Raw genomic sequence first — 57,671 nt, forward strand, 5'->3', positions numbered from 1 at the left:
ACGACGCAGCGCTCGACCAGGTTCTCGAGCTCCCGAACGTTGCCCGGGAAAGGGTAGTTGAAAAGGACGCGCAGCGCGTCGGGGGTTATGATGTCGCCCCCCCCGGACCAGATGGAGTACTTCTTGTAGAAATGTTCGACCAGTGCCGGGATATCCTCGCTCCTCTCCTTGAGGGAGGGCATGCGTATCTGGACCACGTTGAGGCGGTAAAAGAGGTCCTCGCGGAAGCTTCCCTCGCGCACCTGCTCCTCGAGGTTGCGGTTGGAGGCGGCCACGATGCGCACGTCCGCCTTGAGGGAAGTCCCCCCCCCTACCCTGCGGAACTCGCGCTCCTGGAGCACGCGCAGCAGTTTCGCCTGCAGCTGCAAAGGGAGCTCCCCGATCTCGTCCAGGAAAAGGGTACCCCCCTCGGCCTGCTCGAAGAGGCCCGGACGGTCGGCGATGGCGCCGGTGAAGGCCCCCTTGGCGTGACCGAAGAGTTCGCTCTCGATGAGCGTTTCGGGGATGGCGCCGCAGTTGACCGCCACGAAAGAGGCGTTCTTGCGCGGAGAATTGTAGTGGATCGCCCTGGCGGCGAGTTCCTTGCCGGTACCGCTCTCACCGGTGATGAGTACGTTGGCCATGCTGTCGGCGACCTTCTCGATGAGCTCGTAGACCTCGCGTATCTCCTTGCTCTTGCCGATCATCCCGGAGAAGCTGAAGCGCTCCTGCACCTCGGCCTTCAGCCGCTTGTTCTCCTGCACGAGGCTCTGCTTTTCCAGGGCCTTGCGCACCAGCACCTTTACCTCTTCCACCTTGAAAGGTTTGCCGATGTAGTCGTAGGCGCCAAGCTTCATCGCCTCCACCGCCTGCTCCGCCGTGGTGAAGGCGGTGATCATGAGGACGGCGGTGTCCGGAGATTCGGACTTGATGCGGGAGAGGAGCTCTATCCCTCCCAGTCCCGGCATGCTCACGTCCGAGATCACCATCTCGTAGTGCTGCCGCCCCAGGCGGGACAGGGCATCCTCGGCGCTTTCCGCCTGGTCCACCAGGTATCCCTCGCCATCGAGGAGGATGGCGAGAAACTCCCGCATGCTCAGCTCGTCATCGACAACCAAAATCCTGGCACGCATTGAAAAACACCTCACTTCGAGTTGCGGCGCAGCGACCTGCGCCATCGCCTAGTCTTGGTCTAAGCCCAGTCCTAGTCTTAGGACCTCTGTCCTGCTCGTGGTCCGGATTTTAACACAACGCAGGGAGATACAGCGTGACCGTCGTCCCTTTCCCCTTGGAGCTGTTGATGGTCATCCTGCCACCGTTGGTCTCCACGATCCGGTACACCGTGGCGAGCCCCAGTCCCGTCCCCCCTTTCTTGGTGGTGAAAAAAGGTTCGAAGACCCGCCTCAGGTCATCCTGGCTCATCCCGGACCCGGTATCCCTGATGCTGATACGCACCTCGCCGGGTCCGGCGTCCTCCTTGACCAGGGCACCATCGATGCAGATGCGCCCCCCTCCCGTGATGGCCTCTGCGGCGTTCACCAGGAGATTCCAGAACACCTGGGTGCACTGGTCCTTGTCGAACTGCACCACCAAATCAGCCGGGAGCTGGTTGTCGACCTCCACCCCCTCCATCCTGGGATCGGTGGCGAGGAGCGCACAGAGGTCCCCGATCACCCGGTGCAGGTTGAGCGCGACCTTGGCGGGCTGGTTGGGCCTGGCGTAAAAAAGGAAGTCGCGCAGCAGGCAGTCCAGGCGGTCGGTCTCCCTCAGTATGATCGAGAAAAGACGCTGGTCCTTCTCGTCCACCCAGGGCCTCAACGCGACCAGCTGCACCGAGCCGCTGATGGCCGCCAGCGGGTTGCGTATCTCATGGGCCATCCGCGCCGAAAGCTCGCCCAGCGCCGCCAGCCGGTCCGCCCGCTTCAGCTCGGCGGCCATGCGCTTTAGCTCGGTCAGGTCGTGCAGGTCGAAGATGGCGCCTACCGGCGCGCCGTCCTTGTCCAGCAAAGGAACCGACTTGTACGACAGCAGCAGTTCGCTGCCGTCGGGCCCCTTGTGCTGAAATTCCCCCTGCCCCGACTCGAAGAAACTCGACTCGAACCCGGCGCACCCGGGCAGAACCTCGCTGAGCGGGCGGTCGTAGGCGTCCTGCTGGGAAACCCCGGTCAGCAGTTCGGCGTAGCGGTTGAAGACCCGGATCCTGCCGCTGACATTGATGGTCAAAAGGCCGCTGTCGATGGTGGAGACGATGCAGGAGTTCAGCCTTTCCAGTTCCTCGTAGTCGATCGCCTTTTCCTGCAGCGCGCTCTCGGATACCCGCGCGCGCTCGGCCAGGTGCCCCGCGAGGAACGCGGTCAGGAAAAAGGAGGCACAGTGGAGAAAGATCAGGTAGAACAGGTACTCAGCGCCCCACTGCTGCGCGGGGTACGGGGAAAGCCCCAGGGGAGCCAGCTTGCCGTAGTACTGGAAATCCAGGATGGCGCCGTAGAAGATGACGCACAGCGACGCCGTGTAGTAGGCCTGGGAGCGGGCCAGCAGCACGCTGGCGCTGATGATCGACAGGAAGTAGAGAAACGCGTAGTGGGAGGTGACCCCGCCCGAAACCAGGATCAGGACGGTAACCAGGATCAGGTCCCAGACGATCTGGAGATGGGTCAGGGTGCGGGTGGTCCTGGCGGACGCTTTGCGCAGCACCACCAGTGAAAGCAGGGAAAAGAGGTAAGTGGCGCCGAGCAGCCGGGCCAGCACTCTTCCGGCGACCTCGCCACTTACATCGTAGGTGTGTACGTCAAGATAAAGGGTGGTAACCAGGAAGACGGATACCACCAGCAGTCTTAGCAGTATGAACCAGAAGACTTTTTTCTTCTCGATCATCCAGCTTAACCGCCAACCGCGCCGGCCAGTTTGAAGATCGGAAGATACATGGCGATGACCAGTCCACCGACCGTGGTGCCGAGGAACACCATGAGCAACGGCTCCATCATGGAGGTGAGCGCACCCACCGCGTCATCGACCTCGTCATCGTAGAAGTCCGCGATCTTGTTGAGCATGGCGTCCATGGCACCGGTCGCCTCGCCGACGGAGATCATCTGCACGACCATGGGCGGGAACACCCCGCTCTCGGCAAGCGGCTCGGCGATGGTCTTACCCTCGGAGATGGACTGGCGCACGTTGTAGATCGCCTCCTCGACGACCTTGTTCCCCGCGGTCTTGGCGACGATCTCGAGCCCGTCCATGATGGGGACGCCGGAACTGATCATGGTCCCCAGGGTGCGGGTGAACTTGGCGACGGAAACCTTGCGGATCAGGGGACCGGCGATCGGGGCCCTGAGCGCGAAGGCATCGAGGACCTTCCTCCCGTTGGGGGTGCTGTAGTACTTGCCGATGGCGTACTTGAGGGCGAACATGGCGGCTATGATCACCACGATGTACTTGACCAGGAAGTTGGAGAGCGCGATGACGAACTTGGTCGGCGCCGGCAGTTCCCCCCCGAAGTCCGCGAACATCTTGGCGAAGGTCGGGATGACGAAGATCAGGATGACGCCCACGACGATGACGGCGATGGACATGATGGTGATCGGGTAGACCATGGCGCCCTTCACCTGCTTCTTGAGCTTCATCGCCTTCTCTATGTAGGCGGCGAGCCTGGACAGGATGGTGTCGAGGATACCGCCGACCTCGCCTGCCGCGACCAGGTTGACGTAGAGCTGGTCGAAGGCCTTGGGGTGCCTGGAGAGCGCGTCCGCGAAGGTGGAGCCGCTCTCGACGCTCTCCTTGACCTTCACCAGGATATCCTTGAAGGTCTTGTTCTCCTGCTGGCTGGAGAGGATGTCCAGACACTGCACCAGCGGCAGGCCCGAATCGATCATGGTGGCGAACTGACGGGTGAAGACGACCAGGTCCTTGGTCTCGATCTTCTTGGGACCGCCGAACCCCGGGAGCTTCAGCTCCATCGAGAGCCCTTTGCCATGCTCCTTGACGGTGATGCCGGTGAACCCGTATCTCTTGAGCTGCGCCTCCACCATGGATGCGCTGGCGGCTTCCATCACGCCCTTCTGGACGCTGCCGGCCTTGCTCCTTGCTTCCCAGTCGAACTTTGTCATGTAGTACTCCTTTCCCGGCGGGACCGGGACTGGCTGCTGCTATCGTTGCGGCGGACGTCTTAGCTGGGCCGCCCCCGACGAACCCGGGGCGAGCATCTGCTTCAGCTCGTCCGGTTCGGACGAGCGCCCGAGGGCGTCGTCGACCGTAATGAGGCGACGCGACAAAAGGGTCATCAGGCACTGGTTCATGGTCTGCATGCCGAACTTCTCCTGCCCGACCTGCATCTGCGAGTAGATCTGGTGCACCTTGTCCTCGCGGATGAGGTTCCTGATGGCGGGGTTCGGGACCATCACCTCCAGCGCCAGGGCGCGCCCGGGACCGTTGGCCCTGGGGATCAGGGTCTGGGACATGACCCCCTCAAGGACGAAGGAAAGCTGGGTCCTCACCTGGGTCTGCTGGTACGGGGGGAATACGTCGATGATCCTGTTCATGGTCTGGGCGCAGGAGTTCGTGTGCAGCGTGGCGAAGCAGAGGTGACCGGTCTCGGCCAGGGTCAGCGCAGCCTCGATGGTCTCCAGGTCACGCAGCTCGCCGATCAGGACCACGTCGGGGTCCTGACGCAGCACGTACTTGAGGGCGTGCTTGAAACTCTTGGTGTCGGCGCCCACCTCGCGCTGGTTCACGATGCACCCCTTGTGCGGATGCAGGTACTCGATCGGGTCCTCGACGGTGACGATGTGGTCGTGGCGGTTCTGGTTGATGTGGTCGATCATCGACGCGAGCGTGGTCGATTTGCCGCTGCCGGTAGGGCCGGTGACCAGTATCAGTCCGCGCGGCTTGTCGCACAGCGCCCTCACCACCGGCGGCAGCCCGAGTTCCTCGAACGAGAGGATCTTGTACGGGATCACCCTGAAAACGCCGGCGACCGCGCCGCGCTGAACGAAGATGTTCCCCCTGAAGCGGGAGAGTCCCTTGACGCCGAAGGAGAGGTCGAGTTCGTTGTCCTCTTCGAACCTGTGCTTTTGCGCATCGGTCAGGATGCTGTAGCAGAGCTGCTTGGTCTCGATCGCGTTGAGCGGCGGGACGTCCATCGGGGTGAGCTTGCCGTCGATGCGGATCTGCGGCGAGGTATTGGTAGTGATGTGGAGGTCGGAACCGCCCCTCTCCACCAGTTCTTTGAGCATTTGATGAAAGTTGATCATGAATACCTCGTCTCGGTTAGACTTGCGTGTCGTCAGTCATCGGCCACCGTGACCCTCAGGACCTCCTCGAACGAGGTGACCCCCTCGACGAGCTTGGTGAGGCCGGACTGGCGCATGGTCTTGACTCCCAGGCGCATCGACTCGCGCTTGATCTCGGCCGTGTTGGCGCCGTTTAAGATCAGTTCCCGGATCGGCTCAAGCATCGGCATGACCTGGTAGAAGCCGACCCTTCCCTTGTAGCCGGTGCCGTTGCACTTGGGACAGCCGGTTCCGCGGTAGCAGACCACGGAGGACGCCTGCTCGGCCGGGAGCCCGGCGGCGATCAGGGCCTGTGCCGGCACTTCCTCGACCACCTTGCACTCGCTGCAGACGCGGCGCGCCAGGCGCTGGGCCGTGATCAGGTTCACCGCGGAGGCGACCAGGAACGGCTCGATGCCCATGTTGAGCAGACGGTTGATGGTGGAGGGTGCGTCGTTGGTGTGCAGGGTCGAGAGCACCAGGTGACCGGTGAGGGCGGCCTTGACGCCGATCTCCGCGGTCTCGAAGTCACGGATCTCGCCGATCATGATCACGTCCGGGTCCTGGCGCAGGAAGGCGCGCAGTGCGGCGGCGAAGTTGAGGCCGATGTCCTCGTGCATCTGCACCTGGTTGATGCCGGCGAAGTTGAACTCGACCGGGTCCTCGGCGGTGGAGATGTTCTCGGTGACCTTGTTCAGTTCGGAGAGCGCGGAGTACAGCGAGACGGTCTTGCCGCTGCCGGTAGGGCCTGTGACCAGCACCATCCCGAACGGCTTGTGGATCTCACGCTGGAAGTGCGCCAGTGCCTCGGGCTCGTACCCCAGCTTGGTCATGTCCAGCTGCAGGTTGCTCTTGTCCAGAAGACGCAGAACGATCTTCTCGCCGAACAGGGTGGGGAGCACCGAGACGCGGAAGTCCATATCCTTGCCGCCGCCGAGCTTGATTTTGATGCGGCCGTCCTGCGGCAGGCGCCTCTCCGCGATGTCCAGCTCGCTCATGATCTTGATGCGGGAGGTGATGGCGTTTTTCAGCTTCAGGGGGGGCTTCATCACCTCGTAGAGCACGCCGTCGATGCGGTAGCGCACCCGGAAGTACTTCTCGTAGGGCTCGATGTGGATATCGGAGGCCTTCTTCTTGATGGCGTCGGTGAGGATGAGGTTGACCAGCTTGACGACCGGGGCGTCCTCGGTGGCGCGCTCCAGGGAGCCGACGTCGATCTCCTCCTCGTCCCCGATGACCTCCAGGTCCTCCATCTCCAGGTCGCTCATCACGTCGGCGAGCGAGGCGCTCTGATCGTAGAACCGGTCGATGGCGGTCTTGATGGCGCTTTCGGCGACCACGACCACTTCGACGTTGTACCCGGTCATGAACTTGATGTCGTCGATGGCGAAGATGTTGGAGGGGTCGCTCATGGCGATGATGAGCGTGGAACCGGCACGGTTCACCGGAACGATCTGGTACTTGTGGGCGATATCGACGGGGATGATCTTGACGACCCCGGCATCGACCTCATAGTCGGCCAGGTTGATGGTCGGCACACCGTACTGCTTGGAAAGAAAAGATGTGAGATCCGCCTCGTTGATCAGTCCATCCCTGACCAGAATAGACCCAAGACGCAACTGGCCGCCCGCGGCCTTCTGTTCAGCGAGCGCCTGCTTCAGCTGTTCCTTGGTGATCAGGTTGTTTGTGACCAGCAGTTCACCCAGTCTGCTTACGTGCATAGCTACCTCAGGGGTTAAAGATCCTGTGAATGGTATTTTGTAATCGCGTTAATGTCAAGGAATAGCTCTATGTTACAGAACCGCTGCCAGTGCGCCTTCCATGCACCCCGCGGGTGGAGCGCCCCCGGTCCAGATCCTGAAGGCCGCCTCCCCCTGGGCCACCAGCATCGCGAGCCCGTTGGCGCAGGGGATATCCAGCGCGCGGGCTTGCGCCAGAAGCGGGGTTACCGGCGGCGCATACACCATATCGTAGACACACGCCCCGGACTTGAGCGAGGAGAGCGCGAGCCCCGGAAAGCAGTCCCCGGCCATCCCCACCGACGTGGTGTTGACCACGAGGTCGAAGGAGCCGATGAAGCCCGGGTCGGAAAGAAGGGGCATCTCCCGGGCATCGAACCGGGTCCCGGTCAGGCGCGCGCCCACCAGGTGAGCCAGCGCGGCGGCCGCATCGGGCGAGCGGTTGACGATGGTGACGCCCCCGGCTCCGGCAGCGGCGAGCGACACCACGGCACTGCGGGCCGCCCCCCCCGCGCCCAGTACCAGGATGTTTCTACCCTTCGGGTCGAAGCCGAGCTTTTCACGCAGCGCCGCGATGAGACCGATGCCGTCGGTGTTGTACCCGGTGAGCCTCCCGTCCCGGGCGACCACGGTGTTGACCGCGCCGATCAGCTCGGCCTGCGGGTCGACCTCATCCAAAAGCCCCATGATGGCGACCTTGTGGGGGATGGTGACGCTGAAACCGGCCACGCCCACCGCCTTGAGCCCGGCGATACCCTCGGCGAGACGCTCGGGCGCCACCGGAAAGGGAACGTAGATCCAGTCCAGCCCGAGCGCCTGGAAGGCGGCGTTGTGCAGTACCGGCGAAAGCGAGTGGGATACCGGCCAGCCGATGATCCCCGTTACCGTGGTCTTGCCGGTGACCGTCATCACCGCACCCCCAGCGGCCGCAAGATGGCGTCGATCTGCGGCTTGTTCTCGGGCGAGATGGCGGCCGCGATCTGGAGGTCCCGGACCCCCGCGTCCGTCTGCCCCATCCTGAGACGCGTCTGCCCGGACTCGATAAGGGCGGCTGCGTAGATCAGGATCGCCTTGCCGGTGTCGAGGTCGCGGAAGAACATGTCGTGGTCACCCAGCACGCCGCGCAGCGAGTACACGGGCCAGGTGTCCAGGTCGGGCTGGGACTGCGGCACGTTCGGGCTGTCCAGCCGGAAGGTGATGCCGCGCTGATGCAGCACGAAGTTATTGAAGTTGATGGAGTACTTGGTGGAGAAATCCACGAAGACCGGGCGCCGTCCGTACTGCTCCATGACCGAGGTGAGCAGCGTGTTGTCCGGGGAGCGCTGTTCCATCGGCAACTGGCGCAGCTGGCTGTTCTTGAACATGCGCGGCATGCTGTCCAGGTACCAGTCGAACACCAGGTGCGGGGTATGCGGCAGGTCAAGGTCCTCGCGCATCCTCTCCACCCCCTGCAGGTACCAAAGAGGAAAGGCCCCGGAGTCCCCCCAGGTGTACATGACGGCGTCCTGCGGCAGCGAACGAAGGGTGTTGGTGGCGTAGTCGAAGGCGATGTAGTTGTCGTGCTGGTCGTTCTCCACGAAGTTCCGGGCGAATATGGTGACCGGGAGCATGAAGAGCAGCGCGAGGAGCCCGGCGCGCAGCGGCACGGAGTCGGGCAGACGCTGGGCCGCCTCCTTGAACAGGGTGAAGAGCCCCACCCCGATGAAGACGGCGCTGAGAAGGTACAGCGGCGTGAAGAATTCCTCGGTCAGGAAGATCAGTTCCCCGGGGGTGTTGAAGTAGCCGACGATCACCGCGAGAAAGGAGCCGAGGGCGATCAGGTACCCCAGCACCAGTTCGCGCTTCTTGAAGAAGAGGTAGGCCATCCCGATGACCAGAAGCGCCATCCCCGCCAGGGTGAACTCGAAGGGGATGTTGAAGGCGTTCAGCTGCGACCAGAGCAGGCCGAGGTCGCGGTTGGGCTTCTCGGTCGGGTACCCCTTGCGCAGTATGTTCCAGAGAAACTGCTCGAGGTTCTTGGAATCCCCCCAGTTGAGCACCGGGTTCTGGAAGGCGCGCACCACCAGGTGCAGGTGGATGCCAAAACCAAGCACGCCGAAGGCGAAGGCGATGAAGAACTCCTTGAAGCGCAGGATCACCCGGCGGTCGGCGGACCAGAGCAAGAAGGCGTAGGTCGGGATCATGAGCACCATGATCTGGTGCGCACCCGCACCCAGCCCGCAGAGAAAAGCCCCGAGATAGACGTAGGCGGGGCGCTCGTCGCCGGAAAGGAAACTCTCGCGCCACAAAAGCATCAGGTAGAAGACCATTGCGCAGATGAAGGCGAGCAGCGGGTACGGCTTGTCGTGGTTGGACTGCAGCCAAAGCCTCGCGGTGCAGGCGAAGGTGACGGCGGCGGCCAGGGCGGAAAGCTTCACCGGGACCCCCCGGAACCTCCCCTGCCACGAGGTTTCTTCCCCTTCCAGGAACTTCACGGTCAGAAGGTACACCCCGTAGCAGGCGAGCCCCGCGGACACCGCGGTGGCGAAGTTGATCCTGAAGGCGACGCTGCCGATGGGGAGGAAGGTGAAGGGTTTGGCGTAGTTGATGAACAGCGGATACCCCGGGGAGTGCGCGACCCCCAGCGACGCGATGGCGGTCAGGAATTCGCCGCTGTCGAAAAAGGTCACCGTGGGGGCCAGTGTCAAAAGGTAGATGAACAAGGGGATGCTGAAGGACAGGATGGCGAAGGCATCCAGCCTGCCGAGGATTCCGTTATTGTTCACGCAGTTGCTCCTGAGAGGGATTTTCGCTGATGTTCCTGATGGAAAGCTTGTCCCGCCAGAGACAGCCAAGCCCCGCGAGGGTGACCGGGATAAAGCCCATGGCGTGGATCACGATGGCGATGCTGAGGGCCCGCTCGCTCCCGATCTGGAAGGCGGAGAGGGCGGTGACGCAGGCGAGGTGGTGGGTCCCGATGAACCCCGGGGAGGCCGGCACCATGACCGCGAACACCAGGAACACCATGATGAACATGGAGGCCGTCGCCGGAAGGAATACGCCGAAGGCGCGCAGCATCAGGTCGACCGGCCAGATGGCGGTGAACCAGACCAAGAGCGAGGTGACCAGGATGCCGGCGATGCCGCCCGCGTCGCCGGGGAACCGGATGCCCGAGATGAAGGAGCGCAGCACCCCCTCTATCTTCTCGCCCAGGTGCGGGGCGAACGGGCGCACCAGGCGGGCCACCACCCCCAGGGTGAACTCGGTGTGCCGCCTGAGCAGGAAGAGAAAGGCGAGTACGCCAAGGTAAAGGGCGAAGGTCACGTAGCCGCCGGTGACAAGGCCGTGCTGGATCCCCTCCATCCCTGCGGGTAGCTCGATGGTGAAGAAGGTGACCAGGAGCACCAGCAAAATGGTGAAGCCGTCGCAGAGCCGGTCCAGGACCAGGGAGGCGAAGACGGCGCTGGTGCCGATCCCTTCCTTGCTACCAAGCGAGTAGGCGCGCACCAGTTCCCCAAGCCGCGCCGGCAGCAGGTTGTTGGCCATGTACCCGATCAGGGTGGAAGGGAACAGGTTCCCCAGGCTGGTCTTCTTGATGGGGGCGAGCAGGAACTTCCAGCGCACGGCGCGCAGGTAGTAGCTCGCGAAGGTGAGCAAGAGCGCGGGCACCAGGTAGCGGTACTCCAGACCCGCGAAGGCCTCCGCCATCTTGTGGAAGTCGATCTTCCGGAAGAGGAGAAAGAGGCACAGGGCGCTGATGGCGAGACCGAGCAAGAGCTTTTTATCTGGGTTTTGGGTGAACAATAGGGCTCCTGTTGCGCGTCTCGCTGGTTATTCCGGGATCACCGCACCGGGCCGGGCGACGCAGTCCCAGTCGCCGCCGCTCTCCGAAGCCACCGGCCGGGCCGACCGCAGGATCTCGCGGCAGCGCTCCACATCCGCAGCAATGGCCTGTTTCAGCTCATCGAGGCTCGAAAACCTCTTCTCGCCGCGCAGCCTTTCGATGAAGAAGAGCGTGATCTCCCGCCCGTAGAGGTCCCCGGTGAAGTCGAGCAGGAAAACCTCGATGGAAAGGCGGTCGTTGCCGAAGGTGGGGTTCGGGCCGATGTTGCAGGCTCCGTCCAGGAGCCGCTCCCCCAGGCAGACCTTGACCGCATAGACGCCGACCGACGGGATCAGGTCCTTTTCCGTGTCGACGTTGGCGGTGGGAAAGCCGAGGCCGCGCCCCCGCTCGTGCCCGTGCACCACCTTGCCGGTGATGGAGAAGTGCCGCCCCAAAAGGAGCGAGGCGGCGGCGACGTCGCCGGCGCTCACCACCCTGCGCACGGCGGTGGAACTGTAGACCGTGGCGCCGTCGGAAATGGGTTGCAGTTCCTCGACGCCGTAGCCAGAACGGGTCCCGATCTCCCTTAAAAGCCCCACGTCCCCTTCCCTGCCGCGACCGAAGGCGTAGTCGTAGCCGATCACCAGCCGCTCCATCCCGATCGCGTCCACCAGCACCCGCTGCACGAACTCCGATGCGGGCATCGCGGCGAAGGTCCGGTCGAAGGGGATCTCCAGCAGGTAGTCGATGCCGGACCCCTCGATGAGGGCCTCCTTCTCGCGGCTGGTGGTGATGAGGCGCACCTCCTTGTGAGCCGCCACCACCTTCAGGGGGTTGGGGACGAAGGTGATGACGACGGAGACGCCGCCGGTCTCGCGGGCCAGCTCCTTCACCCTGCGGAAGATCTCCCGGTGTCCGAGATGCACGCCGTCGAAGTTGCCGATGGTGACCACCGGGTGGCGCAGTTTTTCCTTAATCTCGGAAACGCTTCTGAAAATGACCATGGACGGAAGGAATCCTCAGGCCTCGGCCGGTTCTATGTCCGCCTGGGGGGCCTTCTTCTTCCCGAAGAGGAGTGCGACCCAGATGCTGATCTCGTACATGAGATAGAGCGGAATCATGATGACGAACATGGTCACCAGGTCCGCATGGAAGGCGGCGACGATGGAGCTCGCCAGGAGCGCGTACTTCCTGCGGGTGGCCAGCATGCGGTAGTTGACGATGCCAAAGCGCGCCAGAAGCAGCGCCAGGATCGGGAGTTCGAAGATGAGCCCGAACATCAGGATCAGACGCAGGCAGAAGTTGATGTAGGCGGAGATGTTGTACCAGCTTTGCAGGCCGCTCGCCTCGTAGGAGAGCGAGAAGTTGATGATCACCGGCCAGATGATGATCAAGAAGAACATCGCCCCGGCGCAGAAGGCAAGTGAGGCCGTGGTGACGAAGGGGACCACCAGCCGCCGCTCCTTGCGCGTCAGCCCCGGCGCCACGAAGAGCCAGAACTGGTGGAACAGGACCGGGAGCACGATGACCAGGCCGGCCAGCATGGAGATCTTGCACTGGACGAAAAACGGCTCAAGCGGCGCGCTGTAGTTGAGCATGCGCGGCTTTTCCGCAACCGCATGCTCCTCGCCCAGCTTCATGCGCTGGTACGCCTCGGGGTAACTCTGCTTGACCTTTTCGTAGAGGGATTTCTTGATGTCGGACAGGTAGGTCCTACCGGTCAGCGGCTGCTCCACGAACTTCAAGAGGTCGGTGGAAAAATTCCAGGCGACCCCCATGCCGATGATGATGGCGAAGACGCAGACGATAAGCCGTTTGCGGAGTTCCACCAGGTGCTCCATGAACGGCAGTACCTTTTCTTGAACCATAAAACTCGTTTCTCCTAATTAATGCCGCGCAGAGCTCAATCTAATCATATACCACAGCGCGGAAAGCCAGCGCAACTGCTTTCAGCGGCGCCTGGGCTTGGGGCGCTTGCCCTTTATGGGGATGCGCTGGTAGGCGTTGCGGACGTCGGCGATGGGCTCGACGGGGCGCTTTTCCAGGGTACACACCAGGGCGAATTCCACCTGTTTGCGCGCCTCGTTCACCGCCGCCACCTTGACCCTGATCTTGTCGGCGATGCGATACATGGCGCGGCTTCTCTCCCCCACCAGGGCATGGCTCTTCTCGAGGTGCACGTAATAGTCCTGGGGGAGCGTGGCGACCGGCACCATCCCCTCCACGAAGAGGTCGACCAGTTCCACGAAGAGGCCGAATGGGGCGACGCCGGTTATGTAGCCGTCGTACTCCTCCCCGATCTTGTCGCGCATGAACTGCATCTTCTTCAGATCGACCATCTCGCGCTCCGCCTCCATGGCGACCCGCTCGCGCTTGCTGGTGTGCAGCGCCGTCTCCGGAAGCCGCGCCTCCAGCCGGTCCTTGTCCACCTTTTTCATCTTCCCGGTCAGCACCCTTTTCAGGATGCGGTGCACCACGAGGTCCGGGTAGCGCCGGATCGGGGAGGTGAAGTGGGTGTAGGACGAGGCGGCCAGGCCGAAGTGGCCGAGGTTCTCGGCGCTGTAGCGCGCCTGTTTCATGCAGCGCAAAAGCACCTCGTTGATGAGCCGCTCCTCCGGCTTCCCCGCCACCTCGGCGAGGAGCTTCTGCAACGCCGCGGGGTTCACCTTCTCGTCCTCGACCTTCAGGATGTAACCGAAGCCGAAGACGAACTCTGAGAGATCCTGCAGCTTGACCGGGTCGGGGTTCTCGTGGATGCGGTACAGCGACGGGACCGGGGTCGTCTCCAGGAAATGGGCCACCGCCTCGTTCGCCGCCAGCATGAACTCCTCGATGATGCGGTGCGCGAGGTTCCTCTCGGCGCGCACGATGGCCGTCGTCTCACCCTGCAGGTCCAGGATGATCTGCGGCTCGGGGAGGTCGAAGTCGATGCTCCCCCTCCCCTTGCGCACGGCGTTCAGCCTGAGGGAGAGTTCCTCCATCACCTTCAGGTCGGCTACCAGGTGCCGGTTCGCGTCGATCATCTCTGCGTCCTGGTCCACCAGGATCTTCTTCACGGTGGTGTAGGTGAGCCGCGCGGCGCTCTTGATGACGCTCGTATAGAACTTCTGCTCCACCCGGGTGCCAGCGGCATCGAAGAGCATCTCGGCCGTCATGGTGAGGCGCTCCACCTGTGGGTTCAGCGAGCAGATGCCGTTGGAGAGCTGTTCGGGGAGCATGGGGATGCAGCGGTCCGGGAAGTACACCGAGGTCCCCCTGAGGTACGCCTCGGTGTCCAGGCGTGAGCCTTCCGCGACGTAGTGCGAGACGTCGGCGATGGAAACCCAGAGCCGGATCTTGTCGCCTTCGCGCGCAACGGAAACGGCATCGTCGAAGTCCCGCGCCGTCTCGCCGTCGATGGTGACCGTCAGCCTCTCCCGCAGGTCCACCCGCCCCTCCCTCGCCTCCCCGGTCACCTCCTGGGGCTGATTTTCCGCCTCGGCCATCACCTTCTCGTCGAAGACGTTGGGGAGTTCGTACTTCTTGATCACGGTGAGGGCTTCCACCTCCGGGTCGTTGGCCTCGCCCAAGACCTCGACGATGCGCCCCTCGAGGGGACGGGCACCCGAAGGGTACGAGGTGATCTGGGCCAGAACGATCTGGCCGTCCTTCGCCTTGGAAGCGCCTCCGGAAGGGCCGGGTGTGACGAACAAGTCGCGCCCGAGCTTCGGATCGTCCGGGATCACCCGTCCCGACTTGCCGACCGCCTCGAAGCGCCCGACGATCTCGGTGATGCCGCGCTGAACCAGCGCCGAAATGCGCCCTTCCCTCTTGCCGTCGCGCCGGGTCGACACCACCTGCGCCTCGACGATGTCTCCGTTCATGTATTCCGAAAGGTAGCGTGCCGGGACGAAGAGGTCCTCGCCGCCGTCCTCGGGCATGACGAAGCCGTAGCCGTCGCGGTGGGTGGAAAGCTTGCCGCGCAGGGTGTCACCGCCCCCGGCCACGGTGTAGATGCGGCCGGGAAGCTTGGCGATCTCCCCGGTCTCCACCAGGTAATCGAGCATGTCGTCCAGGCGCCCCCGCTCGTGCCGGGATACGTTGAGAGCCTTGAGCATCTGCCGGTAGGGTACCGGCTCCCCCTTGCCGAGCAGCCTCAGGATCGCGTCTTTACCTTTGCGCATAGAAGAACCTTTTCGGGAACAATAGTGATATCAACATCGTTGGATAATGCAGAAGGGTCGATAGAAAGTCAAGGAGAGGCGGGAAAAGCAATGGACAATTGGTTTCCTGAAGAGAGAGTGTTCCGCCAAGTGGGTCCACATCCCCCTCCCAGGGAGAGAGCGACTACCCCTGAGTTCACATCCCCTCTCCCTCTGGGAGAGGGTCAGGGTGAGGGAATCACCAGGGGCGACATGACCAGCCGGCACCATCCCTCACCCGCCCTCCGGGCACCCTCTCCCAGAGGGAGAGGGACTACCTCAGGGTGTGAGGGGCTACCTCAGGGTGAGAGGGGCTACCCCGGGGTCCACATCCCCTCTCCCTCTGGGAGAGGGTCAGGGTGAGGGAGTCGCCAGGGGCGACATGACACCAGCCGGCACCATCCCTCACCCGCCCTCCGGGCACCCTCTCCCAGGGGGAGAGGGACTACCTCAGGGTGAGAGGGACTACCCCGGGGTCCACATCCCCTCTCCCTCTGGGAGAGGGTCAGGGTGAGGGACTACCCGGGGAGAAAGGGGAATACAGGAAGATCATGCATTACAACGGTTGCTTTTGAATTGCCTTTTCCGCCCCGGTTCGGTACAAATACGGGTTAGCTTTTGTATCGACAGGGAGTAGCCATGTTTTGCCGTACCATTGCAGCAGCAGCGTTCGTGTTGTACGCCACCCTTCCCGCCTCCGCCGTTAACATCAACAAACCCGACACCTCGCTCAGCGCGGCCGCGCAGCGCATGCAGGTCAAGGATTTCCGCGGCGCCCGCGATGCCGCGCTTACCATCAATGACCCGGCCCTGCGCTCGTTCATGACCGGAATGGCGGCGGCGAAGATGGAACAGTGGGAAGAGGCCGCGGCCCAACTCCCCACTGCCGCCGAAGGATACCCGCTGCTGGCCGACTACGCCCTCTACTACCAGGGGCTTGCCCTTTCCAAGCTGCAGCGTCACGACCAGGCTCTCCCCCCCCTCTACAAGCTGCTCAAGGAGTACGCGAACAGCCGTCTGTCGCGCCAGGCCCTGATCCTCTACGCCGATACCCTCGCTGCGGCAGGCTACCCCAAGGAAGCGCAGCAAAGCTACGCCACCTTCGTCGAACGCTACCCGTCGGGGAGCGATTCCATCTCCGCACTCTACGGCTCCGCCCTCTGCAGGATAAAGCTCGGCGATGCCGCGGCCGCCGCGGCGGTGCTGCGCAACATCTACCTCGTCTACCCCGCGTCTCCCTATGCCGACAAGGCGGCGCTGGAACTTCAGAACCTCGCCGCCACCGGCATCAAGGCCGAGCCCTACACCACCGCCGAACTCTTCAAGCGCGCCGGCACCCTCTACGACCTGGGACGCCACCTCAAAGCAGCCGAAGCCCTGGCGGAGATACCGCTAACCGGTGAAAGCGATGACTTCGTGCGCAAGGTGAAATTCAAGAAGGGGCAGGCGTTATACAAGTCCAAACGGTACCAGCAGGCCCAGAGCACCTTCGGGTCGCTGCCGGCGCATGCCGAGGCCGAGCTGTGGCTGGCGCGTACGCTGGACAAGTCCGGCAAGGGGGACGAGGCGTTCCGGCTCTTCCTGAAGCTGGCCCAGGATGCCAAGGGGGGGACGGTGGCCCAAGAGGCGATGCTCGAGGCGGCCTACCTGAAACGGTTCCAAAGACAATGGAGCGAGGCGGTGCCGCTGTTCAAGAAGTATCTCGCCATGGCCCCCAGCCAGAAAAACGGCAACGTCCTGTGGGAAACCGCCTGGTGCAGCTACCAGGCCCATGATTACCAGGAGGCTGCCTCGCAGTTCAGGAAGCTCGCCGACCGCGAGGACCTCCGGGACAAGGCGCTCTACTGGCTGGGGAGGACCCTTGCGGCCACCGGCGACGGCAAGGGGGCCCAGGCGGCCTTTACGACCCTGGCGTCCGAGTTCCCGCTCGGGTACTACGCGTTGATCAGCAACCAGTTCCAGGCTGGCGAATCGCTGCCGCAGCCTCCGGGGAACATGTCCGAGGCGCTCCCCATGCCTTCGGGGTTCGAGCGCGAGAAGGCGCTGATCACTCTCGGGCTCTTCGAGGAGGCCGCCCGCGAGCTTTCCCTTTCGAAGAAAGGGAAGAACCCGGCGGGGATCGCCAGGCTGTATCTGGAGATGGGGAACTACAACGGCGCCTACCACACCATGGCCAACGAAAAACCCAGACGCGGCGACAAGGACAACGCCACCGTCCTCGGCGTTACCTACCCGCTCGCGTTCCGCGACGACGTCGCGAGGAACGCGGCGGCCCAGGCGGTACCCGAGAGTCTCGTGTACGCGGTGATGCGCACCGAGAGCAACTACTTTCCCGCCGCGCTGTCGCCGGTGGGCGCGGTCGGCCTGATGCAGATCATGCCGTCGACCGCCGAGGCGATGTCCAAGGGTGATTCCAAGCGGCTCACCAGCCCGGACCTGAACATCAAGCTGGGGACCCGGCATCTGAGGGACCTGCTGGAGTTGTACGACAGGAACCTCACCCTGACTGTCGCCGCCTACAACGCCGGCTCGGGGAACGTGAAGCGCTGGCAGAAAGCATACGGCGACCTCCCACAGGACGAGTTCGTTGAAAGCATCCCCTTCAGGGAGACGCGCGAATACGTGAAGAAAGTGGTGAGCAGCATGCAGATGTACCAGAAACTGTACCGCCTCCCCCCTTTCAAGCAGGCGGAACAGCAAAAAGTGGCACCGAAGGAAAACCAGGGCGCGGCGCAACAAAAGCTCGCCCTTCGCTAGTATAAGCGACACCTGCCTTGACTCAGAGGGCGCCGGCCGCTGTAGCGGTCCGGCGCTTTTGGGTCAGTTTCCTTTCCCCCTGCAAACTCTTGCAGTCTCAATGTCCTCACAAACGAATACTCTCACGTTTATGGTGCGATGACCGCTCGGTCTATGTACTGCGTCCAACGCGGCCCGTACCGGCTCACTGGTTAAAAATCATCTTAGACAAAGACAGCAATGGAAAGTATGCTGAACCTCCATGCGGCACCCGACAACGGGGTCCTGATTCACCAGAAAAACAGCCGTTAACCTTTATTGACAGTATACTGATTATATGCATAATGATCACCCTGTCACAGGCCCGCTTTACCAGCTAAATCGAAAGCTTGAGCTGCAACCATGGCACCCAGAGGCTTTATGGACGAAATGAAAACGACACCTATCGATATCGAGAAAACGGTCGGGTTCCTGCTGGCGAAGGCCTACCAGCGCGCCTGCCTGATCTTCAAGGAACACTTCGACGAACACGAGCTAACCCCTCAGCAATTCGGCCTGCTCGGCTTTCTCTGGCGCGAGGACGGCCTCAGTCAGTCGCTCCTTTCAGCCAAGAGCCAGATAGACCGCACCACGATGGGGGGACTCATAGACCGCCTCGAAAAAGAGGGGCTCGTGGTTCGCAAAACCGACCCCGGCGACCGCCGGGCGTACCGCATCTGTCTGACCGAGAAGGGAAAGGCACTGGAACCGGTACTCGCCCCGATCGCCCTGCGAGCCCAGGCGATGTTCATCGCCAAGCTCGACCCTCAGGAAGTTGAAACCTTAACCAACCTGTTAGAGAAGATCCGCCACTGATTCTGGAGCTTTCATGCCTTTAGTCATGCTTTTGCTGGCCCTGCTCTGCTGTGCGGGCACAGGCACAGCCCACGCCGGGGAGTTGACCCTTCGGGAGGCCCTCGACCGCGCCTCCGCCGCCAGCCGGGGGTTGAAATCAGCCTCGCGCGAGGCCGAGATCGCCAGCGAGCAGGTGAACATCGCCCGCTCCACCCGACTGCCACGCATCGACCTGCAGGGGGGGTACGTCGCCCAGGCCAAGGCCCAGGCCTTCAAGTTCGGGGCCGCATCCCAGGAGACGCAGGACCCGCGCTACCCCTTTTTCAACTTCGCCGTCTACCAGACCCTGTTCGACTTCGGCCGCACCAGCGCCAACGAGGGGATGGCTCGGCTGCGGAGCAAGGCTGCCGGTTACTCCTATTCGGCCAACCAGCAGGACCTTTTCCTGCAAGTCGTGCAGGCCTACTACGGCATCCTGACGGCGCAGAAACTGGTACAGGCTGCAAGGGACGAAGTGACCCAGATGGAATCGCACCAGAAGACGGCCCAGGCCCTTTTCGACGAGGGCGTGGTCACGCGGAACGATCTGCTGCAGGCTGAGGTGCGGGTCGCGTCCAGCCGGCAAAACGTCCTGAGCGCGCAAAACGAGGTGGAGAACGGATGGCTGTTCCTGAACTACCTGACCGGCGCCCCCCCGGACTTCCGCACCCAACTGACGGAGGAGCCCCAACTCCCCTCGAAGCAGGATCTGCAGGGCAATCCCGACCTCTCCCGGCGCGGGGAAATCTCCGCGCTGGAAGCCCTGGTCGGCGCGGACGAGTATGCCGTCAAGGAGGCGAAGACCAGCCACTATCCCGAATTCTTCGCAAAGCTCGGCGTGGACTACCTCTCCAACAGCAAGGTGCGCGAGCAGGCCATAACCGCGGCGACCATCGGCTTCAAGGTGAACCTGTTCGACGGCCCCGCTTCCGCCGCCAGGGTGAGGCAGGCGGTCGAGACCCGCTCCAGGGACGAGGAGAGGCTGCGGGACCTCGAGGAGAGGACCAGGCTGGAATACGCCATGGCCGTCAACGACCTGAAGGTCGCCGACGCCCGGATCAAGGTTGCCGAAAAGGCCATCACGCAGGGGATCGAAAACCTGCGCATCACCAAGGACCGTTACCAGGAGCATGTCGGTACCGCCACGGAAGTCGTGGACGCCCAGACGCTCTTGACAAAAACCAGGACCGACTACTACCGCAGCGTCTTCGACCTCCAGGTCGCCGCCGCCAGGGTCAAGAGGGCCACGGGCGAACTGTAGCCCCCCCCGCACAACATCCACGGGTGAAGGCCGTCACGGCCGCCCGATAAACGGAGATTCGCACATGGCAGATGAAACCACCGAACCCACATCCGCTCCGGCCGAAAAAGGCGGACTCAGCAAGAAACAGCGCGGCGCGATCGTCCTTGTGATCATCATCCTCGCGGGCGCCTTCTTCGGCCTGCGGCAATGGGTGCGCAGCAAGACGCACATAGAAACGGACAACGCCTTCGTGGAATCGCACATCCACTCCGTGGCGAGCCGGATCCCCGCACTTGTGCAGCGGGTCGCCGTGGTGGACAACCAGTTCGTGCACAAAGGGGACCTGCTGGTCGAGCTGGACCCGGCGGACTACCAGGCGCGGCTGAAGAGCGCCGCGGCATCGCTGGAGATGGCGAGGAACGAGACCTCGGGCGACTACGCCGAAGTCGAAAGCGCCCGCGCCAACGTCGGCCTCGCTTCAGCCCGCCTGGACCAGGCGAACCTCGACCTGAAGCGCGCCGAGGCGCTCTACGCGAAGGAAGTCATCCCCCGCGAGCAGCTGGATCGCGCCCGCACCGCGCACAAGGTCGCCCTGGCGCAGGTCAGGGAGGCGCAGGAGGCCGAGAACCGCGCCAAGGCGATGATCGGCATGTCCGGCAGCGGCTCGAAGGACGCAAGAATCGCTCAGAAACAGGGGGAATTGGAGACCGCGAAGCTCAATCTCTCCTATGCGAGGATCGTCGCCCCCAGCGACGGCTACGTGACCAGGAAAGGTGTCGAGCCGGGGAATATCGTGCAGCCGGGGCAGGCACTCATGGCGATCGTCGGGCTTGAGGATTCATGGATCACGGCGAATTACAAGGAAAGCCAGCTGAACAACGTGCGCCCGGGGCAGGCGGTCGACTTCACCGTCGACGGCTATCCCGGCCGCCACTTCACCGGCAAGGTGGAAAGCATCATGGCCGGCACCGGCGCGGCCTTCTCGCTGCTCCCGCCGGAGAACGCCACCGGCAACTACGTCAAGGTGACGCAGAGGATTCCGGTGCGCATCGCCATCGACAGGAGAAGCGATCCCGATCACCTGCTGCGCGTCGGCATGAGCGTCGTGCCGACCATCCTGACCGGTCAGACCTTCGGGCAGGTGGTAGGGTTCGGGCATTGAGGGTATCCCCGCCCCCTTCCCCCGGGCGCCTGGGCGAATGATTATTCGCCCCTACAAGACCTCCCTCTCACCCGGAGAGCACTCCCTCTCCCCCTGGGAGAGGGTTGGGGTGAGGGTGTCTCTATTCCGCGAATAGTGCACGTCTCGCTATGACGCACCCTCACCCCGCCTGCGGCCACCCTTTCAGAGGGAGAGGGGACATGAAGTGCAGGCAACAACCGGCGGTTCGATGAAAAACGCAGAAGAAAAAAACATCAACAAGTGGCTGATCACCATCACGGTCATGCTCCCCGCCATCATGGAGATCGTCGACACCTCCGTCGCCAACGTGGCGCTCCCGCACATGCAGGGGAGCCTCAACGCCGGGACCGACGAGATCACCTGGGTGCTCACCTCCTACCTGGTGAGCAACGCCGTGGTGCTCCCCATGACCGGATGGCTCGCGCGCATGTTCGGCCGCAAGCGCTTCCTCATCACCTGCATCATCCTCTTCACCCTCGCCTCCCTCATGTGCGGCGCGGCCCCATCGCTGGGCCTGCTCATTTTCTTCAGGGTGCTCCAGGGCGCGGCCGGCGGCGCGCTGATCCCGATGAGCCAGGCCATCATGATGGAGACCTTCCCCCCCTACCAGCAGGGGATGGCGATGGCCATCTTCGGTGTCGGCGCCATGTTCGGCCCCATCATCGGCCCCGCGCTCGGTGGCTGGATCACCGACAACATGAGCTGGCGCTGGATCTTCTACATCAACATCCCGATCGGCATCATCGCCGTTGTCATGGCGACCTTCTTCATCTATGACCCGAGCTACCTGAAACGGGCCAAGGCCAGCATCGACTACTGGGGGCTCGCGCTCCTGACCGTCGGATTGGGCGCGCTCCAGATCGTGCTCGACAAGGGGCAGCAGGACGACTGGTTCAACTCCGGGTTCATCGTCGCCTGCTCTGTGGTCACCGCAGTCTCGCTGGCGGCGCTGGTGTACGTGGAATTGACCCACCCGCACCCGATCGTCAACCTCCGCCTTTTCAAGAACGTCTCCTTCTCCGCCGGCAACCTGGTGATGTTCGCGGTCGGTTTCTGCCTGTACAGCTCCATCATGCTGATACCGCTCTTCTTGCAGACGCTCATGGGGTACAACGCCACCATGGCCGGCATGGTGCTCGCCCCCGGCGGGGTCGCCACCCTGATCTGCATGCCCTTCGTGGGTGCCATCATCCAGCGCTACGACGGCCGCAAGGTTGTCTTCATAGGCCTTCTCATCGCCGCCTATTCTATGCACATCATGCAGGGGTTCACGCTGGAGGCAGCCTACCGGGATTTCGTCTGGCCGCGTGTGGTGCTGGGTATCGGCCTCGCCATGATCTTCGTTCCGCTCACCACGGTGACCCTCGCCACCATCTCCAAGGAGGAGATGGGGAACGCCACCGGCATCTTCAGCCTGCTGCGCAACATCGGCGGCAGCGTCGGCATCGCCATCTCCGCCACGCTGCTGGCGCGCTACTCGCAGTTTTACCAGACCAACCTGGTCGCCCACGTGAACCCGTACAACCCGGTCGCGCAATCGCAGATCGCCATGCTGAAAGGGGCCATGATGGGGCGCGGCATGGACCAGGTTGCCGCGGAAAAGGGCGCTTTCGCCATCATCTACGGCACCGTCAGCCGGCAGGCCTACATGCTCTCCTACAACCGGATTTTCTTCGTCGTCGGCATCGCCTTCCTGGTGATCATCCCGCTCCTGCTGTTGCTGAAGAAGCCGCAGAAGCATCTTCCCCCCGGCGCGGCACACTGACGCCTGCACGTACTTTCTTTCTCTGCCTTTCTTCTGACAAAAGTCTAAATTAACGCAAAGGCGCGAAGGCGCGAAGAAAACCAGGACTAGCAAAGGGTTAGAAGCAAAGCCCAATGTTATTCTGTGTCTTGGCGTCTTTGCGTTACATTTTCTGATTTACGCGGAGCTGGCAACGCCCTCACCCCGTCCCTCTCCCAGAGGGAGAGGGAGGAACAGGCTGAACGTCACCTCTTCCAGAGAGAGGGAGGAAAAGGCTGCATGTGGCCCACTCCCAAAAGAAGAGGAAGGAAAAGGCTGCATGTGGCCCCTCTCCCCGTGTCCCCTCTCCCTCTGGGAGAGGGGGCCCGAAGGGCGGGTGAGGGAGGCCGACGACGATGCACAACCTATCGGAGCCTCTCCCGGGAACGATAATAAAAAAAGGCGGGGGATCACATCCCCCGCCTTTGCTATTTCCACCTGGCCCTGCGGCCGCTATTTCCTTTTTTCAGCCTCTTCAGCGATGCGCTTTTCGTGCGCCTGCCGGGCCTGTTCCATCTCGGCCCAATGGGCGTCCCAGTCCTTCTTCCTGATGAAGTAGAGGCCGACGCTCCCCAGCACGATGCAGACCCCGAAGAAGAACTGCATGACCTTGAATCCTTCGGCCACTCCGTAGACCATGCACCCCACACCGACCAGGCCGAGCAGGAACGGCGCGCTGAAGATGAGGCTTACCAGGGATTGTTTCTCGTTGTTATCTGCCATTGCATTTCCTCCGAATCAACCACCAGTTCCCGTAGGGGCGAATAATCATTCGCCCCCCTACTTCGCATCTCAGCCTGGCTTGCCGTGGGCATTGGTGAGGCACCTGTGGCTGGGCGAATGATTATTCGCCCCTACAGCATCCGCACCTGCGGAGGGGCGTACCAGTCTACGCCGTGCGGCTGGTGATCAGGATCAGGTGGTAGCCGAACTGGGTCTTCACGGGGCCGAGCACTTTGCCCACTTCGCCGCTGAAGACGACCTGGTCGAATTCCGCGACCATCTGGCCAGGACCGAACTCGCCCAGGCGCCCTCCCTGGTTGCCGGACGGGCAGAGGGAATTGGCGCGCGCCACCTCACTGAAATCGGCACCAGCCTCGATCTTGTTCTTCAATGCGACGCATTCTTCCTCGGTTTTCACCAATATATGACTTGCTGCAGCTCTTGCCATGTCAATCTCCTTTAGTTCGTCGTGTTTGGGGACTGGCTCCGCAATGCCGGCCCCCTTTACTTTCTGAAAAGTAGCCTGTCCCCTTTTAGGCGTAGCGCACCAGCTCGGACATGTCGCGCACGGCGCGGTCCAGGCCGACCAGGATGGCGCGGGACATGATGGAGTGACCGATGTTGAACTCCTCGATGCCGCCGATGGCCGCAACTTTCTTCACGTTGGTGTAGTTCAAGCCGTGTCCGGCGTTGACCCCGATGTCGAGTTTTCTTGCCAGCTTCACCGCGTTCTCGATCTTGATCAGCTCCAGCTTCTCTTCCTTCCAGGTGGGGGCATCGGCGAAGGAACCGGTGTGGATCTCGATGTAGTCGGTGCCGATCTTGTTGGCCGCCTTGATCTGGTCCGGATCCGGGTCGATGAAGAGGCTCACGATGATGCCGCCCGCCTGCAGCTTCTCGATGGCGACCTTGAGCGCCTCCTGGTGGATCCTGACATCGAGCCCCCCCTCGGTGGTGAGCTCGGCCCTCTTCTCCGGGACCAGCGTGCAGCACTCCGGCTTGACCTTCAGGGCGATGGCGATCATCTCATCGGTGGCCGCCATCTCCAGGTTGAGCCTGGTCTTGATGGTCTGGCGCAGGATCTTCAGGTCGCGGTCCTGGATGTGCCTTCTGTCCTCGCGCAGATGAATGGTGATCTGGTCGGCGCCGGCCAGTTCGGCGATGGCGGCGGCCGCCACCGGATCCGGCTCGAATCCTCCGCGCGCGTTGCGCAGGGTCGCTACGTGGTCGATGTTGACTCCCAGCCTAGCCATTGTTCTCACCTCCCAGGGCGGTGGACGCCGTCTGCGCGATCTCATTGGCCCAGTTGCGGATTGTGGTCTCGTCGTTGCCTTCCAGCATGATGCGCAGGAGCGGTTCGGTGCCGGACCAGCGGATCAGCACCCTCCCCTCCCCTTTGAGCTTCTCCTCGACATCGTTGATGACCTTGGCGATCTCGGGAACCTGCATCACGTCCGTCTTCTGCGACAGGCGCACGTTCACCAGCACCTGCGGCAGCGAGTGCATCACGAGGGCGAGTTCGGAGAGGCGCTTCTGGCGCCGCTGCATGATGGCGAGCACCTGCAAGGCAGAGAGGATGCCGTCGCCGGTGGTGTTGTGGTCCAGGAAGATCATGTGCCCGGACTGTTCGCCCCCAGGTTGTACCCCCCCTTCAGCATCTCCTCTACCACGTAACGGTCGCCTACGGCGGTTTTAATCACCTCGCCGCCGGCGCGCTTCATGGCGATATCCAGCCCCATGTTGCTCATCACGGTGGCCACCAGGGTGTTGTGCTTCAGGGTCCCCAGCTTCAGCATGTCGGTCGCGCAGATCGCCATGATCTTGTCGCCGTCGACCACGTTGCCGTACTCATCCACGAAAATCACGCGGTCCGCATCACCGTCGAGCGCTATGCCCAGGTCGGCGCCATACTGCTTCACCGCCTCGCTCATCACCTCGGGGTGCAGGGAGCCGCAGTCGGCGTTGATGTTGGTCCCGTTCGGCTTCACCCCTATCGGGATCACCTCCGCGCCCAGTTCCTCGAAGACGGCCGGGGCCACCTTGTACGCGGCGCCGTTGGCGCAATCGAGCACGATCTTCAACCCGGAGAGATCGAGGTCCTTCGGGAAGGTGCTCTTCAAAAAGACCACGAAACGTCCCTGGGCGTCGTCGATGCGGTAGGCCTTGCCCACCTCCTTGGCCGTCGGACGCAGCGAGTCGATCCGCTTGGAGAAGATCAGCTCCTCGATCATCAGCTCGGTCTCGTCGGGAAGCTTGAAGCCGTCGCGCGAGAAGAACTTGATGCCGTTGTCCTCGAACGGGTTGTGCGAGGCGGAGATCACCACACCCGCGTCGGCGCGCATGGACGAGGTGATGTTGGCGATGCCCGGGGTCGGCAGCGGGCCGACCAGGAGTACGTCCACCCCCATGGAGCAGATGCCGGCCATGAGGGCGCTCTCCAGCATGTAACCGGAAAGGCGGGTGTCCTTGCCGATGACGATGCGGTGGCGTTTCTTGCCGTTTTTGAATATGTAGGCGGCGGCGCGGCCGATCTGCATGGCCATCTCCGCCGTCATCGGGTAGACGTTGGCCACTCCGCGGACCCCGTCGGTACCGAAAAGCTTCTTCATCACTTCACCTCTATTTGATTTATTTGCCGTTACTCAACATCCCCTCTCCCTCCGGGAGAGGGTGGCCGAAGGCCGGGTGAGGGGTTTCCTCATCTGCCTGCCAGGTGTCCAGAACCAAAGCCCCTCACCCCGGCCCTCTCCCGAAGGGTGAGAGGGAGCTGGCCGCAGAGAAGCAAGTGTCTATTTTTCTTTAAGAGTTAACACAAAGGTCGCTGTCGCCGGTGCCACATGGACCACCTTGATCTCCTGGTCAAGGTTGAATTCAGCCTCTTTCAGCGAGACCAGCTGCTGCCCGGGCTGCGCGCCTGCGAGATCGATGCCGCACCGGGTCTGGTGGAAGGGTAGCAGAAAGAGCAGGATACTCGGCCCCGAAACCACCACCTCGACCTCGGCCGGAGCCGAGCCGTCCAGCTGCAAACCCGGAGGCATCCGGTCGAGCCCCACGGGGACGGTGAGCAGCATCTCTCCCCGGCGCTCCGCAATCACGCTGAGCCAGATCAAAACCGCCAGGAGCACCGAGAGGAGCTTCACCCCCTTGAGCCATTCCTGTCCTTTGACATGCGTCGTCATTTAAGCCACCTCGGCTCCACCAGCCGTCGCAGGGTCTTGCCCAGGGAGGGCATGTCGATCACGTCGGTCTTCTTCCCCCCGACGATCACCGACGCGGTGCCGGTCTCCTCTGAAACGACGACGACCACCGCGTCGACCAGTTCGGTAAGCCCGATCGCAGCGCGGTGCCGGGTTCCCAGGCTCTTACTCACCTCGAGGTTCTGGGTGAGCGGCAGGAAGCATCCCGCCTTGGTCAGCTTGCCGTGCTGGATGATGACCGCGCCGTCATGGATGGGGGAGTACGGCAAAAAGATCGACGAGATCAGCTCGCTGGTCACCTTGGCGTCGATGTCGGTCCCGACCGCAAGGTAGCTGTCCACGGAGATGGCCCGCTCGATCACGATCAGGGCCCCGATCTTCTTCTGGGCCAGTCCCGCCACCGCGAACACCAGTTCGTCGATCACGTCGGACATCTCGACGTCCTTCCCGGTGCGGCTCCTGGCGAGCGTCGCGAACGCCCTGCGGATGTCGGTCTGGAAGATGACCGCGAGCCCCACGACGGACGAGGCGAGGATGAGATCGACGATGAGCCGGACGGTCTGCAGGGAGAAGAAGCGCGCCAGCAGGTGCAGGGCGACGAGTCCCGAGAGGATGGCGAGGATGCGCAGCGCGAGCACTCCTTTGAGAAGTCGCGCCAGCCTGGAGACGATCAGTATCGCGAGCGACAGGTCCAGGAGGTCCCGCAGTATGCCTATATTTTGCAGGAAAGAATTCATCCACACCCGTCGGGAAGCCGTGCTTCCGGTTTTTCTGGGGCGGAGCTACATGAGCGCCCGCGTCACCAGGGCGACGTCCCTCATGGCCGCCACGTCGTGCACCCGTACTATGGTGGCCCCGTGCACGATCGACATAGCGACCGCAGCGGCGGTGCCGAACACCCTTTCTACCCCGTCCCTCCCCGTGATGGCCCCGATGAAGGATTTGCGGGAAGGGCCCATCAGGATCGGACGTCCAAGCGGCAGGAATTCCTCGAGCCGCTTGATCAGCTCCAGGTTCCCCTGGACGCTCTTGCCAAAGCCAAGGCCCGGGTCGATGGCGATCCGCTCAACCGGCAGTCCGGCGCCGGTGGCAAGCGCGATGGAGCGTTGCAGGTAATCCTTCACGTCCGCGATCAGGTCGTCGTAGCCGGTCTCTTTCTGCATGGTGTCCGGCATGCCCCTGGTGTGCATCACCACGACGCCGGCGTCGGCCCCGGCCACCACAGCGGCCATCTCCGGGTCGAACATGAGACCGGTAACGTCGTTGACGATCTCGGCCCCGGCGGCACAGGCTGCCCTGGCCACCTCCGCCTTGTAGGTATCGATCGAAATGGGTACCGCGATCCGCCCCCGCAAAGCCTCTATAACGGGAAGCACCCGGTCCAGTTCCTCCTGCAGGGTGACGGCGGGAGCGTTGGGCCGGGTGCTTTCGCCCCCGATATCGATGATGTCGGCCCCTTCCCTCTCCAACTCCAGGGCCCGCTCCACGGCGGCCTCAAACGGGAAGAAGCGCCCCCCGTCCGAGAAGGAGTCCGGAGTCACGTTCAAAATGCCCATGATCTGCGGACGCTCCAGGGACAGGGAGCGGCGGGAAAGGTCCCACGTGCGTGCCGTGATCATCACTCGGCTGCGACAGGCTCGGAAGAGACCTCTTTGCCGGCGATGATGCGGTCGACCTCCTCGCCGGTCAGGTTTTCCTTCTCGATGAGCGCCAGGGAGATGCGGTGCAGCGAGTCGAGGTTCGCCTTCAGGAGTTCCTGCACGCGGGCGTAGTTCTGCTCGACGATGAGCCTGATCTCGTGGTCGATCTCGATGGCGGTCGCCTCGGAGTAGTTCTTCTGGTGCGCCATGTCGCGGCCGAGGAAAATCTGCTCGTCCTTCTTGCCGAAGGAAACCGGCCCCAGCTTCTCGCTCATGCCCCACTCGCAGACCATCTTGCGGGCGATGTCAGTTGCGCGCTCGATGTCGTTGCCGGCGCCGGTGGTCATGGAGTTGAAGATGATCTCCTCGGCGACACGGCCACCCAGGAGCACCGCGATGCGGTCCAAAAGCGACTCGCGGGAGTAGCTGTGCTTGTCCTCGATCGGGAGCTGCATGGTGACGCCGAGGGCGCGCCCGCGCGGGATGATGGAGACCTTGTGCACCGGGTCCGCGCCCGGGATGAGCTTCGCGACCAGGGTATGGCCCGCCTCGTGGTAGGCGGTGTTCTTCTTCTCCTCGTCGGAGATGACCATGGAGCGGCGCTCGACACCCATGAGAACCTTGTCCTTCGCATCGTCGAAGTCGATCATCTCGACCATGCTCTTTTCCTTGCGGGCAGCGAGGAGCGCGGCCTCGTTGACCACATTGGAGAGGTCTGCTCCGGAGAAGCCCGGTGTGCCGCGGGCAACGACGCCGAGATCGACGTCCGGGGCGAGCGGGGTCTTCTTGCAATGCACCTTGAGGATCATCTCACGCCCTTTCACGTCGGGGCGGGGCACCACGACCTGGCGGTCGAAGCGGCCTGGGCGGAGCAGCGCCGGGTCAAGGACGTCGGGGCGGTTGGTCGCGGCGATGAGGATGACACCCTCGTTGGACTCGAAGCCGTCCATCTCGACCAGAAGCTGGTTCAGGGTCTGCTCGCGCTCGTCGTGACCGCCGCCAAGACCGGCGCCGCGGTGACGGCCGACGGCGTCGATCTCGTCGATGAAGATGATGCACGGAGCGCTCTTCTTCCCCTGCACGAACAGGTCGCGGACGCGGGAGGCGCCCACGCCGACGAACATCTCGACGAAGTCGGAACCGGAGATAGAGAAGAAGGGAACGCCGGCCTCCCCCGCGATGGCGCGAGCCAGCAGGGTCTTACCGGTGCCCGGAGGGCCCATGAGCAGGACGCCTTTCGGGATGCGGCCGCCGAGTTTGGTGAACTTCTTCGGGTCCTTCAGGAAGTTGATGATCTCTTCCAGTTCGTCCTTGGCCTCCTCGATGCCGGCCACGTCCTCGAAGGTCACGCGTCCCTGCGCCTCGGTCAGAAGCTTCGCGCGGCTCTTGCCGAAGGCCATCGCCTTGCCGCCGCCCCCCTGCATCTGGCGCATGAAGAAAATCCACACCGCAACGAGGAAGATGATGGGGAACCAGGACACCAGCAGCGAGAACCAGGAGAAGCGCTCCTCCTCGGGCCGTGCGGAAACCACGATCTTCTTCTCGATCAGCTTGTCGGTCAGGTTGGCGTCGGCCGGCTTGAAGGTCCTGAACTCCTTGCCGTCGGCGAACTTGCCGATGATCTCGTTGCCCTGGATGATCACCGAGGCCACCGGGCGGTTCACGTTCTTCACTTTGCCGGTTTCCACCGCCTCGATGAAATCGCTGTAGTCCAGTTTTTCCTGGGTCGGCTTCGGCTTGTTGAACAGGTTGAACAACAGGATCATCATCAAGCTGATCACGAGCCAGAGTGCCAGGTTCTTATAGAATTGATTCAAGTTTCCTCCCGATCAGTCGGTATGCTGCAAGCACTGGATCTGTCTCTGTTATGCGATGACACAGAAAGCCTGGTGCCTGGTTGAACGGTCGCCATCCCCCGCTTCCTTATGAGAACGAAGAAAAAAGCGTTCAAATGAGTAAAAAGGATTACCATAAAGGGTGCTGGTTGACAAGAGCTTTAAGGTGTGATTTCAAGAATTTCCACCCGTAAAACCGCGCCAGTCGCGGGAGTTACCCGTCCCCTCTCCCCGAGCCTCACACCCGCCACCCAGACGATCTCACCTGCGCTGAAAACGAGCGGCACGCGGCTGCGCTCATGAAGTGGCAGTTTTTCGTTGATGAAAAGTTCCTTCACCTTCTGCGACCCGGTCATACCAAGGGGCGTGAAGCGGTCGCCGGGAGTGAAGGGGCGCACCAGCCAGGGGAATGGCGCCCCCTCGGCCGAGAGGTAGGCGAGCTTTTGGGACCCGGTTGCCGGATCTTGCGGAGGCGGCACCAGCCGCACCGTGAGCGTCATGCCGTTGGGCAGAAGATGGCTCCCCTCGCCCGTCACCACATGTTCCCAGCGTTGCGCGACAGGCGGCGCGGCACAGGTGAAGCTGAGCCGGTCATAGCAGCGCTCCACGCGCAACGCCCCCGGGAGTTTGAGGCTCGCGTTGGGGCGGCTGGAACGGGCGAGGCGGTCGATCGCATCCAGGTGCGTGAGTGCGATGCGCATCAGGTCCCCGCGTAGTTCGTGAAGGCCGTGGCGGTACAGGCGCAGGCGCAGCCCGCGGTGCTCTTTGAGCAGCGCCTCGATCCCGAAAATGACCTTGTCGTTGTCGACGCGGGCGAGCCGGTCGAAGGCGCTGCCGGTCAGATGTGCCAGGAGTTCCTCATCCGCCGCGAGGATCTCGGCCGTGGCGGCGAGCCGCTCGCTGATCCTGGGATTGTACTTTCTGAGGGTGGGAATCAGTTCGTGGCGGATGCTGTTGCGCAGGATGGCGGTGTCTGCGTTGGTCGAGTCCGTCCGCCAGCTTAAACCGCGGCTCTTCAAGTAGTGCTCGAGCTCGGCGCGGCTTATCTGCAACAGCGGCCGCTTGATGAGGTTGTCGCCGCTGGCCGCCATCGCGCTCAGCCCCGTGCCGCCGGCGCCGCGCAGCAACCGGATCAGCACCGTCTCAGCCTGGTCGTCCAAGTGGTGCGCCACCGCGATGCTGGTGGCGCCGCGGCGTCTGGCCACCTCGTGGAAGAAAGCGTAGCGGGCCTGCCGTCCCGCGTCCTCCAGGGAAAACCCTTCCGCGATGGCGAAGGAAGCGACATCGACGCGGATGGCGACAAAGGGGAGATGGTAGCGGGTGGCGAGGTCAGAGACGAATTTCTCGTCGCCGTCCGATTCGGCGCCGCGCAGGCAGTGGTTCAGGTGGGCGACCACCAGGTCCAGGCGTTCGTCGTCGAGCCGGGTCAGGATGTCGAGGAGAGCGACCGAATCCGCCCCTCCCGAGACGGCGACCACCACGGTCTCGCCCGGCGAGAAGAGATGTTGCGAGCGGACATGCGTGACGAGGTCATTCAAACGGGAAGGCTCCATGTAGCGATAGCAGGTGCGGTTTTTAGCAGGTGCGGTTATCCAGCAGGTGCGGTTATCCAGCAGGTGCGGTTATCCAGCAGGTGCGGTTATCCAGCAGGTGCGGTTATCCAGCAGGTGCGGTTTCTAGCAGGTACGGTTTCTAGCAGATGCAGCGACGCAGGCGAGTTCCGCGGAGATGCGGTGCAGCGTCAGGGCAATGATCATTCGCCCCTGTGGCGGCAGGAAATGTAGGGGCGAATAAACATTCGCCCAGCCCCGCCGGCACCACAGTCACCGCCGCTACCGGCCAACCCGACGGCCCGGAGGGAAAGACACGTCGAACGTCGAGCGTCGAACGGAACCGTTGCGCCGCTCTAGTCCTTCAGCGTGCACTCCCTCTCCCAGGCGTGGTACCCGTCCCCCACGATATCCCAGAACGACTCGATGCGCCCCGCGTAGAAATCGAGTTCCGCGCACTCCGCCTCGATGGCCTGCAGGAACTTGAGCGAGATGAGCTGGTGGCCGAACAGGAAGCGGTAGAACTCACGGATCCCCGCCAGGTACCCCTCGATCTCGGACGCCAGCGGCTCCATCGTGTTGACGATGTACCAGTTGCCGGCGAACTGGCGCACGATCCCCGCGCGCTCATCGAAGATGCTGCGTCCCTTGATGGAAACCACGAAATCGCGGGTGAAATAGTCCGCCGCGCCGGCCAAGGCCGTCGCCTGCTCCGGCGTCATCCCTGTCTGCTGCAGCTCTTCGTAAAAACGGTGCAGCAGATCGCTGCACAGCTTATCCACCCGCACCTCGTCCTCGAGGGTCGTCGGCACGAAATCCCTTTTATCAACCTTCAGTACGTCGAATGCCTCTTCACAAAGTTCAGCCATGAAATCCTCTTGTCTAAAAAAGATGTTCAACGTTCAGCGTTCTGCGTTTAAGGAGGCCCTCATTGCCACGCCTGCGGCCTCACCGTAATGGTGGCGCCTGCAGAGCGTGCCCCCCTGCCGCTCTCACCTGCCAGGCCACCCGATGAGTCAGCCGTCGGGGCGCCCTCACCACGGCCAGCTCGCGATCCGGAACGTTGAACTCGAAGCCTGAGCGGTTTCTGCCTCTTACTGCCTTCTCGGGTCGAGCGCGTCGCGGATCCCCTCCCCCACCAGGTTGTAGGAAAGCACGGTGACCAGGATGGCCACCCCCGGGAACAGCGAGAGCCACCAGGCGAACTCGATGTAGTCCTTGCCCGAGGTCAGGATGTTGCCCCAGCTTGGCGTCGGCGGCTGCACGCCGATTCCCAAGAATGAGAGCGCGGACTCGGTGAGGATGGCACCGGCCACCCCGAGCGTCGCCGAAACCAGCACCGGAGACAGCGCGTTGGGAAGGATGTGCCGGAAGATGATGCGCAGATCCGAAGCTCCCAGCACCCGCGCCGCCAGGATGAAGTCACGGCTCTTCAGCGAAAGCACCTCCGCGCGCACCAGGCGCGCCACCCCCATCCAGCCGGTGAGGCCGATGATCACCATGATGTACCAGATGGAAGGCTCCAGCATGGCGATCACGGCGAGGATCAGGAAGAAGGTCGGGAAGCAGAGCATGATGTCGACCAGCCGCATCAGGACCGAATCGATCCACCCGCCGTAAAAACCGGCGAAAAGACCGATAACCGTGCCGATGACCACCGCGATGCCGACCGCGACGAAGCCTACCTTGAGCGATACCCTCGCGCCGTACACGACACGGGTGAACACGTCGCGCCCCAACTCGTCCGTCCCGAACCAGTGGCTGGCGGAAGGGGGCAAAAGCACGTGCCAGGCGTCGATGGTGTCCGGCCGGTACGGCGTCACCACTCCAGCCGCCAGGGACAGCAGGAACAGGACCACGATCACGACCAGCCCCCCCGTAGCGAAACGGTTGGCCGTGAAGCGCTGCCAGAACTCGCGGAGCGGGCTGCTTACCTGGTCACGCATGGCACCCCCGAACACTCATCATCCCCTCCCATGCCGGATGCGCGGATCGGCGACGGCGTAGCAGAGGTCGGCCAGCAGGTTGCCGACCAGGGTCAGGCAGGCGCCGATGACGAGGATGCCCATCACCAGCGGGTAGTCGCGCGCCATGACGCCCTGGTAGAAAAGCTGCCCCATGCCGGGGATGGAGAAGATGGTCTCGAAAATGACGCTGCCGCCGATCAGGGCCGGAAGCGAGAAGCCGAGCAGAGTGATCACCGGAAGGAGCGCGTTTTTCAGGGCGTGCCGGTAGATGATGACCCGCTCCCGCACCCCCTTGGCCCGCGCCGTCGTGATGTAGTCCTGCGACAGGACCTCGATCATCGTGGAGCGCATGTAGCGGGAGAGCCCCGCCAGGCTCCCGAACGTGGCGATGGAGATCGGGAGCACCAGGTGTCTTGCGAGGTCGAGGGTGCGCCACCACCAGGACCAGTGGTCGCTCCCCAGCGAGTGGATGCCGGAGATGGGAAGCCAGGAGAGCTTCACCCCGAAGAGGTACATGCACAAAAGGGCCAGCCAGAAGGTGGGCACGGCGAACCCGACGAAGACGAAGACCGAGATGGCGCGGTCCAGCAGGGTGTCACGGTGCACGGCGGCCATGATGCCGATGGGGAGCGCGAGGCCGAACTCCAGGATCAGGGCGACCACGTTGAGCGAGATGGTGATCGGGATCCTCTCCTTGATCTTGTCCAGCACCGGCCGGTTGTCCGGCGCGAAGGAGCGGCCGAAATCGAGCCGCGAGAGGTTGGAGAGCCACATCCCGTACTGCACGTGCAGCGGCTTGTCCAGGCCGTAGAACTCCCGCAGCCGGGCCCGCGACGCGGCCGAAGCCTTGGGACTCATCGCCGTCTGCATCTCCACGGGTTCCCCCGGAGCGAGATGGATCACCGTGAAGGTAATCAGCGTGATCCCCAAGAGCAGCGGGATCAGCATGAGTATCCGTTTGATCAGGTAATTGGCCATAGATCCCTAAAGTAGTAGCTGCAGTAGTCTAGTAGCTGCAGTAGTCGCCGTGCTTTCAATGCCCGTTTAACAACTGCCCCCGGAAGATCCCCTCTCCCTGAGGGAGAGGGTGCCCGAAGGGCGGGTGAGGGATGTCTATTCAACGCCCCCCTCACCCTGACCCTCTCCCTGAGGGAGAGGGGATGTGGAACATATGCTGCGGAGGACTATCGGCAACCAATCTTTCGTTGCCCGGTTTCCCTACTCCACATACCACTTGATGAAGTTGTGCATGATCCCCGCGGGAGCAGGCTCTATCCCCTTGATCCTCGAAGTGACCACCGGCAGCGCGTCGGGCACGTAAAGGAACGTGTACGGCTGGTCCTTGGCGAGGATCTCCTGGATCCTGTAGTAGCAGTCGCGCCGCTTCGCCATATCGAAGGTGCCGCGCCCCTCGACGATGAGCCGGTCCAGCTCGGGGTTCAGATAGTGGATGAAGTTCAACTCCTTGGGGCCGGTCTTCGAGGAGTGCCAGACGTCGTAGAGGTCGGGGTCCTGGGAGATGGTCCATCCCATGAGCACGGCGTCGAACTTCCCCTTGTCGATGAAGTTGGTCAAAAAGGAAGCCCACTCCATCACCCGGATCTTCACGTCGATGCCGACCTGCCTCAGGCGCATCTGGATGATCTGCGCGCATTTGAGGCGCTGGTCGTTCCCCTGGTTGGTCATGATGGTGAAGCTGAGCGGCTTGCCCCCCCTCGCCATGATGCCATCCCCCCCCATGCGGTACCCCGCCTCCTCCAGGAGGGCCTTGGCACGTGCCGGATCGTAGCCGGGGTCGTTCTCCACCTTGGCCTTGTAGGCCCAGGTGCCGGGCTTGTAGGGGCCGTGGGCGATCTGCCCCATGCCGAGCAGCACCCCCTGGATGATCTCTTCCTTGTTGATGGCGCAGGTGATGGCCCGGCGCACCCTGACGTCCTGGAACATGGGCAGCCGCAGGTTGTAGCCGAGGTAGGTGTAGGCCGAGGCCGGGTAGCGGTACTTGTTGAAGCGCTCCAGGAACTGCCTGCTCGTGGTCTGGCGCTGGTACTGCACCGGGGAGAGCCCCATCATGTCCACTCCCCCCGCCTTGAGCTCCATGTACATGGTCGAGTTGTCGGGGATGATGCGGTAGACGTAGCGGGAGAGGTGCGGCGCCCCTTCCCAGTAATTGGGATTGGCCTCCAGCGCGAGTCGCTGCCCGGGGACCCATTCCTTGAAGATGTACGGGCCAGTGCCGACCGGGTTTCGCGAAAGCGGGCTCTTGGTGATGTCCTTACCTTCGAGGAGGTGCGCGGGAAGGATCGGCATCCCCCAGGAGGCGAGCGCGGGTGCGAAGGGTTTCGCGTAGCTGACCCGGAAGGTGTACGGGTCGGGTGCCTGGGCGCTCTGCACCTGCTTGAAATCCTCGGCGTATGCGGTCGGGGTCTTGGGATCGACGGTGACGCGGTAGGTGTAGAGCACGTCGCGCGAGGTGAAGTCATGGCCGTCGTGCCACTTCACCCCGCGGCGCAGATGGAAGGTGATCTGGAGCCCGTCCCCGGAAACGTCCCACGACTCGGCCAGGTCCCCTTCAAGCTTCAGGTTCTTGTCGTAGCGCACCAGCCCGTTGTAGACCAGCCCCGCGATGTCACTGGAAGCGCTGTCGGAGGCGAGGATGGGTATCAGGGTGGAAGGCTCGCCGATACTGCCGGTGACGAACTGCGCACCCTTCCCCCCCTGCGCCTGCACCTTATTCCAGGGCGCATCCTGGCCGCAGGCGGCGCACATCAGGAGGAGCAGGAGGCAAAGGATTCGGGCCAGGATCATTTCTCACCGGCTTCCTGTCGGCAGCGCTTGATCTTCTCGGCGAGCTCGGCGCTCTGCTCGGGCTCCATCTTCTGCAGCTTCTTGTAGAGCGGCAGCGCCTTCTTGAAGGCCCGGGTGGCGCAGTAGACGTCGGCGAGGTGTCCAACGACGGTGGCATCCCCTTCCGAAAGCTCGGCTGCCCGCTCCAGCTGCGCGATCGCGTCGTTGTAGCGCTTGAGCTTGAAGTAGGTCCACCCAAGGCTGTCCAGGATGAAGCCGTCATCCGGCCTGAGGCTCACTGCCTTCTTCAGGTAGGTGAGCGCCTCCTCCAGGTTCTCCCCCATCTCCGCGTAGGTGTAGCCAAGGTAGTTGAGCGCCTGCGGGTCTTCGGGGGTCACCTCCAGCACCTTCTTCATCATGCTGACGGAAAGCTCCTTCTGCCCCATCTTGTCGTAGAGAATCCCCAGCCGGAACAGCACGCGCGGATCGGACTGCATCTTTATGTCCATGGACTTGAGCGTGTCGATGCCCCGCTGGTACTGCTCCATCGATTCGTAGAAGCCTGCCAGGTGCAGGTAGGGCTCGATACGGGAGGGCTGCTCCCCGATCTCCCGCAGCAGCAGCGCGATTCCCTTCTCAGGCTGCCCCTTCTCCTTGTACAGGTAGGCCATGTGCCCGAGGGAATCCAGGTAGTACGGGGAATCGCGGGAGATCTGCCTGAACTCGTTGATCGCCTGGTCCACGTCCTCCTTCTCCTCGTAGGCGGAGGCGAGGTAGAAGCGGACCTGCTGCGCGTCGGGCTCGGCCTTGAGGATGTCCTGGAAGGTCTTGATCGCCTCGTCGTAACGCTCGAGTTCGAGCAGCAGCAGCCCGATCTTGCGCGAGGTCTCCAGCGACTTCCCCCCCTTTTGCTGCAGGAGGGCGAGGGCCTCCTCGAGGCGCTTCTGCTGGATGTAGAGCTGCGCCAGGTGCTGAACGACGTTGGCGTTGTTGGGGTTGATCTCGAGGAGATCCTTGTAGCTGTCGATGGCGTCGGGTATCAGCCCCTGGGTCTCCTGGGAGATCCCCATCTCGATCAGGGCCTGTTCGAAATCGGGCTTCAGCTCGACCGCCTTCTTGTAGTAGGCGAGCGCCTCCTTGGGGAGTTTCATCTGCTCGTAGGTCTTGGCGAGGTAGTAGTACCCCAGGGCAGAGTCGGGGGAGGCCTTCACCAGCGCCTTCAGCGTGTCCACGGCCTGCTCGTACTCGAAGTTCTTCAGGTAGTAGATGGCGATGTGCAGGTAGACCTCTTCCTTGGTCGGGTCGAGCTCGATCACCCTCTTGTAGTGCTGGACCGCTTCCTTCTCCCGCTGCAGGCTCATCAGTATGTTGCCGCACAGCAGCTCGGACTGAAGCGAAGCGGGATCGATGGCGATGGCGGCCTGGCACTCGGTGAGCGCGTCCTCGGGGCGGTTTTGCTGCAGGTAGATCTGTGCGGCCGCGTTATGCAGGAAAGCGGAGCCGGGATCGGCGGCCATCGCCTCGCGCAGCAGAAGCAGCGCACCCTCCTGGTCCCCTTCGGCCGCGCGCATCCGCGCCTCGGCGAACAGCGACAGGTTCTTGCCCGCCCCCGGGGGAGGGGTCGGCGCGATGATGGCGCCGAGGTCGGCGAGCGGCGGTGTCTCCGAAGCGTGTTCGGTGGTGGCGCAGGCGTTGATCAGCAGGGGCAGGAAAAGGAGCGCTAGACACTTCTTGGTCATGGGTTACCTGTGGATTGGGTAGATTTCGGGCAAAATCTAAAAAACGCGGCACCCCGGTGGGATACAGTATCCGGGGTGGCGCGGTTAACTACATGAAAGCTAGCATAAATAGGTAGCAGCGTCAAACAACATTTAGATGCATTTTAGAGTGTTGCGCCTCAAATGCGGTATGATACTATTCTCAAGTGAAATCATCGGCTTATCGGTAAAACGATGGATCAAAAGCTTATAAAATCGTTACTTGAAGCAGCGGCCTACCCCGAGCCCACGGCAGAGGTGCGCCTGATCGAAACCCACGTCTCCTATATCTTCATCACCGACCACTTCGTATACAAGGTGAAAAAGGCCGTCGACTTCGGCTTTCTCGATTTCACCACCCTGGACCGGCGCCGCTTTTACTGCGGCGAGGAGGTGCGCCTGAACCGCCGCCTGTGCCCGGAGGTTTACCTGGGAGTCGTGGAGCTGCGCGAAACGCCGCATGGAGCCGGTTTCACAGGCGGCGGCAAGGTCATCGACTACGCCGTCAAGATGCGGCGCCTCCCCGAGGAGCGTATGCTGGACCGGCTCCTCCACGAGGGGGGGGGCGGCGCCTCCGACATGGTCCGCATCGCCAAGGCCGTGGCGGCCTTTCACGCCGGGGCGGCCCGCGGTCCGCAGATCGACGCCTGCGCGGCACCCGGCAGGATCGCCGGGAACTGGGAGCAGAACTTCCGCCAGAGCGCCCCGTTCATCGGCAGCACGCTGCAGGAGGGTGAACTGGCGGAAATCCGCCAATGGGTCGCCGCCTTCCTGGCCGCCAACGACTCCCTGTTTCGCGAACGCATCGCCGGCGGCTTCATCAGGGAGTGCGACGGCGACCTCCATTCCGGCAATATCTGCCTCACCGACCCGGTCTGCATCTTCGACTGCATCGAGTTCAACGACGAGTTCCGCTACATCGACACCGCCGCCGACCTCGCCTTCCTCCTCATGGACCTGGAGTACGCCGGGCGCGCCCCCCTGGCCCGGGAACTGCTGGCGGCCTACTGCGAGGCGAGCGGCGACCGGGGCATGGCGCCGCTGCTTCACTTCTACCAGGCGCAGCGCGCCTTCGTGCGCGGCAAGGTGACCAGCCTGCGTCTCGCCCAGCCGGGGCAGAGCGCGCAAGAGAGCGCGGCCCTTCACGCCGCCGCGAGGCGCTATTTCCGCCTGGCCCGCGGCTACACCCTCAGGGGGAGGCTCACCCCGACCCTCATCCTCACCTGCGGGCTGAGCGGCAGCGGCAAAAGCAGTCTGGCAGGCGAGCTGAGCCGCGAGCTGGGGCTCGACCTCACACGCTCCGACCTGGTTCGCAAGGAGCTGGCAGGGATACCGTCTGCCGGCCGCGCCGAAAACGGGGGGTACCGGGAAGGGATCTACAACGACCGGATGGACCGCGCCACCTACGGCGCGCTCCTCGACGCGGCGGAGCGTACGCTTTCCGGCGGCAGGGGGGTCGTGGTGGACGCGACGTTCAAGCGGCGCGCCGACCGGGAACTGTTCCGGGGGTTGGCAGCGCGGCTGGGGGTTCCCTTCATGGTCGTCGAGACGCGCTGTCCGGAAGCGGTCGTCCGCGAGCGTCTGGAGCGGCGCAGGCACGATCCCGCCGAGGTGTCCGACGCGCGGTGGGAACAGTACCAGCTTCAACGCGGGGAATTCGAGTTCCCCGAGCCGGGGGAATCCCTGCTCCTCGACAGCACGCTCCCGGTTTGGGACGAGGCGGACCGCGTATACGCAGCTATGGGGTTACTGACATGATCACCAAATTGAAACAACTGGTGCTGCACCGGCTCAAACTGAAGGATACCTGGGTGATCTGCTTCGTCCTCGGCATGGTGATGATGAACTACCCCTTCATAAGCATCTTCAACAAGCCGACCCTCCCCTTTGGGATCCCGCTGCTCTACCTCTACCTGCTGACCGGCTGGGTGTTCTCCATCTTCATCGTCTACCTGTTCAGCCGGGCGGCCCGCAAGGACAGCGACACCAGGGGGCATATGTAATGCTGGATGTCAACTGGGTGTGGGGCACGGCCCTGCTCTACATAGCCTTCCTGTTCCTGGTCGCCTACTACGCCGACCAGCGCCAGAAGGCCGGCCGCAGCGTCACCGCCAACGCCTGGGTCTATGCCCTTTCCATCGCCGTCTACGCCACCTCCTGGACCTTCTACGGCTCGGTCGGCAAGGCGGCGACCACCGGCATAGACTTCCTCCCGGTCTACCTTGGCCCCACCCTCACCGCCTTCTCCTGGTGGTTCCTGCTCAAGAAGATGGTGAGGATCTCCAAGGAAAACAACATCACCTCCATCGCCGACTTCATCAGCTCCCGCTACGGGTCGTCCCAGTGGCTCGGCGCGATCATCACCGTGATCACCCTCATGGGGGTGATGCCCTACATCGCCCTGCAGTTGAAGGCCGTTTCCACCTCGTTCACCATCATCACCGGGTACCACGATTTCCACGTCGGCTTCATGGACCGCGTCTACATCCCCTCCCCCCACCCGGGGCTCTTCACCGCGATCTTTCTGGCCGTGTTCAGCGTCCTCTTCGGCGCGCGGCACCTGATTTCCACCGAGCGCCACGACGGCCTCGTCGCCGCCATCGCACTCGAGTCGCTGGTGAAGCTCATGGCCATGCTCACCGTCGGCGTCTGCATCACCTACATCGCCTTCAACGGCATGGGGGACATCTTCCAGCGGCTGCATCAGAAGGACCCGCAGCTTTTGGCGCGGCTCACCACCCTGGGCGAGCGCGGCGACAACTCCTACGCCTCCATGTTCAGCATCCTCACCCTCTCCATGGGGGCCGTGATGCTCCTGCCGCGCCAGTTCCAGATCATGGTGCTGGAAAACGCGCACGAGTCGCACCTGAACACCGCGTCCTGGCGCTTCCCCGCCTACATGTTCCTGATGAACCTTTTCGTGATGCCGATTGCCCTGGCCGGCATCCTCATGAACGGCAACAGCACCCAGGCCGACTACTTCGTGCTCACCCTTCCCATGCAGCTTGGTTACCCCTGGATCGCGCTGGTCGCTTTCCTGGGTGGGTTCTCCGCCTCGGCGGGGATGGTGATGGTGGAGTCCATCGCCGTCTCCACCATGCTCCTGAACCACGTGCTGCTCCCCGTGGTGATCAGGCTCAAGCCGCGCACCTGGTTCCCCCAGCTGCTCATCAACCTGAAACGCTTCGGGATCGTGCTGGTCATCCTCCTCGGATACCTGTACCAGAGCGTCGTCGGTGAAAGTTACATGCTGGCCAACATGGGGCTCATCTCCTTCTCCGCCGCGATACAGTTCGCCCCGGCGCTGGTGGGCGGGCTCTACTGGCCGCGCGGCAACAAGGCCGGCGCCATCGTGGGGCTCCTCGCCGGGTTCGCGGTCTGGTTCTACACGCTGTTGCTCCCTTCGCTTTTGCGGGCCGGCGGCGAGCCGAGCGACTTCCTGCTCGACGGCCCCTTCGGCATCGCGCTTTTGCGCCCCCAGGAACTCTTCGGGCTGACCGGGCTGGACCCGTACACCCACACGCTGTTCTGGAGCATGTTCATGAACATCGCCGCCTACCTTTCCCTCTCCATTCTGCTGGGCCAGGGAGAGAAGGAGCGCGAGCAGGTGAACCGCTTCGTCAGCGTCTTCACCCCGGAGAGCGCCACCCCCCACTGGGAGACCAAGCGCCTTTCCAAACCGGTCACCATCGTGCAGTTCGTCAACCTCATGACCAAGTTCATCGGCGAGCAGCAGGCCAACGCCGCCATCACCGACTACCTGGGGGACCGCGAGATCGACAGCAAGGGGGGGGTGTCCGAGTTCGAGCTTCCCAACCTGAAGCGCTTCGTGGAAAAGACCCTCGCGGGTTCGCTCGGCGGGGCGGCGGCAGGCGCCGTGGTCGAGAGTTTCCTCTCCGACATCGGTTCGCGCATGGAACCGGTCTTCGACATTTTCTCAACGGTGCGCACCTCGCGGGACCAGAGCCGGGAGGCCCTCTTCGTCCGGCTGCGCGCCTCCATGATCATGAACCGCTCCCTGGAGCTGGACATCATCATGGGGGACCTTCTCGAGCTGCTGCTGCGCGAGTTCAAGCTCGACCTCGCCGTGATCCGGCTCTTGAACGATGAATCGGTGCTGCAGGTGCGCTGTTTCCGCGGCATCGGCGGCGAGCGGCTCACCGCCGAGGACCGCCTGCTTGAGATCGACACCCACGTAGGGGAAGCCTTCCTCGGGTGCCGCACCGAGTTCTTCAACGACACCACCTTCATCACCAAGCCGATCGCCAAGGAGATCTTCCGCAGGGAGGGGATCAAGTCCTTCGCCCACATCCCCATCGTCAGCGAGGGGGCGAACCCCGTGGGGATACTCTCGGTCTTCTCCCGCTCCATCGTGGGTCTTTTCACCGAGCAGTTCGTGGAGCTCTTGGAGAGTCTCGCCGGACAGCTGGCCCAAGCGGTGCGGATCGTCGAGGAGCGCGAGGCGAAGGAGAAGGAGCGGCGCCAGAAGGAGGCGGCGCTCCTGGAAAACGCGCGGGTCACCCGCGACCTGGAGCTCGCCAAGCAGATCCAGCTCTCGCTCCTCCCCGAGAAGCCCCCGACGCTGCCGGGGGTCAGCATCGCCTGCCGCTGCGTCCCCGCGGCCCACGTCGGTGGCGACTACTACGACTTCTTCGAGCGCGAGCGACAGGTGGTCGACCTAGTCATGGCCGACGTCTCGGGGCACAGCGTGGGTGCTGCCCTCATCATGGTGGAGACCCGCAGCGTGCTGAGGGCCCAGATCAAGGAGCCCCGCTCGGCCCGCGACCTTCTGACCCTCTTGAACGAACTCCTCTACGATGACCTGACCGGCGCCGAGCTTTTCATCACCATGTTCTGCGCGAGGTACGACAGCGCGACCCGGATGCTCAGGTACGCCAACGCCGGCCACACCCGCCCCCTTTTGTTCCGGGCCGGGAGCTGGACCGAACTCGACGCCGAGGGGCTCATCCTCGGGGTGGAACGAAAGGTCGTGTTCGAGGAGCAAAGGATCTCGCTGCAGGCGGGCGACCTCCTCTTCATCTACACCGACGGGATCATCGAGGCGGAGAACCAGGCGGGCGAACTGTTCGGCATCCCGAGGCTTTGCGAGCTGCTCTCCCCCCTTTCGGACCGGGACCCCGAGGAGTTGATCGAGAAGGTGCTCTCGGAGGTCTCCTCCTACGCCTGGCCGCAACCTTTACAGGACGACATATCGATGGTCGTCATGAAAGTTGACTGAACCGCGCCGGGCACCACTTGCTAAATGTCGGCACTTATTGCACAATGAACGTGGCTGTATACCGTACGGACCTCAATACAAGGAGATGGTTATGAACCTGGCGAGCGAGACGAGGAACGACGTTGTAATCATATACGTCAAGGAGGAAAGGCTGGACGCGCACAATTCGACCGAGCTTAAGAGCGCGGTACAGAAGCTTTTCGAGGACGGCAAGAAGAACGTTCTGGTGGACCTGAAGGATGTTCGTTTTATCGACAGTTCCGGGCTGGGCGCGCTGGTTTCGGGGTTCAAGAACGCGATCTCGCACCAGGGGAACTTGAAACTTTCCTCGCTGCAGTCCCAGGTCAAGTCGATGTTCGAGCTGACCCGCCTGCACCGGGTGTTCGAGATCTTTCCTTCCACGGTGGAGGCGGTGGAGAACTTTCAGTCCTAGCGGGTCGGGAGGCGGCAAAGCGAGGCGTCAGATGGAAAACACGATCGAGGTCGACATAAAGGTTCCCAACAAGACCAGGTACCTGAGTCTTATCGGGAAGATCGGTGAGGACATCGCCCGGGAGCTGGAGCGTTACAGCGGCGACAAGGAGGTCCTCGCCTACCATCTGAACCTGGTCCTCACCGAGGCGATGGTGAACGCCATCAAGCACGCCGGTCCCAAGGAGCCGGAGAAGCTGGTGCGCATCGTCATCACCCTGCACCGGGACGACCTCACCATCAGGGTCTACGACGACGGGCAGGGGTTCGACATCAACGCCATCCCGGCCCCCAACTTCGAGGAGTTGGAGGACCGGGGGCGGGGAATCTTCCTGATCCGGACCCTGATGGACTCGGTCGCCTACCGTAAGAACTGCAAGGAAAACATGCTGGAGATGAAAAAGAAGCTCTCCTGAAGATCTATCCCCGCCTGTAGCGGTGGACCACCATCGCCGCGCCCAGCAGGAACATCGGCAAACTCAGCATCTGCCCCATCGAGAATCCCCCGAGCACGAATCCGATCTGCTCATCGGGCTGCCTGACGAATTCCACCAGGAACCGGAACAGGCCGTACAGCGCGATGAAGGACCAGACCACCACGCCGTCGCGCGGCACCTTTTTCGAGACCAGGTACAGGATCAGGAACATGAGAGGCCCCTCGAGAAACGCCTCGTAGAGCTGCGACGGATGGCGTGGCAGCGGCCCGCCGGTGGGGAAGACGATCCCCCAGGGGAGGTCGGTGACGCGCCCGTAGAGTTCGCCGTTGATGAAGTTGCCGATCCGTCCGAACCCAAGCCCCACCGGAGCGGCGAGGAAGCCGACGTCGGCCAGGGGGTAGAAGCTCAGCCTGAACTTCCTGATGAAGTAGAAGCTCGCCACCAGCGCGCCGATCAGCCCGCCGTGGAAGGACATCCCCCCCTCCCAGACCGCGAACAGCTTGAGCGGGTGGGCGAGGTAGAAGGCGAAGTTGTAGAACAGGATGTACCCCAGCCGTCCCCCAAGGATCACCCCCACCGCCACGGTGAAGATCAGGTCGGCGACCTGGTCCCGGTTCAGGGGGATCCCCTTTCGCTTCACCCCGGAGAGGATGATGAAGTAGGCGGCGACGAAGCCGCAGATGTACATGAGACCGTACCAGCGGAATTCCAGCGGTCCCAGGCGCAGGAAGACCGGGTCGATGTTCGGGAAGATCATGCTGCATTCTCCAAGGTGATAGTTATTGTGCCCGACTCGGGGCCCACGGCAGAAGGGACTGGCTCCGTCAGGTGCCTGTCCCTCTAGCGGAACGCTCCTTTCAGCTCAGCCACCTGCCCAAGCACAAGGGGACAGGCACCTGGCGGAGCCAGTCCCCTCCTTCGGGGAAGAGCTTTAAGGTGGAAAAACACGCATCGCTAATAGAGCCGACGGAAACGGGAGCTACTTTCTGAAGTCTTGAGGGACGCCGAGACGGTCCGCGGTCTCGCGCAACTGGTCGAGCCTTTTCTGCTGCGCCTGGACCCGGTCCTCGGCATACCTGATGCTGTTCTGAATGGAGAGGTAGTCGGATCGGTTCATGCGCGAGGTGTCGGAGAGCCTCCCCTTGAGGGTGGCCAGGTCCGATTCCGCGTTCTTCAGGTTGAACTCGGCCTGCAGGAACTCCCTGCGCCAGGCGGCCTCGTCCTTGCCCCCGTAGACCTTCTTCCCCGCCTGTGCCTCGTCCGGCTTGGCCTTGGCGGGCTCGGCACCCCTCTCCTCGTTCACGACGGGGGCGGCACCTTCATCCCCCAGCCTCCTCGCCTTCTTGCGGTACTTCTTGGGGACCTGTCCCAGTTCATCGGCGAAGTTCACCGTACCCCTTTCGTCGGTCCACTGGTAGGTTTCCGCCACAGCGGACAGCGGGTAGAGCAGGAGCAACAACACGAGCAATCTCTTCATCTGAGCCTCCTTTAACCGTACCTTCCGGATCTGCACCTCGTACCGTCCCACCGCCGCACCGGCTAGCCGGGAGGCCACCCCAGCTTGCGCCCCGCCAGCAGGTGGAAGTGGATGTGCCAGACGGACTGCCCGGCGCCGGCGTTGTTGTTGTTCACCAGGCGGAACCCCTCCTGGTCGAAGCCGCGCTCCCGCGCCAGGGACGCCGCGACCCGGTGCACCGCGCCGATCAGCTGGTCGTCCGCAGGGGTGAGCTCCAGGGTGTTGACCACGTGTTTCTTGGGGATGATGAGGATGTGGACCGGTGCCACAGGGTTTATGTCCTCGATGGCGAAGAGGATGTCGTCCTCGTACACCTTCTTTACCGGGATGGCACCCTCCGCCATCTTGCAGAACAGACAATCGCTCATGATTTCCTCCAGTTGAATGTGCAACCCTCGAGCTTCGCTCAAGCGTCGGGCGGCTCCGGGACAGGACCGGCGTTGCCGCGTTTTTGCAGGTGGATCAGGAACTCCTTGTTCCCCTTTGGGCCGAGGATGGGCGACTCGCAGACGCCGAGGACCAAAAGCCCCAGCCCCTGGGCCAGGCCGGTCACGTTGTCGACGACCTCCTGGTGCTTCTTCTCGTCCCTGACCACGCCCCCCTTCCCGACCTGTCCGCGTCCCACCTCGAACTGCGGCTTGATCAGCGCCACGACGGTGGCGTCCTCCTTGATGAGGCGCAGCGTCGGGGGGAGCACCTTGTCCAGCGAGATGAAGGAGGCGTCAATAACGGCGAGGTCCGGGAGCTCCGGCAGCGACTCCAGGTGCCTGATGTTGGTCTTCTCCAGGTTCACCACGCGGGGGTCTTCGCGCAGCTTCCAGGCGAGCTGGCCGTAGCCGACATCGACCGCGTAGACCCGGCTGGCGCCGCGTTGCAGGAGGCAGTCGGTGAACCCGCCGGTGGACGCCCCCACGTCGACTGCGACGAGTCCCTCCACGCAGATGGCGAAGCGGTCCAACCCCTGGGCGAGTTTGAGTCCGCCCCGGCTCACATAGGGAAGCGGCTCACCCTTCAGGCGGATTTCCGCCTCCAGCGGCACCATGAGCCCCGCCTTGTCCGCGAGGTGATCATCCACCACCACCTGTCCCGCCATGATGAGCGCCTTGGCCCTCTCCCGCGAAGGCGCGAGCCCCCGTTCCATGACCAGCTTGTCCAGTCTTTCCTTCGCCACCGTTACTCCAAAGTCAAAATCGCGGTCACGCAAAGCCGCAAAGGCGCCAGGAAAAACAAGCCGCTGCTTTGGCTTGCCCTCTTCTTTCTTCGCGTCTTTGCGTCTTTGCGTGAGGCGGTTTGGTTAATACAACCCGTGCAGCGGCCCGCCCGGCGCCGCCAGCTGGTCCACCCTTTTCTCCACCGCCGGGTCTTCGATCAGCGGCGGCGCGTGGTGCGGCTTGATCCGCGCGTCGATGATCAGGGGGCCGCGGCACCCCCACTGCTTGCAGACGGTGCTCGCGCCGACTCCGTAGATGTCCGCGGCGGGGTCCGACCGGGTGAAGGTGACCCAGAGGAAGTTGTTCAGCTCCGCCGCCGTGAAGCGGCTGTCATCGCAGACGACGATGAGCGGGAAAGCCTCCAGCCCCTCCACACCTTCAAGCTCCGCGCAAAGGGCTTCCATCTGCACGTCCGGCTCCCCCTTCAGGGTGCGGCAGGCAGGCCCCTGCACGGCGACGACGCCGGGAAGGCACAGGGCCGGCTCCGAGAAGCCGGGGGCGAGTCTCAGGCCAGGGGGGAGCTCGGTCCCGAGCGAGCGCCGCTTCTCCCCAATCGCCGCGAACACCACCTTGGAGCCGCTGTTCAGGCCGGACCCGGAGTAGTCCAGGGTGTCCATGGTGGTGGCGGTCTGGAAATGGAGGTCGCGGCGCAGGTCGATCCGCTCCAGGACGTGCCCGAGAAACGCCGGGATGTCGTGGATGTCGAGCCTCGGCGCGTCCTCGTGGGCCGCGATCATCAGATACTTGGCCAGTGAGAGCTGCCCCTGCCCCAGCACCGCGTTGGCGATGGTGAGAAGCTCCTGGGGGGTGCGCCGCTCCCCGTACGGGACGTAGCGCTCGCTCCCCATGGCGAAGAGAAGGGGATGCACCCCCGCCGCGTCCACGGCGTGCACCGCCTTCACCCCGGGGATCACGGTGGGGATCAGCGGCCCGGTGAGCTCGTGGATGAAGGCGCCGAAGGAGGTGTCCTCCTGCGGCGGGCGCCCCACTGTCGTGAAGGGCCAGATGGCGCCGTCGCGGTGGAAGACCTCCTCCACCTTCAGCACCGGGAAGTGGTGCGCCAGGCTGTAGTAACCGAAGTGGTCCCCGAAGGGCCCCTCGGGAAGGGTCTTGGTGGGGTCGATGACGCCGGTGATGCAGAAGTCGGCCTGGGCCGGCATCGGGAGCTTCCCCTCACGCCGCACCATCTCGATGCGGTGCCCGGCCAGAAGCCCCGCGAAGGAGAGCTCGGGCATCCCCTCCGGGAGAGGCATCACGGCGGCCACGGTCATCGAGGGGGCACCCCCGACGAAGATGTTGACCCGGAACGGCTCCCCCTTCGCGATCGCCTCGGCATGATGGAACCCGATGCCGCGATGGATCTGGTAGTGGAGCCCTATCTCCTCGTTCTCGCGGTACTCCCCGCCGGAGAGCTGGACCCGGTACATCCCCAGGTTCGAATGGCGCAGCCCCGGCTGCAACGCGCTCTCGGAGTAGACCTGCGGCAGGGTGATGAAGGCGCCGCCGTCATCGGGCCACGACTTCAACTGGGGGAGTTTGTCGATGCTGGTGCGGTTGGCGAGGATGGGGCCGTCGCTCACGTTCTTGGGTAGCAGGTGCCACGCCGCGGGAACGGCACCCGCGAGTGTCGCGGGCTCGCGCAGCGCGCAGCGGGGGTCGACCTTGAGCTTCACCAGGCGCTCCACCGCCTTCAGGGTGTCGCGAAAGATGTACCTGGTCCGCTCCAGGGTTCCGAACAGGTTGCCCAGCATGGGGAAGGAACTCCCCTCGACCCTCGTGAAGAGGAGGGCCGGACCTCCCGCCTGGTACACCCGTCGCTGAATGGAACCGATCTCCAGTTCCGACGAAACTTCGCAGTCGATCCTCACCAGGGCGCCGGTGCGCTCCAGGTCCGCCACGCAAGATGCAAGGTCTTTATATCCCAACCAATTCCTCCACCGCTTTCGAGCCTTATTGCCGCATTATCTTTTAATGCACCCCCGCAACCAAGTCAATATAAAAGACCCCCGTCCCGGGCGCCTCAAAGCAACGCTGTTCGCCACCGCCGTTTTGTGCTAACCTGCTGCCCTGATTGCCATGCGGGGGAGCCTCTTGCCACGTTTCACCATCTTCAAAAAGATCCTGGTCATCACGCTGCTGCTTTCCCTGCTGCCGCTTTTGGTCTCGTCCGCCATCCTCCTGCTCAACCTGCAGTCGACCAGCGCCAGGCTCTCCACCGAGATCAGCCAGTCCGACGACAGGCAGGCGGTCGAGTCACTGCAGATGAAGGCGCGGGACCTGGCGGAAAACATCAAGGACTTCCTGCACCAGTGCGAGTCCGACCTCCTCTTTCTCTCCCGCTCGCCCCTCTCCCGCTCCGCGCTGCTCGACTTCTACCAGACCCGGCTTTCCGAGGTGTGGCAGCGCGGCGCCAGTTCCACCGCGGCTCAGGGGACGCACGAGTTTCTCCCCGTCTACCGCTCCATCGCCCTCATCGACAAGAACGGCAGGGAGCAGGTGGTGATCCGCAACGGCCGCTTCCTCGCCAGGGACCAGCTTGCCGACGTCTCCAACCCCGCCAACACCGAGTTCAAGAGCGAGACCTACTTCCACAAGGTGCGCGCCCTGAAGCCCGGGGAGATCTACGTCTCCCACCTGACCGGGTTTCACGTCGGCAAGCAGGAGCAGCTGGCAGGCGCACCCGACCCGGAGAGCGCCTACGACGGCAGGATGTACCAGGGAGTGATCCGCTTCGGGGCGCCGCTGTTCGACGCCAAGGGGGCCTTCAACGGGATGGTGCTCCTCTCCCTGGATCACCGGCACCTGATGGAGTTCACCCAGCACATCGACCCGGGCAGGAACGCATCTTCGCTCTTTCCTTCCTACCAAAGCGGCAACTACGCCTTCCTCTTCGACGACGAGGGGTGGATCATCACCCATCCCAAGTTCTGGGACATCCGGGGCGTCGACCCCGCAGGGAAGCTGGTCCCCCCCTACAACGCCCGATCCACCAAGGCGGAGATCGACAGCGGCCGCATCCCTTTCAACCTCGACCACGCCGGCTTCGTCCATCCGGGGTATCCGAAGGTCTCGGCCGCCGTGCGCGCGAAGCAGGAGGGGTACGTCGACATCACCAACGTCGGCGGCGCCAAGAAGATCATGGCCTTCGCCCCCATATTCTATGACACCGGGGAGTACGCCAGGTACGGCGTCTTCGGAGGAGTCACCATCGGGTTCCAGGTGGACCGCTTCCACGAGGCCGCGCGCAAGGGGGGGCGGCTCATCGCCAGGCAGCTCGGGGAGCACCGCAGAACCAGCGGGGTGATCATCCTCCTGACCGCCCTCGTCTCCGCGCTCTCGGCGTGGCTGCTGTCCCGTGGCATCAGCATCCCGCTCAGGCAACTCACCCAGAGCGCCGGCAAGCTCGCGGCGGGCGACAGCGCCGCGCGCGTCGCGGTCAACTCCGCCGACGAGATCGGGGTCCTGGCGCAGACCTTCAACACCATGGCCGACGAGTTGGACCGCCGCAAGATGAGCCTTCTGGCCACGCTCGACGAACTGAGAAAGTCGCGTCGCGAGATCCTTGACGAGCGCAACTTCAAGGCGAGCGTCCTCGAGAGCATTTCCAGCGGCATCGTCACCTTTTCACCCGAAGGGTTCCTCACCTCCATCAACCGGACCGGCAGGCTCTTTCTCGGAGACCACGTCACCGAGGGGATGCATTTCCGCGAGGTGTTCCAGGGGTGGGGGGTCCTCGGCGACCGCATCGCCCACGTCTTCGCCAGCAACTCCGGCTACGGCCGGGAAACCTTCCGCTTCGACCATGCCCCGGGCAAGACCCACTTCGACGTCGGCTTCTTCCCCATCGGGCACGACTCCGAGCACGGGCTCACCATCACCCTGCGCAACGAGACCGAGCGGGAGAACCTGCACGAGGAGATGATGCGTCTTGACCGGCTCGCCTCGCTTGGAAAACTCTCCGCCGGGATCGCGCACGAGGTGAGAAACCCGCTCACGGGGATCTCGCTTCTTCTGGACGACCTGCACGACCAGGCGGCCTCCAACAGCGCAGACAAGGAACTGATCAAGAAGGCACTGGCGGAGATCGAGCGGGTGGAGAAGCTGGTCAACGCGCTTTTGAACTATTCCTCGCCGGTGCGCGCGGAGTTCCGGGAGTGCGACCTGAACCGGCTGGTCAACGACACCGTGCTGCTGCTGCGTCGCCCCTGCGAAAAACAACAGGTACAGCTCCTGCTGGACGAAGGCGAAGTCCCTCCGTTCAGGCTCGACCCGGAGAAGATCAAGCAGGCGGTATTGAACATAATAAAGAACGCGCAGCAGGCGCTCCCTCGAGGGGGACGCATCGAGGTGCGCACCGCGGTGCGCGACCGTCACGCCGTAATAGAGATTAGCGACGACGGCCCCGGTATCGCCACGGAGGATCTCCCCCTGATCTTCGAGCCTTTCTTCACCAGGAAAGGAGCCGGCACCGGGCTCGGCCTCTCCATCACCCAGCGCATCATCGAGGAACACCAGGGAAGGGTCCGTGTAGAGAGCGCGCCGGGCAAGGGCACCCGCTTCACCGTGGAACTGCCACTTGGCGGGCAAGGAAAAGCTGAACGGCCGTGACCGTCCCAGCCCCTCTCCCTCTGGGAGAGGGTGCCCGAAGGGCGGGTGAGGGCTACCGGCTCCCCTTCCCCCTCGCGGAGGGGGAGTGAATCTTGACGGATGTGCGTAACGTCACAGTGGTCACGATATAAAGGAACCCATGGAAAAGATACTGATCATAGACGACGAGTCCTTCATCTGCGAAAACGTGCAGCGCATCCTCTCCAGTGAGGGGTTCGATGTCCTGGCCGCCAGCTCGGGACAGCAGGCCCGCGACGTGGTCTCAGCAGAGGAGATCGACCTCGCCCTTCTGGACCTGAACCTCGGCACCGAGGACGGCATCGACGTGCTGAAAAGCCTGAAGGAGATCGACCCGGAGCTCCTGGTGATCATCATCACCGGCTACGGCTCGGTGGAAACCGCGGTGGAATCCCTCAAGCTAGGCGCCTTCCACTACATGAAAAAACCGTTCAAGGCCGACGCGCTCCGGCTCATCGTGAAGCTCGCCCTGAAGACGCAGACCCTGAAGCGGGAGGTGAGAAAGCTGAGGCGCGGCGACGGTTCGCTGCCGGGCTCCTCCCCCATCATCGGCAAAAGCGAGGCCTTCAACGAGGTGGTGGCCCAGGTGCGCGAGATCGCGCGCATGTCGTCGACGGTGCTGATAACCGGCGAGTCCGGCACAGGCAAGGAACTCGTGGCCCGCGCCATCCACGACCTCTCCGACCGTAAAGACGCCTCCTTCGTCGCCATCAACTGCGCCTCCATTCCCGCCACCCTCCTGGAAAGCGAACTATTCGGACACGAGAAAGGGTCCTTCACCGGGGCCGGCGCGAGAAAGAAGGGCCTCTTCGAAGAAGCCCACCACGGCACCATCTTCCTCGACGAGATCGGGGAGATGGATATGGCCATGCAGGCGAAACTGTTGCGGGTGCTGCAGGAGAAGAGCATCCGCAGGGTCGGTGCGGTCAAGGACATCGACATCGACGTCCGCGTGGTCGCGGCAACGAATCGGGACCTCATGCAGCGCATCGCCGAGAAGAGCTTCCGGGAGGACCTCTTCTACCGTCTGAACGTGTTCCCGATCCACATCCCCCCCTTGCGGGAACGGACCGCCGACATCGCGGCACTCGCCAGTTACTTCCTGGACGACTTCAGCCGTTCCTTCGGGCGCCAGTTCCGTGACGTGTCACCCGAAGCCCAACGGCTCATGGCGCAGTACGCCTGGCCCGGCAACGTGAGGGAGCTCAGGAATGTGATCGAGCGCATTTGCATCATGCGCAGCGGCCCCACCCTCCTGCCTGAGCATCTGCCGTTGGAGATCAGGAGCGGCAGCGGCGACGCGCCCGCACCCGGCGGGGCCGGCGCCATAGCGGTCCCGGATGGGCTGGGGCTGGAAGAGGCGATCTGCAGCATCGAGAAGTCGCTCATCGAACAGGCGCTGCAAAAGAGCGGAGGGAACGTGCTGCAGACGGCCGCGAACCTCAAGATCCCGCGCGGCACACTGCGCTACAAGATGGACAAGTACGGCCTCTAGAAATCCGTGTCCGTTGGCGATCGCCGCCCCCCGGCGGCAGTCGCCACTCTCGCCCCTCTCTTCTCGCGCCGCCCATCACTCCCATCACTCCCATCACTCCCATCACTCCCATCACTCCCATCACTGCCCCCTCAAAATACAACAAGGAATGCTACGTCACCCCCTGTGCCCCCTCAAAAACCGCCCCAATTAGCTCCCCCCAATGGCCTCACCGCGGTGCCGTTTGCCTTCGAACCTCCTTCTAATCTTCGCCTCGCCCCTTCCGCTGGCAGATATCCGCCAGCGCGGTGGCGAATTTCAGCCACCGCAGAATGTTTCAACCATTATTCTGCAACAGCACCAAACGGCAAAACGGCAACTTGCGCGAGCGAACACGTGGCACCGCTGTTGCAACAGAACAATGTATCGTAAACGCGCGCACCCTAACGCCGCGGCAGCACAGAGCGCAACAGCTAATTAAACATCACTTACAACCGCAGCAACCAACTCAAGGAGGAGTACCGTATGAACCTGAAAGCCTGTTTGAAAAGTCTGGTCATGGCCGCAGCCCTTGCCCTGCCGATGGCCGCATTTGCTGCACCCGCACCCATCGTGATCAAGTTCAGCCACGTCGTCGCGCAGCACACCCCCAAGGGGCAGGCTGCCGACTACTTCAAGAAACTGGCCGAGGAGCGCACCAAGGGGCGCGTCAAGGTCGAGGTCTACCCGAACAGCCAGCTCTACAAGGACAAGGAAGAGATGGAGGCGCTGCAGCTGGGCGCGGTGCAGATGCTGGCGCCATCCCTCGCCAAGTTCGCACCGCTGGGCGTCAAAGAGTTCGAGGTCTTCGACCTCCCCTTCATCTTCGACAACTACCAGGAACTGCACAAGGTTACCCAAGGGCCTGTTGGCGCCAAACTCCTGAAGAAACTTGAGCCCAAAGGGATCCTCGGCCTCGCCTACTGGGACAACGGCTTCAAGGTCATGAGCGCCAACAAGCCGATTAAGAACGTCGCCGACTTCAGGGGCCAGAAGATGCGCATCCAGTCCTCCAAGGTGCTCGATTCCGAGATGCGCTCGGTCGGGGCCATCCCGCAGGTGCTCGCCTTCTCCGAGGTGTACCAGGCGCTGCAGACCGGCGTCGTCGACGGCACGGAGAATCCCCCCTCCAACCTCTACACCCAGAAGATGCACGAGGTGCAGAAATACGTCACCCTCTCCGACCACGGCTACCTCGGCTACGCGTGCATCGTGAACAAGAAGTTCTGGCAGGGGCTGCCGGCCGACATCCGCACCATCCTGGAAGGGTGCATGAAGGACGCCACCAAGTACGCCAACGACGTCGCCAAGAAGGACAACGACGAGGCCCTTGCCGCCGTCAAGAAGTCCGGCCGCAGCCAGCTGATTTCCCTGACCCCGCAGGAGCGCACCGCCTGGAAGAAGGCGATGGACAAGGCCCACAAGGATAACATGGGTCGCATCGGCGCCGACATCGTCAAGGAAGTCTACGCGGCCACCGGCTACAACGCCAACTAACCTCGACTTACCTGTGCGTCCCGGCCGCCGCGCACGCGCGGCGGCCGTTTAAACGAGTTCCAGGAGAAGCCCATCATGATGAAGTATCTTGACCATCTTGAGGAAATAATCATCACCTTCCTCATCGCCGCCGCCACGGTGATCATCGCCCTGGCCGTCGGCCATCGCTATCTGTCCGGCCTGCCCATCCCGGCACTGCAGGACTGGCTGCTGACCATTAACATGAGTTGGGCGCAGGAACTCTGCATCTACATGTTCGTCTGGATGGCCAAGTTCGGCGCCGCCTACGGCGTCAGAAGCGGCATCCACGTCGGCGTCGACGTCCTCGTCACCCGCCTCCCCGATTCCTGGCGCAAGGTGACCGTGGTCCTCGCCATCCTGGGGGGCGCACTCTTCACCGGCCTGATCGGCACGCTGGGCGCCAAGTTCGTCTGGGAGAACGGCATGCACTACGCCGTCTTCAACAAGCTCGGCATGAACGTGGCGGAACTTATCGAAGGACCGATCACCCCTGACCTCGAGTGGCCGACCTGGATCATCTATTCGGCCGTTCCGCTCGGGTCATACCTCATGTGCTTCCGCTTCCTCCAGGTCGGCTTCGCCTTCCTGCGCACCGGGGAACTGCCGCGCCACGACCACACCCACGTCGACGGCATCGACGAGATCGGCACGCTCGATTCCACCGAGGCCCTGGAGGAGTACGAGCAGCACAAGTTCAACCACAAGGATGCGCAGGGGGGTGTGAAATGAGTACTGCAGTAGCTGGCTGGGAACAGTTTTCCAAGAAAAAGGCGGCGACCTGGCTGTTGGTCATCGCCGTGATCCTTGGAGCGATAGCCACCCTCGGCAGCACGGGCATCGTCTTCGCGCTCCTGCTGGCGCTCATGCTGACCGGCATGCCCATCTCCATCGCCCTGGGGCTCACCGTCCTCACCTTCCTCTTCTTCTTCTCGGAGGTGCCGACCGAAGCGGTGGCGATGAAGCTCTTCACCGGCATAGAGAAGTTCGAGATCATGGCGATCCCGTTCTTCATCCTCGCCGGCAACTTCCTGACCCACGGCGGCGTCGCCAAGAGGATGATCAACTTCGCCACCTCCATGGTCGGCCACTGGCACGGCGGCCTCGCGCTCGCCGGCGTCATGGCCTGCGCCCTCTTCGCGGCGGTCTCCGGCTCGAGCCCGGCTACCGTCGTCGCCATCGGCTCCATCATGATGCCTGCCATGGTGCGCGCCGGCTATCCCAAACGCTTCGGCGCCGGGGTCATCACCACGTCGGGGTCACTGGGGATCCTGATCCCCCCTTCCATCCCGATGGTGGTCTACTGCGTCGCCACCAACTCCTCGGTCGGCGCACTCTTCATGGGCGGGGTCATCCCGGGTCTCATGCTCGCTTCGCTGCTCGGCCTGGTCGCATGGTGGCGGGCCAAGCAGGGGAACCTCCCCCGCATGAAGAAGGCAACCTGGGGCGAGCGGGCCAAGGCGTTCCGGGACAGCATATGGGGCCTGTTCCTCATAGTCATCGTCCTCGGGGGCATTTACTCCGGCCTGTTCACCCCGACCGAGGCCGCCGCCATGAGCGCCGTCTACGCCTTCGTCATCGCCGTCTTCGTCTACCGCGACGTCCCCTTCAAGAAGGTCCCGAAGGTGCTGCTCGATTCCGCCAGCATGTCGGCGATGCTTTTGTACATCATCACCAACGCCGTGCTCTTCTCCTTCCTGATGACGCACGAGAACATCCCGCAGCTCATGGCCGACTGGATTCTCGGCCACAACCTGGGCGTGGTATCCTTCCTTTTGGTAACCAACGTGCTCCTGCTCCTGGCCGGCAACGTGATGGAGCCATCCTCCATCATCCTGATCCTCGCCCCGATCCTGTACCCGGTCGCCATGAAGCTCGGCATCGACCCGGTTCACTTCGGCGTGCTGATCACGGTGAACATGGAAGTAGGCATGTGCCACCCGCCGGTGGGACTAAACCTCTACGTCGCCAGCGGCATCACCAAGATGGGGATATCGGAGCTCACGGTCGCCGTCTGGCCCTGGCTCCTGGCCATGCTCGGCTTCATGCTGCTCGTCACCTACGTGCCGATCATCTCGCTGTGGCTGCCACGGGCGCTCGGCTACTAAAGCGGCCATACAGCGGCAACAACGACAAAAGGGCCTGTCCAGTCGGACAGGCCCTTTTGTCAACCCCGGCCCGGCGTCAGCGCCGAAAAACCTTTACCCTCTCGCTGACTTGCGGTATCAATGCCAGGTTCCCTTTAGCGCTACATCGAGGAAGACACGCCCATGACTCCACTGCTCGTAGCAATTTTCCTGGTCGCCTATGCCGCCATCGCCCTTGAGCACCCCATCAGGATCAACAAGTCCTCCTCGGCGCTCCTTGGGGCCGGGCTGCTCTGGTCCGTGTATGCACTCTTGGGTCCCGACAGCCACTTGGTCGTGGATCAACTGAACGAATCGCTGGCCGCGACGGCACAGATCGTCTTTTTTCTGATCGGGGCCATGACCATAGTGGAAGTCGTCGACGCCCATAACGGCTTCGAGGTGATCACCACCCACATCAAGACCAGCAAGCTCTCCTCGCTTATGTGGCTGGTCGGATTCGTTACGTTCTTCCTGAGCTCCGTCCTTGACAACCTCACCACGACCATCGTGATGATTTCGCTGATGAAGAAGCTCCTCGACCGCCATGAAGACCGGCTCTTCTTTGCCGGCCTCATCGTCATCGCTGCCAATGCCGGCGGCGCCTGGACCCCCATCGGCGACGTGACCACCACCATGCTCTGGATCGGCGGGCAGATCACCACGCTGCAGATCATGAAAGGCGTGCTCGCTCCCTCCCTGGTGAACCTCCTGCTGCCGCTGGCCGTGGTCGCCTACCAGCTCAAGGGGCGCGAGGTCGTGGCTCCGGTGCGCCTGGAGA

General features: G+C 63.1%; 45 protein-coding genes and 1 pseudogene (2 of these 46 cut by a window edge). 16 read left to right on the forward strand and 30 right to left on the reverse strand.

What is annotated here, in order from left to right:
* The 11 genes from KP001_RS07450 to rnr all read right to left on the reverse strand — a co-directional run.
* Window positions 1-1,112, reverse strand: partial view of a sigma-54-dependent transcriptional regulator gene (locus KP001_RS07450; protein ID WP_217288902.1) — the 5' portion only. It extends 262 nt beyond the left edge of the window; only the first 1,112 of its 1,374 coding nucleotides appear in the window; the start codon lies at window positions 1,110-1,112; the stop codon falls past the left edge of the window.
* 109 nt (window positions 1,113-1,221) lie between these two features.
* Entirely contained in the window at window positions 1,222-2,853 is a 1,632-nt protein-coding gene (locus tag KP001_RS07455; RefSeq protein ID WP_217288903.1) for a two-component system sensor histidine kinase NtrB, read from the reverse strand.
* A gap of 5 nt (window positions 2,854-2,858) precedes the next feature.
* Window positions 2,859-4,082 carry a type II secretion system F family protein gene (locus KP001_RS07460; RefSeq protein WP_217288904.1) on the reverse strand — a complete coding sequence of 408 codons (1,224 nt, stop codon included), beginning with the start codon at window positions 4,080-4,082 and terminating at the stop codon, window positions 2,859-2,861.
* A gap of 39 nt (window positions 4,083-4,121) precedes the next feature.
* Window positions 4,122-5,225, reverse strand: a complete 1,104-nt coding sequence (locus tag KP001_RS07465; RefSeq protein WP_217288905.1) for a type IV pilus twitching motility protein PilT — start codon at window positions 5,223-5,225, stop codon at window positions 4,122-4,124.
* 32 nt (window positions 5,226-5,257) lie between these two features.
* Complete coding sequence (gene pilB, locus KP001_RS07470) at window positions 5,258-6,964, reverse strand: type IV-A pilus assembly ATPase PilB (RefSeq protein WP_217288906.1); 1,707 nt, start codon at window positions 6,962-6,964, stop codon at window positions 5,258-5,260.
* Between the two features lie 72 nt (window positions 6,965-7,036).
* Window positions 7,037-7,891, reverse strand: a complete 855-nt coding sequence (locus KP001_RS07475) for a shikimate dehydrogenase (RefSeq protein ID WP_217289575.1) — start codon at window positions 7,889-7,891, stop codon at window positions 7,037-7,039.
* Complete coding sequence (locus KP001_RS07480; RefSeq protein ID WP_217288907.1) at window positions 7,891-9,747, reverse strand: protein O-mannosyl-transferase family; 1,857 nt, start codon at window positions 9,745-9,747, stop codon at window positions 7,891-7,893. The genes KP001_RS07475 and KP001_RS07480 overlap by 1 nt, the downstream gene beginning before the upstream one ends.
* Window positions 9,737-10,765: a lysylphosphatidylglycerol synthase transmembrane domain-containing protein gene (locus tag KP001_RS07485; protein WP_217288908.1), complete on the reverse strand. Its 1,029-nt coding sequence runs from the start codon at window positions 10,763-10,765 to the stop codon at window positions 9,737-9,739. The genes KP001_RS07480 and KP001_RS07485 overlap by 11 nt, the downstream gene beginning before the upstream one ends.
* Window positions 10,766-10,792: 27 nt before the next feature.
* Complete coding sequence (locus tag KP001_RS07490; RefSeq protein ID WP_217288909.1) at window positions 10,793-11,788, reverse strand: bifunctional riboflavin kinase/FAD synthetase; 996 nt, start codon at window positions 11,786-11,788, stop codon at window positions 10,793-10,795.
* Window positions 11,789-11,803: 15 nt separating this feature from the next.
* Entirely contained in the window at window positions 11,804-12,652 is an 849-nt protein-coding gene (gene tatC / locus KP001_RS07495) for a twin-arginine translocase subunit TatC (RefSeq protein WP_217288910.1), read from the reverse strand.
* Between the two features lie 81 nt (window positions 12,653-12,733).
* Window positions 12,734-14,947, reverse strand: a complete 2,214-nt coding sequence (gene rnr / locus KP001_RS07500) for a ribonuclease R (RefSeq protein ID WP_217288911.1) — start codon at window positions 14,945-14,947, stop codon at window positions 12,734-12,736.
* 657 nt (window positions 14,948-15,604) lie between these two features.
* Between rnr and KP001_RS07505 the strand changes: the two genes are divergently transcribed.
* The 5 genes from KP001_RS07505 (at window position 15,605) to KP001_RS07525 (ending at window position 22,765) form a co-directional block, all read left to right on the forward strand.
* Window positions 15,605-17,722 carry a transglycosylase SLT domain-containing protein gene (locus KP001_RS07505; RefSeq protein WP_217288912.1) on the forward strand — a complete coding sequence of 706 codons (2,118 nt, stop codon included), beginning with the start codon at window positions 15,605-15,607 and terminating at the stop codon, window positions 17,720-17,722.
* A 408-nt stretch (window positions 17,723-18,130) separates the two neighbouring features.
* Window positions 18,131-18,556, forward strand: coding sequence for a MarR family winged helix-turn-helix transcriptional regulator (locus tag KP001_RS07510; protein ID WP_437178168.1), 426 nt, complete (start codon window positions 18,131-18,133; stop codon window positions 18,554-18,556).
* A gap of 13 nt (window positions 18,557-18,569) precedes the next feature.
* Window positions 18,570-19,835, forward strand: a complete 1,266-nt coding sequence (locus KP001_RS07515; RefSeq protein WP_217288914.1) for a TolC family protein — start codon at window positions 18,570-18,572, stop codon at window positions 19,833-19,835.
* A gap of 64 nt (window positions 19,836-19,899) precedes the next feature.
* On the forward strand, window positions 19,900-20,979 hold the full coding sequence (locus tag KP001_RS07520) for an HlyD family secretion protein (protein ID WP_217288915.1): 1,080 nt from the start codon (window positions 19,900-19,902) through the stop codon (window positions 20,977-20,979).
* Between the two features lie 229 nt (window positions 20,980-21,208).
* Window positions 21,209-22,765 (forward strand): DHA2 family efflux MFS transporter permease subunit, encoded by a 1,557-nt coding sequence (locus KP001_RS07525; protein WP_217288916.1) that lies wholly within the window; start codon window positions 21,209-21,211, stop codon window positions 22,763-22,765.
* A gap of 471 nt (window positions 22,766-23,236) precedes the next feature.
* Here the strand turns inward: KP001_RS07525 and KP001_RS07530 are convergent, their stop codons facing one another.
* From KP001_RS07530 to KP001_RS07595, 14 genes and pseudogenes are all read right to left on the reverse strand, one after another.
* Window positions 23,237-23,506, reverse strand: coding sequence for a hypothetical protein (locus KP001_RS07530; RefSeq protein WP_217288917.1), 270 nt, complete (start codon window positions 23,504-23,506; stop codon window positions 23,237-23,239).
* A 166-nt stretch (window positions 23,507-23,672) separates the two neighbouring features.
* Window positions 23,673-23,954 (reverse strand): peptidylprolyl isomerase, encoded by a 282-nt coding sequence (locus KP001_RS07535; protein ID WP_217288918.1) that lies wholly within the window; start codon window positions 23,952-23,954, stop codon window positions 23,673-23,675.
* A gap of 85 nt (window positions 23,955-24,039) precedes the next feature.
* Entirely contained in the window at window positions 24,040-24,759 is a 720-nt protein-coding gene (locus KP001_RS07540) for a pyridoxine 5'-phosphate synthase (RefSeq protein ID WP_217288919.1), read from the reverse strand.
* A pseudogene (glmM, locus tag KP001_RS07545) lies at window positions 24,752-26,115 on the reverse strand (phosphoglucosamine mutase). Before glmM ends, KP001_RS07540 begins: the two are co-directional and overlap by 8 nt.
* A gap of 180 nt (window positions 26,116-26,295) precedes the next feature.
* The gene (locus KP001_RS07550; protein WP_217288920.1) at window positions 26,296-26,685 is read right to left on the reverse strand and encodes a YbbR-like domain-containing protein; all 390 of its coding nucleotides are present in this window, start codon (window positions 26,683-26,685) and stop codon (window positions 26,296-26,298) included.
* Entirely contained in the window at window positions 26,682-27,440 is a 759-nt protein-coding gene (cdaA, locus tag KP001_RS07555) for a diadenylate cyclase CdaA (RefSeq protein ID WP_217288921.1), read from the reverse strand. The genes KP001_RS07550 and cdaA overlap by 4 nt, the downstream gene beginning before the upstream one ends.
* Before the next feature lie 45 nt (window positions 27,441-27,485).
* The gene (folP, locus tag KP001_RS07560) at window positions 27,486-28,322 is read right to left on the reverse strand and encodes a dihydropteroate synthase (protein ID WP_217288922.1); all 837 of its coding nucleotides are present in this window, start codon (window positions 28,320-28,322) and stop codon (window positions 27,486-27,488) included.
* Window positions 28,322-30,160 (reverse strand): ATP-dependent zinc metalloprotease FtsH, encoded by a 1,839-nt coding sequence (gene ftsH / locus KP001_RS07565; protein WP_217288923.1) that lies wholly within the window; start codon window positions 30,158-30,160, stop codon window positions 28,322-28,324. The genes folP and ftsH overlap by 1 nt, the downstream gene beginning before the upstream one ends.
* Before the next feature lie 179 nt (window positions 30,161-30,339).
* Window positions 30,340-31,716: a tRNA lysidine(34) synthetase TilS gene (gene tilS / locus KP001_RS07570; RefSeq protein ID WP_217288924.1), complete on the reverse strand. Its 1,377-nt coding sequence runs from the start codon at window positions 31,714-31,716 to the stop codon at window positions 30,340-30,342.
* 368 nt (window positions 31,717-32,084) lie between these two features.
* Window positions 32,085-32,597 (reverse strand): hypothetical protein, encoded by a 513-nt coding sequence (locus tag KP001_RS07575; protein WP_217288925.1) that lies wholly within the window; start codon window positions 32,595-32,597, stop codon window positions 32,085-32,087.
* Between the two features lie 225 nt (window positions 32,598-32,822).
* Window positions 32,823-33,674, reverse strand: coding sequence for an oligopeptide ABC transporter permease (gene opp4C, locus KP001_RS07580; protein WP_217288926.1), 852 nt, complete (start codon window positions 33,672-33,674; stop codon window positions 32,823-32,825).
* A gap of 18 nt (window positions 33,675-33,692) precedes the next feature.
* Entirely contained in the window at window positions 33,693-34,673 is a 981-nt protein-coding gene (locus KP001_RS07585; protein ID WP_217288927.1) for an ABC transporter permease, read from the reverse strand.
* 240 nt (window positions 34,674-34,913) lie between these two features.
* Window positions 34,914-36,500: a peptide-binding protein gene (locus KP001_RS07590; RefSeq protein WP_217288928.1), complete on the reverse strand. Its 1,587-nt coding sequence runs from the start codon at window positions 36,498-36,500 to the stop codon at window positions 34,914-34,916.
* Window positions 36,497-38,218 (reverse strand): tetratricopeptide repeat protein, encoded by a 1,722-nt coding sequence (locus KP001_RS07595; protein ID WP_217288929.1) that lies wholly within the window; start codon window positions 38,216-38,218, stop codon window positions 36,497-36,499. Before KP001_RS07595 ends, KP001_RS07590 begins: the two co-directional genes overlap by 4 nt.
* A gap of 213 nt (window positions 38,219-38,431) precedes the next feature.
* Here KP001_RS07595 and KP001_RS07600 point away from each other — a divergent pair, with 213 nt between their 5' ends.
* The 5 genes from KP001_RS07600 to KP001_RS07620 all read left to right on the forward strand — a co-directional run bounded on the left by KP001_RS07600 (window position 38,432) and on the right by KP001_RS07620 (window position 44,362).
* The gene (locus tag KP001_RS07600) at window positions 38,432-39,994 is read left to right on the forward strand and encodes a bifunctional aminoglycoside phosphotransferase/ATP-binding protein (RefSeq protein WP_217288930.1); all 1,563 of its coding nucleotides are present in this window, start codon (window positions 38,432-38,434) and stop codon (window positions 39,992-39,994) included.
* Window positions 39,991-40,239, forward strand: coding sequence for a hypothetical protein (locus KP001_RS07605; protein ID WP_217288931.1), 249 nt, complete (start codon window positions 39,991-39,993; stop codon window positions 40,237-40,239). The genes KP001_RS07600 and KP001_RS07605 overlap by 4 nt, the downstream gene beginning before the upstream one ends.
* Window positions 40,239-43,475, forward strand: a complete 3,237-nt coding sequence (locus tag KP001_RS07610) for a SpoIIE family protein phosphatase (RefSeq protein WP_217288932.1) — start codon at window positions 40,239-40,241, stop codon at window positions 43,473-43,475. The genes KP001_RS07605 and KP001_RS07610 overlap by 1 nt, the downstream gene beginning before the upstream one ends.
* A 91-nt stretch (window positions 43,476-43,566) precedes the next feature.
* Window positions 43,567-43,908: an STAS domain-containing protein gene (locus tag KP001_RS07615; RefSeq protein WP_129125724.1), complete on the forward strand. Its 342-nt coding sequence runs from the start codon at window positions 43,567-43,569 to the stop codon at window positions 43,906-43,908.
* Window positions 43,909-43,939: 31 nt separating this feature from the next.
* Window positions 43,940-44,362: an ATP-binding protein gene (locus KP001_RS07620; protein ID WP_216509697.1), complete on the forward strand. Its 423-nt coding sequence runs from the start codon at window positions 43,940-43,942 to the stop codon at window positions 44,360-44,362.
* 4 nt (window positions 44,363-44,366) lie between these two features.
* Here the strand turns inward: KP001_RS07620 and lgt are convergent, their stop codons facing one another.
* The 5 genes from lgt to KP001_RS07645 form a co-directional block, all read right to left on the reverse strand.
* Window positions 44,367-45,140, reverse strand: a complete 774-nt coding sequence (gene lgt, locus KP001_RS07625; protein ID WP_217288933.1) for a prolipoprotein diacylglyceryl transferase — start codon at window positions 45,138-45,140, stop codon at window positions 44,367-44,369.
* A 222-nt stretch (window positions 45,141-45,362) separates the two neighbouring features.
* On the reverse strand, window positions 45,363-45,860 hold the full coding sequence (locus KP001_RS07630) for a DUF4124 domain-containing protein (protein WP_217288934.1): 498 nt from the start codon (window positions 45,858-45,860) through the stop codon (window positions 45,363-45,365).
* Between the two features lie 62 nt (window positions 45,861-45,922).
* Window positions 45,923-46,267, reverse strand: coding sequence for a histidine triad nucleotide-binding protein (locus KP001_RS07635; RefSeq protein ID WP_217288935.1), 345 nt, complete (start codon window positions 46,265-46,267; stop codon window positions 45,923-45,925).
* A 38-nt stretch (window positions 46,268-46,305) separates the two neighbouring features.
* Window positions 46,306-47,070: a TlyA family RNA methyltransferase gene (locus tag KP001_RS07640; protein ID WP_217288936.1), complete on the reverse strand. Its 765-nt coding sequence runs from the start codon at window positions 47,068-47,070 to the stop codon at window positions 46,306-46,308.
* Between the two features lie 123 nt (window positions 47,071-47,193).
* Window positions 47,194-49,035, reverse strand: coding sequence for a UbiD family decarboxylase (locus tag KP001_RS07645; protein ID WP_217288937.1), 1,842 nt, complete (start codon window positions 49,033-49,035; stop codon window positions 47,194-47,196).
* A 166-nt stretch (window positions 49,036-49,201) separates the two neighbouring features.
* Between KP001_RS07645 and KP001_RS07650 the strand changes: the two genes are divergently transcribed.
* From KP001_RS07650 to nhaD, 6 genes are all read left to right on the forward strand, one after another.
* Window positions 49,202-51,718 carry a PAS domain-containing sensor histidine kinase gene (locus KP001_RS07650; RefSeq protein WP_217288938.1) on the forward strand — a complete coding sequence of 839 codons (2,517 nt, stop codon included), beginning with the start codon at window positions 49,202-49,204 and terminating at the stop codon, window positions 51,716-51,718.
* A 139-nt stretch (window positions 51,719-51,857) separates the two neighbouring features.
* Window positions 51,858-53,231 carry a sigma-54-dependent transcriptional regulator gene (locus KP001_RS07655; RefSeq protein ID WP_217288939.1) on the forward strand — a complete coding sequence of 458 codons (1,374 nt, stop codon included), beginning with the start codon at window positions 51,858-51,860 and terminating at the stop codon, window positions 53,229-53,231.
* A 504-nt stretch (window positions 53,232-53,735) separates the two neighbouring features.
* A complete protein-coding gene (locus KP001_RS07660; protein ID WP_217288940.1) occupies window positions 53,736-54,746 on the forward strand; it encodes a TRAP transporter substrate-binding protein in 1,011 nt (336 codons plus the stop codon).
* A gap of 75 nt (window positions 54,747-54,821) precedes the next feature.
* Window positions 54,822-55,496, forward strand: coding sequence for a TRAP transporter small permease (locus KP001_RS07665; protein ID WP_217288941.1), 675 nt, complete (start codon window positions 54,822-54,824; stop codon window positions 55,494-55,496).
* A complete protein-coding gene (locus KP001_RS07670; protein WP_217288942.1) occupies window positions 55,493-56,872 on the forward strand; it encodes a TRAP transporter large permease in 1,380 nt (459 codons plus the stop codon). The genes KP001_RS07665 and KP001_RS07670 overlap by 4 nt, the downstream gene beginning before the upstream one ends.
* A 162-nt stretch (window positions 56,873-57,034) precedes the next feature.
* Window positions 57,035-57,671, forward strand: the start of a protein-coding gene (gene nhaD, locus KP001_RS07675) for a sodium:proton antiporter NhaD (protein WP_217288943.1). 647 nt of this gene lie beyond the right edge of the window; 637 of the gene's 1,284 nt are visible here — the first part of the coding sequence; it begins with the start codon at window positions 57,035-57,037; its stop codon lies beyond the right edge, outside the window.

This window comes from Geomonas subterranea, from assembly GCF_019063845.1.
GTDB lineage: Bacteria > Desulfobacterota > Desulfuromonadia > Geobacterales > Geobacteraceae > Geomonas > Geomonas subterranea.

Bases quoted from the DNA above. Each gene is read 5' to 3' on its own strand.
- KP001_RS07455 (WP_217288903.1), bottom strand. From the start codon at position 2,853: ATGATCGAGAAGAAAAAAGTCTTCTGGTTCATACTGCTAAGACTGCTG.
- KP001_RS07460 (WP_217288904.1), bottom strand. From the start codon at position 4,082: ATGACAAAGTTCGACTGGGAAGCAAGGAGCAAGGCCGGCAGCGTCCAG.
- KP001_RS07465 (WP_217288905.1), bottom strand. From the start codon at position 5,225: ATGATCAACTTTCATCAAATGCTCAAAGAACTGGTGGAGAGGGGCGGT.
- pilB (WP_217288906.1), bottom strand. From the start codon at position 6,964: ATGCACGTAAGCAGACTGGGTGAACTGCTGGTCACAAACAACCTGATC.
- KP001_RS07475 (WP_217289575.1), bottom strand. From the start codon at position 7,891: ATGACGGTCACCGGCAAGACCACGGTAACGGGGATCATCGGCTGGCCG.
- KP001_RS07490 (WP_217288909.1), bottom strand. From the start codon at position 11,788: ATGGTCATTTTCAGAAGCGTTTCCGAGATTAAGGAAAAACTGCGCCAC.
- tatC (WP_217288910.1), bottom strand. From the start codon at position 12,652: ATGGTTCAAGAAAAGGTACTGCCGTTCATGGAGCACCTGGTGGAACTC.
- rnr (WP_217288911.1), bottom strand. From the start codon at position 14,947: ATGCGCAAAGGTAAAGACGCGATCCTGAGGCTGCTCGGCAAGGGGGAG.
- KP001_RS07505 (WP_217288912.1), top strand. From the start codon at position 15,605: ATGTTTTGCCGTACCATTGCAGCAGCAGCGTTCGTGTTGTACGCCACC.
- KP001_RS07510 (WP_437178168.1), top strand. From the start codon at position 18,131: ATGAAAACGACACCTATCGATATCGAGAAAACGGTCGGGTTCCTGCTG.
- KP001_RS07515 (WP_217288914.1), top strand. From the start codon at position 18,570: ATGCCTTTAGTCATGCTTTTGCTGGCCCTGCTCTGCTGTGCGGGCACA.
- KP001_RS07520 (WP_217288915.1), top strand. From the start codon at position 19,900: ATGGCAGATGAAACCACCGAACCCACATCCGCTCCGGCCGAAAAAGGC.
- KP001_RS07525 (WP_217288916.1), top strand. From the start codon at position 21,209: ATGAAAAACGCAGAAGAAAAAAACATCAACAAGTGGCTGATCACCATC.
- KP001_RS07530 (WP_217288917.1), bottom strand. From the start codon at position 23,506: ATGGCAGATAACAACGAGAAACAATCCCTGGTAAGCCTCATCTTCAGC.
- KP001_RS07535 (WP_217288918.1), bottom strand. From the start codon at position 23,954: ATGGCAAGAGCTGCAGCAAGTCATATATTGGTGAAAACCGAGGAAGAA.
- KP001_RS07540 (WP_217288919.1), bottom strand. From the start codon at position 24,759: ATGGCTAGGCTGGGAGTCAACATCGACCACGTAGCGACCCTGCGCAAC.
- KP001_RS07550 (WP_217288920.1), bottom strand. From the start codon at position 26,685: ATGACGACGCATGTCAAAGGACAGGAATGGCTCAAGGGGGTGAAGCTC.
- cdaA (WP_217288921.1), bottom strand. From the start codon at position 27,440: ATGAATTCTTTCCTGCAAAATATAGGCATACTGCGGGACCTCCTGGAC.
- folP (WP_217288922.1), bottom strand. From the start codon at position 28,322: ATGATCACGGCACGCACGTGGGACCTTTCCCGCCGCTCCCTGTCCCTG.
- KP001_RS07575 (WP_217288925.1), bottom strand. From the start codon at position 32,597: ATGGCTGAACTTTGTGAAGAGGCATTCGACGTACTGAAGGTTGATAAA.
- opp4C (WP_217288926.1), bottom strand. From the start codon at position 33,674: ATGCGTGACCAGGTAAGCAGCCCGCTCCGCGAGTTCTGGCAGCGCTTC.
- KP001_RS07585 (WP_217288927.1), bottom strand. From the start codon at position 34,673: ATGGCCAATTACCTGATCAAACGGATACTCATGCTGATCCCGCTGCTC.
- KP001_RS07590 (WP_217288928.1), bottom strand. From the start codon at position 36,500: ATGATCCTGGCCCGAATCCTTTGCCTCCTGCTCCTCCTGATGTGCGCC.
- KP001_RS07595 (WP_217288929.1), bottom strand. From the start codon at position 38,218: ATGACCAAGAAGTGTCTAGCGCTCCTTTTCCTGCCCCTGCTGATCAAC.
- KP001_RS07600 (WP_217288930.1), top strand. From the start codon at position 38,432: ATGGATCAAAAGCTTATAAAATCGTTACTTGAAGCAGCGGCCTACCCC.
- KP001_RS07605 (WP_217288931.1), top strand. From the start codon at position 39,991: ATGATCACCAAATTGAAACAACTGGTGCTGCACCGGCTCAAACTGAAG.
- KP001_RS07610 (WP_217288932.1), top strand. From the start codon at position 40,239: ATGCTGGATGTCAACTGGGTGTGGGGCACGGCCCTGCTCTACATAGCC.
- KP001_RS07615 (WP_129125724.1), top strand. From the start codon at position 43,567: ATGAACCTGGCGAGCGAGACGAGGAACGACGTTGTAATCATATACGTC.
- KP001_RS07620 (WP_216509697.1), top strand. From the start codon at position 43,940: ATGGAAAACACGATCGAGGTCGACATAAAGGTTCCCAACAAGACCAGG.
- lgt (WP_217288933.1), bottom strand. From the start codon at position 45,140: ATGATCTTCCCGAACATCGACCCGGTCTTCCTGCGCCTGGGACCGCTG.
- KP001_RS07630 (WP_217288934.1), bottom strand. From the start codon at position 45,860: ATGAAGAGATTGCTCGTGTTGTTGCTCCTGCTCTACCCGCTGTCCGCT.
- KP001_RS07635 (WP_217288935.1), bottom strand. From the start codon at position 46,267: ATGAGCGATTGTCTGTTCTGCAAGATGGCGGAGGGTGCCATCCCGGTA.
- KP001_RS07655 (WP_217288939.1), top strand. From the start codon at position 51,858: ATGGAAAAGATACTGATCATAGACGACGAGTCCTTCATCTGCGAAAAC.
- KP001_RS07660 (WP_217288940.1), top strand. From the start codon at position 53,736: ATGAACCTGAAAGCCTGTTTGAAAAGTCTGGTCATGGCCGCAGCCCTT.
- KP001_RS07665 (WP_217288941.1), top strand. From the start codon at position 54,822: ATGATGAAGTATCTTGACCATCTTGAGGAAATAATCATCACCTTCCTC.
- KP001_RS07670 (WP_217288942.1), top strand. From the start codon at position 55,493: ATGAGTACTGCAGTAGCTGGCTGGGAACAGTTTTCCAAGAAAAAGGCG.